Source organism: Bartonella sp. AD24XZML, assembly GCF_042196485.1.
Classification (GTDB): domain Bacteria; phylum Pseudomonadota; class Alphaproteobacteria; order Rhizobiales; family Rhizobiaceae; genus Bartonella.
In genome coordinates, this window is sequence record NZ_JBHIQH010000084.1 from 1 (window position 1) to 57,671 (window position 57,671).

The window sequence follows — 57,671 nt, forward strand, 5'->3', positions numbered from 1 at the left end:
ATGTTTCCCGTTGCCCCAAGGATAGAGGAGACCGTTGTGGTATGCGATTGAGATGTATCGGACGATTTCTCATGCAAAAAGCCACTTGATGACGATTGCGCTTGCTGATCCAACTGTTCTTGGGCGCCTTTGATAGTAATCTTTCCCCCAGAGTGAATGGTAATATCCGCTTGTTTCTGATCTCCTGGTGCTTTCTCTCCTGACGTTTCCTCTGCCTTACCGGCTATGAGCGTCGAGGCTACAACTTCCGTGTTGTTTCCTGAGTCAATGGCAATGCCTTCACCCCCTGTTATGCTTGACCCCACAACTTGGCTCACATCCATCTTGTTATGCTCAGATTTGCTGCTACTAAATGCTCCACCCTCTTTATGGTACGACATCTCATACTGTAAGCTATCCTCTGCATTGTTGATGAGAATATCGTTGCTGGCTTTCAGCCCCACCTTGCCCTCAGCCGCAATGGAACTACCTGTGATGCTAAGATCATGCGGTTTGCCATCTTGCCCTGCAATGACAGTGGTGTCACCTCCCGATTTTATCGAAGAGCCAACGGCATGAGAGGCTTGCATATCCACTTTAAGGTTTTTATTCTGAAGATGAGACGCCATTTCATCGGATTTCGTATCTATTGTGATATTCCCTTGGGCACCAAGAGCAACATTGCCCTTGGCATCTATATCGGAAGCAGCCATATGGATATCTTTTCCAGAGAGAACAGTGGTCTCTTTTCCAGAACTTAAATGAGAGCCATTGTGTAAGGCAACATGAGATGTTTCACTCCCATTCTGATTGTCCATACTGTTGCGTGTGGCATCAATCGAAACATTCCTCTCAGCTTGCAAGAGAAGTTTATCCGTTGTTTGAACATCAGAGCCTAAGATATTCAGATCATTTCCAAAGACATAAGTGAGATTGATGTACTTTGAAAAATATTTTTTCAAAACAAATGTGTGAATACACAACAACAAGTGTATTCCGTTTAGGGCGTTCTGTTTGCATGAGGAGTATGATCCCATTAAAAAATGCAATAAACAAAAATGTAAGACAATGCGTCATCTTCATTTTCATTATTTAAAAGACATTACTCTAAATGCTTTTGAAAATCGTAAAGCTAAATTAAAAGAAGATGATAAAGTTGGAAACTAGTTTTTCTCTTTGTAACTTTATATTCTTCCCCAATGAGGCTGTATTCCCGTTTCAGAACTTACTCCAACAGATGTAGTACGCTCGCTCTAATCTGGTATATAAAAGTAGACTAAAGTTCGTCACTGGTTATGATCTTTTCCTAATTCTGAGATTAATTAAATACTTTTCACTTAAGCGTAAAATGATAGCCGTGATATAAGATTTTATGTAATAAGTAGTTATAAAATCGATGCATACTACTAATCAGCCTTTTATAATATAAAACTTTTTTAAAGCCTTATAATACAAAATGATACCAATGAAAATAGAAGAGATTAAGAGGAATAAAATAGAGAGCTCATAAAATAAAGGCCCCGTTAAACGAGGCCTTAGTATTTTTTGTGCTGATAATTTCATTTTTACGAAATTAGAATTTGTAAGCGACACCTACACGGAAGTCATTGGTTTTGTAATTAAATTCACGTGTATCGTTGGCGAATTTCTTTTTACCAAAATCGGAGTAACGATATTCTGCACGTAAAAGAACGTTGTCTGTCATTGCAAAGTCAACACCGCCACCAATAGTAAAACCAACCATTGTCTTCGTATCATCAGCCCAAGTACCACCAGTCAAATCTATGGTTTGCTTAGCCCCTGCATCTGGTACTTTTCCATCCCCGTCAGCTTTCTGCTCAACTTTAGCTCTCTCTCCTTTTCCTGTAACTGATTGAATGCCCTGTACCTGCGCATAGGCAATACCACCAGCAACATAAGGCATAATACGGTCAACAGCAGCAAAACCGATACGAACGCGTGTAGCACCAGACCATTTTTCTTTGTAACTGTGCTTTTCCGTTACCTTGTCACCTATTTCAAACTGTTGCTGATCTTGTAATTCAACCTTAGCTTTTTCAAGGGCAGCATTAAAATCTGCTGCATTTTTTTCAGTAAGAGTCAATTCACGGGCTGTTTTTGATTCTTCACGGTCTGCCCAAACTGCATCGGTTTCAACACCAAGAATGAGACCATTTCCAAGGTCTACGTTAGATCCGGCATAAATGCCACCCATGAAACCAGAATGACTAGGTGTGTTATCTTTTTTGAAAAGTACTTTATCTTCTCCTGGAATAGTTACTTTAGTTTTACTCGAAAAGTTGCCAACGTGACCACCAAGATAAAAACCCGTCCAAGAAAACGAAGGGGCTGCTGCGATAACTGCTGGTGAGGCTTCATGAGGGATCACCACATCAGCAGCTTGTGCCGCAGAAACTGAAATTAAAGCAGCAACAGAAGTTGCTATTAAAGATTTTGTATTCATAATTTTGCTCCTAAATTAACTATAGGATGACCTTATAAGATTATAGATGGAAATGCTGTAGTAAAAATGTCACAATCATACAAATAAAAGCCCAGAAAACAGCGGTTTTGTAAAAGTCAAGATCTCTTTAAAATTTAATTTTTTGTTAATACTTTGTATTCATAATTGCACTTTTGATAAAATTAGAACTCGTAAGCGATACCTATATGAAAGTCATTGTTTTGTAGCCTAGTTTAAGGTAATCCTTTTTAAATTCCTTCTTACCACAGTCTGAATAACGGTATTCCGCACAATGCGGTCAGCGATGGAAAACCAACACAAACTCGTATTGTACCAAACCATTTTTCTTTGAAACCATCTTCATCTCTCCTCGCTCTGCCTAAACCGCATCGGTTTCAACACCTAGAATGAGGACATTTCCAAAATCTACGTTGGAACCTAAATAAATACCACCTATGAAACCGGAAGGCTTAGGCATCCAGTCTTTGTCTCCAATTTTCTTTTTTGTCTCTAAATAAAATACATCAACTTTACTTGAAAAGTTGCCAACTTGACCACCAAGATAAAAACCTGTCTAAGAAAAAGAAAGGGCTGTGATAACTGCTGTAGCTGTTTCACGAGGAATGACAATATCAGCAGCTTGTGCCGCAGAAGCTGTAGTTATAGCGATAACAAACGTTGTTACTGAAGATTTTATATTCGTAAACTTTGCTCCTACATAAATTATGAGCAAAGTGTTATACGACTACATAAAAAACGCTGTAGTCAACATGATACAACCATAGGAAACGAAAGATGCACCCAAGATAAAATCATTCCATAACTTCACTTTTCATAAGAATTTTCGTAAGAAATTGTAAGTTACAAGTATGTGTAAATTATTGATTTTATGGCATAATTGTTATCTGTCATTTATAGAAATCTTTTTAAGAAAATCTAAATAATATCTTTTACTCCCCTAATAAATATAGGGTATGTGATAATATAATAACAGAAAATAATAGAGGCTCTGTCAAAGACAGAGCCTCTTGAACGTTTATTTCGTTGTTGACGAAATTAGAATTTGTAAGCTACACCAACGCGGAAATCATTGGTTTTGTAAGCTATTTTATCCCCGTCCTTTACAAATGCTTTTTTACCATAGTCTGAGTAACGATATTCTGCACGCAACAGAACATTGTCTGTCATTGCAAAGTCAATACCACCACCTACAGTGAAACCAACCATCGTTTTTGATGCATCAGAAACGGTAGCAGTACCAATAGCTGCATTATTTCCATCTTTTACCTTAATCGAATCAACTTTTTGTACCTGTGCATAAGCAATACCACCAGCAACATAAGGCATAATGCGATCAACGGCGGCAAAACCAACACGAACGCGTGTAGCACCTGACCATTTTGCTTTTAGAGAAACGCTGTCTATCTTTTTGCTTGTAGACGTTATAGAGTCTTTATCTTTTCCTGAAGCATATGTAGGTTTGAGGTTATCAAAAGTGTCCTTGAAATCTCCTTCAACAGTTTTCGCAGCGCGGTCTTTTGATTCTTCGCGATCTGCCCAGACTGCATCAGTTTCAACACCTAAAATGAGTCCATTTCCAAGATCTACGTTAGAACCTACATAGATACCACCCATGAAACCAGAAGGCTTAGGCATCCAATCTTTGTCACCAATTTTATTGTTCGTCGCTGAATCATATACATCAACTTTACTTGAAAAGTTTCCAACTTGACCACCGATATAAAAGCCTGTCCAAGAAAATGAAGGGGCTGAGATAACTGCTGGGGCTGTTTCACGAGGGATAACAACATCAGCAGCTTGTGCTGCAGAAGCTGCTGCTATAGCGATAACAGAAGTTGTTACTAAAGATTTTATATTCATAAACTTTGCTCCTAATTTATTTATGAGCACAGTGCTACAAGATTACAGAAAGAAAAGCTGTAGTAAAAATGATACAGTCACAGAAAATGGAGGGCACATCCCAGACAAAATCGCTTCATAGCTTGATTTTGTACGAGAAACCTAAAGATATATATATATAACTTATTGATTTTTAAATGTAATTCTTGTTTGTTGTCTATGATTTTTTTAAGAAAACCTGAATAATATCTTTTCATATCCACAATAAATTATGTATTGTGTGATAATATGGCAACAGAAAATAACAGAAGCTCTGTCTTTGACAGAGCTTCTGTTATTTAACTTACCATCTGTTAAAATTTGTAAGCAACACCAACACGGAAATCATTGGTTTTGTAAGAAGTCTCATATTTATCATTTGAGAATTTCTTTTTCCCAAAATCTGAGTAACGATATTCCGCACGGACAATAATATTATTGGTCATTGCTAAATCAACACCAGCACCAAGAGTGTAACCAACAAGAGTCTTTGTTTCATCAGACAGAGTACCAGAAGCGATTACTTTGTCTGAATCTTTGCCTGTTATTGAAATCAATGCAGTATCTTGAAGCTGGGTATAAGCGATACCACCAGCAACATAAGGCATAATGCGTTCAGCTGCAAAACCAATACGTACACGTGTCGCACCAGCCCACTTTTCTTTAAAAGTGAAACTGTGGGTTCGTTTAGCACCAGGTTCAAGCGCATCTTTACCAATATTAATTCCAGATTCTGTTAATATCTTCTTAATATAATTTATGTGATTTGGAAGAATAACATATGTGTTTCCTGTCTTCGTGTCATCTTTATTAGACCACATGATATCTGTATCAACACCTAGAATAAGGCCATTACCAAGATCAACGTTGGAACCTGCATAAAGACCACCCATGAAACCAGATAGTTTAGGCAAAAGGTCATCAGGTACTGGAATCTTTTTTCCATTACTGAGAATATCCATTTTCGTTTTACCCGAAAAACCACCAATCTGGCCCCCAACATAAAAACCTGTCCAAGAAAAAGTTGGAGCAACAATAACGGGAGCAACAGGTGTTGGACTTGGGGGAACAATAACATCTGCTGCTTGTGCTGCTGAAGCTGAAACAAAAGCGAAAGCAGAAGCTGTTATTAACCATTTCATATTCATATTTTCTCTCCATAGCTGAATATTTATTTGAACACACCATTTCATATAGAGCCCAAACTTCAGATATCTGTAGCAAAAATGATACACTCATAAAAAAAACAAAAAGCCAATCAAAGTACCCTTATTTGCTTGATCTGTAATAAAATGAGAATAAAACTATGCCCATGCACAAATGATCTCTTTTTCTCACATTTGCTCTCCTTTATAAATTTTGTAAAAAAACTGCGTCACAGTACCCCCGTGTAAAGCGTGTGCTATTGGAATGAAAATATAATATATTGATTTATAATGAAAAAATATCTTTTATATTAATTCGTCTGCAATATTGAAGATGCTCTTATCTTAAGCCTTTTTATATTAAAGAAACCAAAACCATCCCTCTGCACCTCACAAACGAGCAAGTGTGTGAATAAATAAAACTATTTAAAAGCTAAAATGCCACCTATGAATACTCTCAATATTGAATAGTGAAGACCGTTACAATATTGAGAGCAGCTAAATCCAACTGTTCCATTTAAATTCATACAAACAACGTTTTTAGCTTCATCCTTCGCATAACCAAATGTGAATAGCTCTTTGATTGTTTTTTCATCATTGTTAAAGAATGCTTGTACCGCATAAAACAAGACTCCCAATACTCCATAGATTGCAACAAAATCACAGGTAATTTTATCACACATGCTTTTTGCTTTAATTAGGCATTTATTATTTTTTGAAATATTTACGCTTCTGCTTAACTTTCTAGAAAATCTTTTCCAGAGCTTTAGCCCTATTTGTAGGCTATCATTTCATACTCTTTTTAGCTAAATTGAAAAAAATACCTAAAGACAGACAACCGGTATGATAAACATTAAAACTTATATAGAAATCTCCTTAAAGCTGAAAAAACGAGAAATCTTTCTTAAAGTTTTCATACCACACCTTGCTTTAAAAATCATGAATTTGGCAGAAAAAATATCTGATATTTTGAATCATAGACAAATGAATATTTTATAAATTCTGTAGTCGAAGCATACCATCAAAGATCAAAAGTTTAACATTTTTGTTGCTTCACTCGATTTTAATGAAGTATCCTCTCTGCAAACAGCTTAGTTTCTTGTCAATAGGATTTTTCTTAACTCCTTACTTATGTGATTCACTTAACTAAAGGCTCTCTGGACAAGCCCTACTCTAAAAACACTTATCAAGGAGTTTTATTGCGCTGTATAGTTACGCTTAAAATGACAGTATTTACAGCATAACAGCGTAACCAAAAATCCGGAGGTTATATTTATCCAAACCCATGAATTTTGTAACGAGCGATTGCCATTATACAGAGTATTCTTACACCGAAATCCACCTCCCCATATCTTTTCCAAATAGTACTCTTCACCCCCTCCGTACACAATTATAATACCCTTTGCGAACAACTGCTCCTCCACTTTTCAAATGATAAAAAATATCTCCTCTCTTCAATTCCCGATCATACGTTAGACCTCTTGATGTTGTTTTCTTACTTTTTAATAACTCATTGGACTTCGTCTAAATAAATCTGGTCGTCTTCCTTTCCCTGATCCTTTTTTAGGCTTTTGAAATCTTTTTTTACCAGAATATGATACAGGTACTAACTCAGCTGCTGTTATGCATTGGTTGTTATGCGTGCAAGAAAGTTCCATTTGAACAACTTCAGAGAAAATCTTGCTCAACTGTTCACTAGAAAAAAGATCTCTAGGAGGAACAAGAGAAGGTATACCCTCTATTAACTTTTGAGAAGACAAGAAAGAAGCACTCTGAGCTACAGAGATTGAAGCAAACGTAGCAAAAGCCGTAATAAAATATTTTATGTTCATAAATTTAACCTCGTAGAAATATCCATAATGGATTTTATCTAGTGTCTTCATTGCAAATTTCCAGAAAAAATAGCATGTTTATAGATAAAAAGTGAGAATCCTCAAAAAACAAAGCTTTGAAGCATTTTAATTTTAAAATAAATGCAAATTGCCCCACTTTACAAACATAGAAATCACTTGTTTGGAAATGCATAAAAGCGCAAAATATCGTCTGGGGAGAATAAACTACACAAATGTCATATCAACATATTGATTTATAAATCCCCCCTATTGAATGAGCGCTCTCAGTATCATAAGATTATCTTATTTTAAATTCGCTCATGATACATTAAGCAAAATTATTCGCTTACATGTCATAAATGAGGTTGATATATGGATAAGACTCTTGAAAAAAGGAGTTTTATCTTATGAAACCATTTAAACGCAAAAGTTAACATTTTAACTTGGTAAAAGCATATTCCTTGCTAATTTGTTTCTAGGTCACTTTCTAGGTGCCGTTCTTTGCATTGTTCAGTATAATCGTGGTTATCTTTATATATTAATCATATAATATATTGATTTATAATGATAATATAGCGTTATCCATATTAAACTAGAACTCCAAATACCATAAAACCCTTTCATTCCAAATCTTCCTCATGTTGAATCAACCAAAACCATTTGTTTGTACATTACAAGTGAGGAAGCCTATGTGGAGTGAAACTGTACAATAAAGGACTAAAAATGCCTTTTATGAAACGTCTCCAGTGCCAAGGGTTGTCGCAAAATTGGGTGTTGGCAAAATGTGTGATAGTAGCGGCTTGTTAACTCTATAAGCGTAAGATGGTAGTGTTCAATAGATTTTATATTGGTATTGGAGGCTTTATCGTTATATCTTTTATGAGCACCGCCGTAAAATGAACTTGGGTGTCGGTTTCTTTACAAAAAGTACATGAATTAGCAACACAAATATATTCCGTTAGGGCGTTCTGTTTTACATGAAGAATGTAAATCCATTAAAAAAGCATGAGGCAATGCGTAATCTCTATTATTTAACAGACATTGCTTTAAATACTTTTGAAAGTCGTAAAGCAGAATTAAAAATGATGGTAAAGATGAGAGGATAAAATGCCCATAATGTACAAGCATTTTGTCCTCTCACATCAATAATTAACTCCATTTAAAAGCCAATTTTAAAGTTAGCTATGCGCAAAAATATCAACTTCCGCCCATCCTAAAAGATCAAGCCTAGCTCTCATAGGCAAAAATTGAAAGCATGCCTTGGCAACATTTTCTCGCTCTTCACGTCTTAAACGTTCTTCAAATATAACCTTTAAACGATGCAAATATAACACATCCGACGCAGCATATTCAATTTGTGCCTGTGATAACGTTTCTGCCGCCCAATCCGAAGATTGTTGCTGTTTAGAAATATTCACATTCAGCAATTCATTACAAATTTCTTTCAAGCCATGACGATCCGTATAAGTACGCGTGAGTTTCGAAGCAATCTTTGTACAAAAAATAGCCTCTGGCATAACACCAAATGTATGTGCTAAAATAGCAAGATCAAAACGCCCAAAATGGAATATTTTGGTGATTGCGTTATCCTCAAGCAATTTTATCAAATTTGGTGCATTCTTTTGTCCTTTAGCAATCTGTATAATATCAGCAGTCCCATCTCCAGAAGAAACCTGAACAACACATAAACGATCACGATGTGGTTGTAATCCTAAAGTCTCAGTATCAATCGCAATGGCATCAGTTTTATAATTGTCTAAGTTTGGCAAATCACCTTGATGAACGCGAATCTCAGCCATTCACCCTCCTATTTGCTAAAGCAGTAAGAATACGCGCCCAAGACCGCTGCCCCTTATGAAACGATTTTAAATTATACTTTTCATTAGGAGAATGAATACGGTCATCAGCCAGTCCAAAACCAACCAAAAGAGTTTCCATACCAAGAATTGACCGAAAATCTGCTACAATTGGAATCGACCCCCCCATGGCTGTTAATACAGCAGGAACTTCCCACTCTTGTGATAGAGCATCCTTCGCCGCCTTGGTAAAAGATGAATCATCCGAAATCTGAAGTGCCGGAGAAGAACCGTGATTCTTAAATTCAACCTTACAATCAGCAGGAATTGAGCTACGTACATAATCACGCAACGCTTGGCGTATTTTCTCTGGATCTTGCTTATGCACCAAACGACACGATACTTTTGCACTCGCTTGAGAAGCAATAACTGTTTTCATCCCTTCCCCTTCATAGCCGCCACTAATACCATTAATTTCCATGGTAGGACGTGCCCATACAAGCTCTAAAATGCTCCGCCCTTTTTCACCAGCTGGAACGGAAAGTCCTATAGGACCAAGAAAATTTTCAGCAGTACAATTAAGTGCATTCCATGATTGTAAAATCTGTGGAGGTGTTTCTTCTACGCCATCATAAAAACCAGGAAGTGTTGCCCTATTATTTTCATCGTGAAGTCCTGCTAAGATTTTCGTTAAAATACGAATGGGGTTAGCTACTACTCCTCCAAAATAACCAGAATGCAAATCACGATTCGCTGCTGTGATAATAATCTCTTCTGCCATAATTCCCCGAAGAGAAAGAGCAATAGATGGTGTATCCGCATCCCACATTGACGTGTCACAAACCAATGCATAATCTGCCTTAAGTTCATCTGTATTTGCTTTTAAAAAAGGAATAAGGGAAGGAGAAGCACATTCTTCTTCTCCCTCAAATAAAACAGTAACTTTAATAGGAAGCTGCCCTGTTTCTTTCTTAAATGCACGACATGCTTCAATAAAAGTCATCAACTGACCTTTGTCATCTGAAGCTCCACGAGCACAAATAACTTTCTCTCCATCTCTCTCTTTTAAAGAAGGTGTAAATGGATCATCCTCCCATAAACTCAATGGATCAACAGGTTGAACATCATAATGTCCGTAAAACAACACATGCAAACAATCATCTGAAGGTCCTGGATGATGCCCAACAACCATTGGATGCCCCGGCGTATCACGGCGTGAAGCCTCAAAACCGATGCTTTTTAAATCCTCTACTAACCAATCAGCTGCTTTACGACATGCATCCTTGTAAGCCGAGTCTGTAGAAATCGATTGAAAACGTAAAAGAGAAAAAAGGCGTTCAAGGCTCTTCTCTATATTTCCATCAAGATGTGTTAGTACTTTATTCAGCATAAAAAAACCTTTCAAGCCTTGTGTAATTATATTATAGATGCGATGACTTTAAGCCTCTTGTAAGATTTTGCAAGACACCTTATTCATTTTTGACATTGTGAGCAGTAAAAACTTGAACGTCCAGCCTGTAAAATGCGCATAATAGGCGCTCCACATTCCAAACATTGCTTGCCTTCTCGTCCATAAACTGAAAAAGTATGCTGAAAATAACCAAGCGAACCATCTATATGCATATAATCACGTAAAGAAGAGCCACCAGACAAAATGGCTTCAGAAATCACATTGCATATATTTTGTGCTAAAGAATCTGCAAATTCACGTGCACGTGCCGTTTTTGATGCCAATGTAAATGCACCACGTTGTGGAGACAAACGACTCCGCCAAAGTGCTTCGCAAACATAAATATTCCCAAGACCTGCAACAATAGACTGATCAAGTAAAACACCCTTGAGAGACATTTTTTTATTAACAAAAGCCTTTTGTAAATAACGACCAGAAAACGAATTACTCATAGGTTCAAGACCTAGCTTATTTAAAAGTGGATGTTCATAAAGCTTATCCGTATCGACTAAAAGCATAAACCCAAAGCGACGCACATCATTATAAATAAGACGATAAACGTCACCATTCTTTGTCTGAATCTCCATGACAAAATGATCATGTTTAACTAATTTACTTGACGCTGAACAAGCTTTTCTTAAAAAATCATTCTCTATACGCCATGAACCAGACATTCCTAAATGGCTTAAAATCGTTTCATCCTGAGAAAGATGAAATAATAAATATTTCGCACGCCGACCAAGTTCTATAATTGTTCTGCCAATAAGGCGCTCAGAAAAAGCCTCAGGAAAAGGAAAGCGCAAATCTCTACGATTAAGTTTGACAGATACTATCTTTGCATCAGTTACAACGGACTCAAGTCCACGACGAACTGTCTCTACTTCAGGAAGCTCAGGCATTACTCTTCTTTAATAATTATACACTTTCCAATCGTATCTCTGATAAATTGACTTCTTCCCACCCCTCAAAGAACGAAGACTTCCTCTACATCTACTAAACAAATTCTTGATGAGTGGATTTTACTTGGATTCCTACTCATGTGAGTCATTTAACTAAAGGCTTTATGGCCAAACCCTGCCTTGAATATATACCACACACTCTAAAATACTTAACGTATCAATGAGGCTTACATACCACCCCACTTCAAATGATGGTGTTTTACGGCATCACAGGATTAAGCCCATTCACCCTTACGAAATACAGGAACTCTTACACCATCTTGAGTAATGCCATCTATATCAATTTCGCCAGAACCAATCATCCAGTCAATATGAATGACACTTTTATTCCCACCACGTGCTGCAATCTCTTCTGACGTCAATGATGCCCCATCTAAAAAACATTTGGAATAACACTGCCCTAAAGCAATATGACATGCAGCATTTTCATCAAATAAGGTATTATAAAAAAGGAGGCCACTCTTAGAAATTGGTGAAGAATGGGGCACAAGGGCAACTTCACCCAACCGGCTTGCACCCTCATCACTTTGCAAAACCTGCTGTAAAACTTCTTGGCCTGTTGATGCACGAGCCTCAACAATACGCCCTGCTTCAAAACGTACTTCAATATTATCAATCAGTGTTCCTTGATAGGAAAGGGGCTTTGTTGAGCAAACAAAGCCTTCAACCTTATGAGCATGAGGAGTCGTGAAAACTTCTTCTGTCGGAATATTCGGATTGCAAATAACACCATTTTGAGCAATGGATGCACCACCATGCCATTCATGATCATCTGCCAAACCAACAGTTAAATCAGTCCCTAGCCCTGTAAAGTGTAAGGCAGAAAAACGCTGCTCATTAAGCCAAGATGATCGTTTCTTTAAATTCTCGTTATGGACAGTCCACGCCTGCACCGAATCTTCTCCTGTAACACGTGAAGCAGAAAAAATTGCATCGGCTAATTTTTTAATCGCCTCATTAAGTGGTAAAGAAGGAAACATTGCCTCAGCCCATCCTGCTGTTGGATAAGCAACAATCGACCAATTCATAGCAAAATTTGATATTTGCTTGAGTGCCGGCTGGTAAGCTATTGAAGTGGCTTTATTTAAACGTGAAACCTTATCAAAATCCTGATTGGAAAGGAGCAAAGGATTATCACCAACAATCGCTAAACGCGCTGCCCCATTTTCAAAAGCCTTTGCCATTCCCTCATAAAGCCAAGAAGGGGCACAATCAAAACTAGTTGTATGGGCATTTTCAAACCGTGTAAGCGATAACATATCATCACTAAAAATTGGTGTAATGACACCAGCACCAACCTTATAAGCATGATATGCAATACGCCGAACAAAAGGTAACGCTGAAACTGGAGCAGTTAAAACAAGATCCTGCCCCTCTTGTAAATTCAACCCCACTTTCACTGTAATTTCTGCAAGACGATTAAGCATTTCAGACGAAATTGTCTCATGAATATCAAAGTACATTACCAATACCCTTCTTTAAATAGAATGCGTTCTTTATGTCGTCATATTATAAATTGTTTTTCAGATCCTTTGAGTTCGCTTTCTCTACGTATATTTATGCGTATCATTATCGCTAAAATTCACTTAATTCATAAACCGCAATGGGTATATCATCCTTCTTTGGTCATGAAAAACTTACTAGTTCCTGTGTCGTTTTTCTAACATTGCAACAATTGCATTTAACTGATCAGATGAAGGTAAAGCCATAATCGTTTTATTTTCCTCTTTCCTAGCTAGATGTTGAGGTGCATAGGCAGGAATAGGAACTTTATCAAGCTGTACCATAGCAAAAGGAGCAGGATGTGCCGTCTTGGACTGTGCTACTTCTGTCAAAGGAGATGTACTTTTCTCTGCCTTTACTCCCCTACTCTCTAAGCCTTCATCTATAAAGCTTGGCGCATGACCAGAACGTTCTTGAGCAAAAGCATAAGCAACATCATAAGGGCGATTATTTGTAGGAACTTGAAGTTCTCCATCACGTGATCGTTTTTCATAAAAAGCATTTCCCCCTGCAACCTGAACATAATGCATGTTTTTATACGGAAAAGACAAACCAGCGGTATGAAAAAACTTAGCGTGTTTAACTTTCTTATCTCGTTCACCCCGTAAAACGGCATCAGCCGCCTCTCTTACACGAGCAACAGATGCTTTCTCGGTCATAGGACGCGTTAAAACACCAGGAGCAAATTGCCTATATTGACCAACAACACCACAAATCGTCTTAGGATAGGCGGTTGAATTAACACGATTCATAACAACCGTTCCAACGGCAATCATTCCTTCACGGCTTGTGCGATTTGATTCAAAATACATCGCTCGCATAAGACATTGACGCTCTGTCAATGGATATGTAACCGTTTTTGTCTTATTATTATCTACTTTTCCAGCATCTAAATGACTTGAAGCACATCCCACAACAACTAACGGCACTACACAACAGGTAACAAAAACATTCCAACGATTTTTTTTCATCTTATGCAACACATTCCTATAATCTCTGAGATATTCAAGTCTTGAAATGAGCTTTAAATGTATCTCTCAATAAAGTACATAGCTAATTGTTACCACTCAGTAAAATTTTAATACAAGAGGTAATCAAAAAGTATCTATGCAAAATAAAAAATAAAAAACTATTAATTTGCGGATCGATATTGTTATTCTTCATGGCTCAATATAGGCTATAATAACCCACACGTTTCAATTACAATAAAGTAACACTATCCACTTCTTCTACATACGAAAAAATAATACAGATATCCCCTTTAATATAAAATTTTAACAAAATGATCTGAAAGGAAATCCCCTAGAAAACTCCCCTCCTGCCCCACAATACGAGTGATGATATCATCCAATATACAAATATGTCAAACCAAGAGTTAACAATCTGCCATACTTCTCTGAAAAAACTCTTTGTTGCTTCTTTGTGCTTTTCCATAGATGGTTATCTTATTCTTTCTATAGCTGCACTATAAGAGAATACTCATATATCTACAAACTGATCTTATATATATATAAGAGAAATTTTAATCTATTTTCTTCTCACCTACCCCAACTTTATAAGTAAGGTCATCGCGAGGACGATCAGAGGACATATGGTAACCCGTTATGATATAATGCAGCATTTCAGCAATATTAGTAACATGATCACCAATTCGTTCAATATTCTTTAAACAAAAAAGTAAGTGCGTACAAACCGTAATATTGCGCATATCTTCCATCATATACGTCAAAAGTTCACGAAAAAGAGAAGTATACAAAGCATCAATCTTCTCATCACGCTCACGCACGGCGTCAACACGCTCTAATAGGCGACTCGTATAAGCATTTAAGACTTCTTTTAATTGATTGAGTGCTAAAGCTGTAATCTTTTCAAGCCCATGATAAACAGAAGCAGATTGACGTATTTCTGAAAGTGCAACAGTCCTTTTAGCAATGTTTTTTGCCATATCCCCAATCCGTTCAAGATCAGAAGAAATACGAATGGCTCCAATAATTTCACGCAAATCGACAGCCATCGGTTGGCGTTTGCAAATAATAGCAACCGCTTTTTCATCAATGTCACGTTCTGCTTCATCTAAAAACACATCATCGGCAATCACTGTCGTTGCAAGTTGAAGATCACTACACACAACCGATGCGACAGAACGTTCAATCATCCTTTCTGCATGGCTCCCCATTTCTGTAATCCTTACTCTTAAATATTTTAGTTCTGCATCATAAGAACGGACAGTATGTTTCATAGACATATCTTACACTCCTCAATTCACCTATCCAAAACGCCCCGTAATATAATCTTGCGTCCGTTGCTCTTTTGGTGAGGTAAAGATCATTTCAGTCGCACCAACTTCTACCAAATGCCCTAAATGAAACATAGCCGTATATTGAGAAACACGTGCGGCCTGTTGCATGGAATGCGTTACGATAACAATTGTATAATTTTGCCGTAACGCATCGATAAGCTCTTCAATCCGTGCTGTCGCAATGGGATCAAGAGCTGAACATGGCTCATCCATCAAAATAACTTCAGGACTAACCGCAATAGCACGTGCAATACACAAACGCTGTTGTTGTCCCCCTGATAAACTTGTTCCAAGATCATGAAGGCGGTCTTTTACTTCTTCAAACAAACCTGCCTGCCTCAAACTCTTTTCAACGACATCATGCAATTCAGAGCGTGTTTTAACTAAACCATGAATGCGTGGACCATACGCAACATTCTCAAATATAGATTTTGGAAAAGGGCTGGGCTTTTGAAAAACCATTCCAACACGAGCGCGCAATTCTACAACATCAATCCGTGTGTCATAAATATTCTCCCCATCTAAGGTAATAAGACCAGTTGTTTTAGCGCCTTCAATTGTATCATTCATACGGTTAAAACAACGCAAAAAAGTTGACTTTCCGCATCCTGATGGACCAATCAAAGCAGTTACTTGATGTTCCGGAATATCAAGTGTAATACCGTGGAGTGCTTCTTTATCTCCGTAAGAAACCTTCACATCCTGACCGCGCATTTTAATCTTCATTACAAAAATTCACCTTACAAAAATCTTATCAAAGCTGTTGTTTTATTAAAATTACTGGCGGCGTTCAAATCGTCGACGTAAAAAAAACGCAGAAATATTCATGATCGCAAGAAAAATCATCAATACAATAATAGCACCTGATGTCTTTTCAACAAAAGCACGCTCTGCTTCACCTGCCCACATAAAAATTTGAACAGGCAAAGCCGTTGCTGGATCCATGGGGGTCGTAGGAATATTAACAACAAAAGCAACCATTCCAATCAAAAGCAAAGGAGCTGTTTCACCCAAAGCCTGAGCGACTCCAATAATTGTGCCTGTCAAAATGCCAGGCGCAGCTAAAGGAACAACATGATGAAAAATCATTTGTGTTTTTGATGCTCCCAACCCCAAAGCTGCAGAACGAATAGAGAGAGGAACAGCACGCAGAGCAGAACGTGTTGCAATAATGATCGTGGGAAGAGTCATGAGCGCTAAAACAAGACCACCAACAAAAGAAGCTGAACGTGGTAATCCTAAAAAATTAACAAAAAAAGAGAGTCCTAAAAGACCAAACACAATTGAAGGAACAGCTGCAAGATTATTGATATTAACCTCTATAAAATCTGTAAATTTATTTTTGCGTGCATATTCTTCTAAATAAAGAGCCGTTGCTATACCTATTGGAAGTGAAACTAATAAAACGATGCCTATCATATAAAGAGAACCAATGATCGCAACACCTAATCCCGCAGTCTCAGGACGACTTGAAGCGCCAAATGTAAAAAAACCAATATTAAATGTTTTATAAAGCGTACCATCATGCGCTAAACGCTTTATCCATTCTATTTGTCGATTAGAAACTTTACGGTTTTTTTCTGCTACACGCAGATCAATCTGTCCCTTATAAGCAGAATCAATATCCGCAGATGCCAAAACTTTAACTTTTTGCATTGTGCCAATCAGTTTTGGATTCTTTGTCACCATTTCACGCAGTTGAACACGGACACCATTTGAAAACATACGGTTAACGTCCAAAAGAGAGGCTCGATCATTTTGATTGATATTAAGTTTCTTCGCTAAAGCATTGCGTACAAGAAGTGGATAATTCGCCGTCATGAGCACTTGTGGTTTTGTTTTACGTTGACTACTTGGATCAATGATCTTTTCATCCAAATAAATCGATAATGTCATTTCACTTTGAAAAAAAGCTGTATAACCCTGACTAATGATAGACCCTAAAAGCGTAAATAAAAAAAATAAACCAATAAAAATGGCAATCAAACCATAGGCACGAAAACGACGTTCAGCCCAATACCGACGCTTGAGACTAATATTGCGACGAGGAAAAAAATCTTCATTCATTCATATTGTTCCCGATATTTACGCACAATATAAAGAGCTAGAATATTCATCAAAAGTGTCATAACAAAGAGCGTCATCCCTAAGGCAAAAGCCACCAGAGTTTGTGGAGAATTAAACTCAAAATCACCGGTCAATTGATTAACAATCTTAACAGTCATCGTAGTCATTGCTTCGAAAGGATTGAGTGTTAAGTTTGCTGCAACACCTGCCGCCAAAACCACAATCATTGTTTCTCCAATTGCACGCGATGCCGTCAACAAAATGGCCCCCATAATCCCTGGAAGCGCTGCTGGTATAACAACTTTTTTAATTGTTTCAGATTGCGTTGCGCCTAAACCATAAGAACCTTCACGTAAAATGCGTGGAACAGCCGTAATAACATCATCCGATAAAGAGGAAACAAAAGGTATCAACATAATTCCCATCACAACTCCAGCGGTCAAAACACTTTGTGCCATAATAAAACCAACCCCATCTGAGAGAGAAACAGAAAGATCACGTAAAAATGGTCCCACAACCTTCAAAGCAAAAAAACCATAAACAATGGTTGGGATGCCAGCAAGAACTTCCAACAATGGTTTTACAATTGCTCGCAATCGCGCAGAAGCATACTCCGCCATATAAAGAGCTGAAAATAGTCCTATAGGTACAGCAAAAAGCATGGCAACAAATGCAATATAAAGCGTACCAGCAAGAAGCGGTATTAAACCAAATTGTCCTACTTCATCGCTGGAACCGCTCGCGGAAAAACGCGGATCCCAAACTGTTCCTAAAAAGAAATTTGAAAAGGATACAGACTGAAAAAAGCTTACTGTCTGAAAAAGCATAGAAAGCGCAATGGCTACTGTTGTCAAGACAGCAACAATAGATGCACAAATCAATCCAATAATAATAAAAGATTCAACCTTATTACGGGCACGTTGATGAGGCGCAATTTGCATCATTCCACAGATAAAACCAAAGGACGCAATAGAAAAAAGGAAAACATAACCTATAAACTTAAGCTTTTCAGAAGAGAATACCCACGACTGTGCTATTTCGAACACATCATCCGATGCTTCATCGGATAAAATCAATCCCTTCGCGAGTAATTGTGCCTGCACTTCCTTATAGGAAGCGGTAGAAAGATTCCCCTCAAAGCGATGAATCTTTTTGACGAGACTTCGAAGTGTTTCCCAAAGTAGATCGTGATTTACAGGCTCTGTTACATGCGCACTATACGCCCCCAGCTCTCGAGAGGCATTATATTCTAAATAAATTGTACTCCCAGCATCCCAAACAATTAAAAAAATAAAAGCTGGAATAACAGTAATCAAAAATGTCCACCAGCCATAATAATACGCACGAGAATGCATTTTATGTTGTCTGTATTCAAGAATGCGTGCTCGCATATAAGAAATACAAAAGCCACAAAATCCAAAAATCAATAATAGCAAAACAATGAAGGAAATGCGCATTTTATCTTTCAGTTTTTATAAAAAAATAGCACCCAAATTTCCTATCTCAGAAATCCAACAAATTTTCCCTGCAAATTATTTCAATGTCATTACTCGACCAGCAGAAAAATCAAAACGCTGTGCTTGACGTTCCTTTTCAGGAGAAACAATCAAACCATATTCAGCCAAAGGACCCTCTGGACCAATCATTTGATCAGAAAGAAAAAAATCAACATACTCTCGCAAACCTGAAATAATACCTAAATGTGCTTTCTTAATATAGAAAAAAAGCGGACGAGAAACTGGATATTGTCCACTAGAAATCGTCTCAACTGTTGGCGCAAAACCGTTAATATCGGCAACCTTTAGCCTATCAGCATTATTTTGATAAAAAGACAAACCAAAAATACCAACACCTGTTTTATTAGAAGTTAGACGCGCAAATGTTTCAGAATAATCACCATCAATATCAACCGCTTTTCCATCTTTACGTACCGCAATACAAGCAGTGTGTATCTCCTTATCATCCATTCCTAAAGACTTCATCACCTCAACTGCCCCACTCTCTTTACACCCCTTAGTAAGTAATTTTTCCTCAAAAATTTCACGTGTCCCATGCTTCTCTCCAGGAATATACGCTGCTATCGTCCAATCAGGAAGAGCACTATTAACTGCACTCCATTTCAAAATATTATTCGGTTGCAACTTTCCATCTATAATAATTCGAGCAGCAAGGGCTTTATAAACATCTACTGGCTGTAATTTCCAATCAGGCCCCTTAATATCAGTTGCAAAAACAATGCCATCATACCCAATACGTATTTCCTCAACATCTTTTACACCAGCATCAAAACAAGACTGTAATTCACTCGATTTCATTGCTCGCGAAGCATTAACAATATCAACAGTGTTCTCCCCAATACCACGGCAGAATTCCTTAATACCAGCTCCTGTTCCTCCCGATTCGATAACAGGAACCTTAAAATGGGGATAAATTTCTCCAAATGTTTCAGCAACAATCTTTTGATAAGGTAAAACTGTAGATGAACCAGTAATCTGTATTTGATCGCGCGCATTGCCTCCATTTGCTGACAGCAGTAGCGCAAAAATCAATCCCACTCCAATTGATAATACTTTGTTCATCTATAAACTCCCTAAAATTGAAAACAAAGCCTCTTAATTTATATCATACGGTCATTCTAGTTCACATTTGCAACATAACAAATATAAAAAACAACATGGATCATTTTTTTAAAACCATGTTTTTGTCCTCTGTCAAATAAATTCATTTGAACGCTTGAACTCAATAACATCCCAAAACAAATGAGCAACATCTATACCGCAGAAGCGTTTAATTTCACGAATTCCCGTAGGAGACGTCACATTAATTTCTGTTATATAATCTCCAATCACATCAATCCCCACAAAAAGAAGACCGCGTTCCTTTAAGGCTGGACCAATGCGTTCACAAATTTCATAATCACGTTTTGTTAACTCCACATTTTCCGCGCGACCTCCAACATGCATATTAGAGCGCACATCTGTTTCTGTCGGAATTCGATTAATAGCTCCAACAGGTGTACCATCAAGCAAAATAATCCTTTTATCTCCTTTTCGTACTGCCTCTAAATAGCGCTGAACAATAAAAGGTTCGTGATAAATTTCTGCAAATATTTCCAACAATGATGCTAAATTGCGATCATCTTGTTTTAAATAAAAAATACCAGCGCCCCCATTTCCATAAAGTGGTTTAACAATAATATCGCCAAATGTCTCTCTAAAAGCTGTTATTTCTTCAATATTTTTGGTAATTAATGTTTCTGGCATCAGATCAGAAAATTCAGTAACAAAAATTTTTTCTGGACTGTTGCGTACCCATGCCGGATCATTCACAACGAGTGTTTTAGGATGAATACGTTCTAACAAATGAGTTGTTGTGATATAATTGAGATTAAAAGGTGGATCTTGGCGTAAAAGAACCACATCCATATCTGTTAATTCCGTACGAACAGGCTTTTCTAATCGATAGTGGCTTCCCTCTTTATCATGTACAATCAATGGCTCTAGTCGTGCAATCACACAACCATCGTATAGAGATAAACGATCTGGTGTATAATGGAAGAGAGAGTGTCCACGTTCTTGGGCTGCTAAAGCGAGTGCAAATGTCGTATCTCCTTGAATCCGAACTGTTGAAATATGATCCATCTGAATGGCAATTTTCATAAATAAATCCTCTCTATCCTAAAAGCAGACTGGTCTATGCATCATAAACTTAGTAAACAATAAAAGAACTATGACAAGAGAAAATTTATGACACAAGAAACAAATATAAAATTAAACAACAAAGAAATCGAACGCTATGCACGCCATATCATTTTGCCTGAGATTGGTGGTGCAGGGCAACAAAAGCTAAAAAAAGCACGTGTTCTTGTTGTAGGCGCTGGTGGTCTTGGTGCTCCTGTCTTAACCTATTTGGCTGCCGCAGGTGTTGGAACTCTTGGAATTGTCGATAACGACATCGTTTCACTTTCCAATTTACAACGCCAAGTTATTCATAAAACAAATGCAATCAAAAAAAGTAAAACAGACAGTGCTGAAACCACTATAAAAGCAATAAATCCCCATGTTATAGTTGAAAAACACACTCTACGCTTAGACAAAAGTAATGTGGATAAACTGCTCAATGCTTACCACATAATTGTTGATGGAAGTGATAATTTTACCACACGCTATCTTCTTGCTGATCACGCTGCCCAATGTAAAAAACCTTTAATAAGTGGTGCTGTAGAACGTTTTAATGGCTCATTAACCGTCCTTATGCCATATAAAGACAATAATCCTCACTATCGCGATTTATTCCCCACCTCTCCAGCTCACGGGACTATCCCAACATGCGCTGAAACTGGAATCATCGGTGTTTTACCTGGCGTTATTGGAACCCTACAAGCAATGGAAGTTATTAAAATGATCACAAAAATCGGAGAGCCATTAGTAGGAAAGATTCTTCTCTATAATGGATTATTAGCGCAATTTAACATTATTACTTATAAACGCTCAAATTATAAAGAAAATGCCGTAGCTCTTAAGAATCTTGGAGAATCTTGATAATGTTCTCTCTTCCACTAATTTTTAGCACTCTCGCAATATGTATTGAAATACTAATATTTTATCGCAAGTTATTTTATCGCAAGTCATCGAAACATTGTAACCAATAAAACCTATTAAATTTATCACAAATATGGAAAACCTTTTGTGAAAAAATAATTCTCTATAATGGATTATCATCATAATTTCATGTCATCGTCTATAAATGGACAGAGACTCGTGGGAACGTAGCTGCTATCAGTATTCTTGTGTAAAAAATTTTCGACGTAGATAAAAATACAATCAGCAGAACTCTATTCAACTATTTTACTATTCACACATAAAAATTGTTTCACATGAAAGTGCTTACTTCAAACCATAACCTATAAATAAATAATCTAATTCATATTTTAGTGATCGATACTATAAAAAGTCAATGATCTGTCCATACATCTCTAACCTCAAGAGAAAACGTCTATTCATCAAGTATCATAAAATGCAGCTTAAGATTATTGCACGTATAAGAACAATCAATTGTCTCTGTTCATAAGAAAAATACATGGGAATTGATGTAAAAGTACATAGGGGTTGATGTGTATAGAAGGATTGAGATAAACCTCATGGAGAGCTTTAATTACATAATTATTGCATTCAGAAGCAGAAAGCTGCAGCTCATGAATTGATAATCCTTCAGCAATAATTTCACAGACAAGTATATGTAGAAAAAGTAAAGCACACTAATCTTGAAAACCAATCCACAGACGACAGTGTAAAGAGTGCATTTTTATAAAAGATCTCTTTAAAATAAGCGAGTCAATATGCAATGTTAAATGTGTTCTGTTTTGCGTGAGGGGCGTTCCCCCTAACAAAACATCAATAAGAGCTCTTTTTATAAAACTATGAAACTAAAATTACAAAAAAATCAGACTTCTTTCTAAAGTTAACATCTATGGTATAAGTTAATTTGGCTCGTTCGCTTTATTATTATCCATTGGTAAAGGAACAGGATGATCCGATAAACTGCGTAAATAAAGCAAAAGATCGGCACGATCTTGGTCATTTTTAATTCCACGAAAAGACATAATAGTCCCAGGAAAAGCTTCACGTGGAGAACGTAGATAACGATCCAAAGTGATAAAATCCCATTTTTGATCAGAATGAGCACGCAATGCCCGTGAATAAGCAAAACCTGCTGCTGATGCCAAAGGGCGGTCAACAATCTTCCAGAGAACTGGACCAACACGCCCTGCTTCATTACGTCCAGAAGTGTGGCATATAGCACATTGGCGAAAAACTTTACGGCCATTTTCAAAATTGCCTTGTTGAAGGCGGCTATTTAGTGATAGGGAAACATCAGGTGCTTTTTGTTTTTCTTGAAATATATCATTCTTGGCAACTGTATGATGATATTGGACTGATGTAGGATGATCGTAAACTATATTGCTGAGTGCGAAAATCCCCACAATAGCGACCAGCACACATAAACAAGCACAAATAAAATAAATAAATCTCAAGCGATTCATAAAAACTCAAATGTTCACGGTTTCATTACCATTTTTAGTTTAAGCTTTTTCTTTATAACACACAATATCATAAATGCATCACAGATGACATTGGGAATCTTACAATGGCTCTTGAACCAATTATTCTTATTCCTGCCCGTATGGGCTCAACCCGTCTTCCTCAAAAAGCTCTCGCTGAAATTGGCGGAAAACCGATGATTGTTCATGTCGCAGAACAAGCCAAAAAAGCTGGAATAGGACGTACAATCATTGCAACAGATCATAATGATATCGCTAAAGCTGTTGCAGATTATGGGCATGAATATATCATAACACGAAGTGATCATAAGTCTGGATCTGATCGTATTTATGAAGCTTTAGTGCGTATTGATCCTGAACAACGCTACAACGCCATTTTAAATATACAAGGTGACTTACCAACAATCATGCCTCGTGAAATCATTCGTGCACTACGCCCTTTAGAAAATAGCTTTACTGATATTGCAACCTTGGGTGCCAAAATCATTGAAGAAAATGAAACAAGAGATCCCAACGTTGTCAAAATCATTGGTACACCGCTTGCTCAAAATCGCCTTCGTGCTCTTTATTTTACGCGCGCCAAAGCACCTTATGGAGAGGGTCCTCTTTATCACCATATTGGAATATACGCCTATAGGCGCGAAGCACTTGAGAAATTTGTATCATTCAAACCCTCACCACTTGAGAAACGTGAAAAACTTGAACAATTACGTGCATTAGAAAACAATATGCGTATTGATGTGGAAATAGTCGATACAATTCCCTTAGGTGTAGATACACAACATGATCTCGATAGAGTTTGTGAGATTTTAACATGAAAATACTTAAAAAAACCAATAAAATTTCTTTCCAAGGAGAATACGGCGCTAATTCCCATATTGCTTGCTCCAATATGTTCCCCAATATGGATGCTGTTCCCTCTGCTACTTTCGAAGACGCTCTTAATTTAGTGGAAAGCGGGAAAGCTGATCTTGCTATGATCCCTATTGAAAATACTCTTGCGGGGCGCGTTGCAGACATTCATCATCTTTTACCGCAGTCATCTCTTTATATTATTGATGAATATTTTTTACCTATCCATTTTCAACTCATGGTTTTGCCCGGCGTTACACATGACGAAATTAAAACCGTCCACAGCCATACGCATGCCCTTGCACAATGCCGAAAAATCATACGAAACAACGGTTGGAAACCTGTTGTTTCTGCTGACACCGCTGGAGCTGCAAAATTTATTAAAAAAAATGCTAAACGTTCACAGGCTGCCTTAGCACCTTTAATCGCAGCAGAACTCTATGGACTTGATATTCTTGAAAGAGATGTTGAAGATAACCCTCATAATATTACCCGTTTTGTCATCCTTTCACGCTCCAAACGACATGTCCCCAAACCTCAAAATGGCGAAAAAATCATCACCAGTCTTCTTTTTCGAGTGCGCAATGTCCCCGCTGCTCTCTATAAAGCTATGGGAGGATTTGCAACGAATGGTATCAATATGACAAAATTAGAAAGCTATCAAATTGGTGGAAATTTCAATGCAACACAATTCTTTGTTGATATTGAAGGACATCCTGAAGACCCGATGATGAAACTTGCCTTAGAAGAATTATCTTTCTTTTCTGCAGAACTGCGTATTATCGGTACTTATCCAGCACAAAACGATCGAACATCGTATATATAAAAGCAATTAAGCTGCCATCATTTTTGTTGATATCAAAAAACATCATAAAAATTTCATAATGCAACGCATCTTGAAAGGGCTCGTTTTTTTCTACTCAACACCCTTCATAAACACTGAAGAAGAAAAAATAGCTCGTAACAGAATATATAAATTATTTTCATAATATTTTCTCACAAATTATATCATGATAAACCGCAATTCAATTCGTATAAAAACCAGTGTAAAAAACACAGTAACCAAAAATAAAAACGCTTGTACCATCTATTTCCCTTTGATATATTCAAAGAGAGCCTCTTGAGAAAAGTCATTTCCTCTGACAATATTCCAATAAAGATAACGAACTTCTAAATTAGCTCTCAAAACAATTCAAATTATTATACATAATAGAGCATTCGAATCTCTTAGATTAATATCATTCTAAACATGGTTTAAAACTAGAAAATGCAACTTAGCCCTGATTTTAGCGTTAAGTTTGAACTTGTATCTTTATAAAAACTGATTTATGATTCACCTCACTTTAGAAAAAAGGAGAGGATAATGAAAAAAGTCTTCACGCGAGGATTATTAGCCGCAAATATTCTCGCCTACTCTAGTGTTGCATTTGCTGGCTTTGGTGAAAAAAAATGGAATTTTGCGCGGGATGAAAGTGTTGTGATCACACCATCCTATACATTCCAGCAAGGAGTTGAATACTCTTGTAATATCTTTAAACCAAAGAAAGTATCCTTTACTTTATCATACTCTGCCCCTTCTGATTTAAACAAATTGAGAATTTTTGTTGATGATGAAAAGAAAATAACCCATGATAAAGAAAAGAAAATCTTTACCCTAAAAAATATAAAATCTCTTCATATAAGTTTTCCTTGGTCAGGACATTATATTTTTAAAAATATTACGAACAAAAAAGTTGTTGGAACAGATTGTGACACAGGAGGTTATGATTAACAATATTTCTATAACATCTAAATTTGAGTACAGTTATTCTTTTTTTCAGGTGTTTTTTTCAAAATACGGCATAATGAGCCATTAAAACTAATCGCTGAAAAGGTTATTTTTATACTAATATGGCAAACCTTAAGCTGCTTATAAGGTTAGATATTAAAGAATTTTTGCGAAAAATAGAAGACTAGACTTAAATTGTTCTGTATTTTCTACTATCAGAGCTATTTTTTTAATAAGAATATAACTTCTATCTTCGCAACTTCTTTATTTTAAGTACTATAAAGCACATCGTACCCAAATCACTTAGATAAACAGAAAAGTAGAATTTGCATCTACAGATGCATTCCTCACTGCACTTTAAGTCATACTCATTCAGCTTTTTATAAAAATTTATCTCGCTTTTCCCTCCTTATTAAAGAATATAATTATTTGAAACTATAAAATGTCGCTTATATCGAATAAGAACCATTTTTATGCTTATAAAATCAGTACCCCCTTATTTCTATAGCGTTTAATGTTGCATCTTCTCTTGCTGAGTACAATCCCTTTAAAATATATGAAATCTTTTCTCAAATAATGGAAATTCATATATTGATCCATTTTGTGATGAACATCAATGTTTTTTAATTAAAAGAACAAGCACGCAAAAAAAGAGCGATAACATTTACTTAGTATTTATATTCATATATGTTAAAAGAAAAAATATTACATATTTGATATTCTCATTCACTATAGAAATGAGGTTGTTTTCTTATACGATATTTAAGATATTGACTTATCATTATAAGATTTTGATTTTCTTATACTGAATTAAAACCACGAATAAAGTAAGATCCTCCCATCTTAAATCTCATATTGAAATCAATTAAATTTTTTTCCTTGAAAGTTACAAATGGGAGTGATGTGTGAGTAAAAACGATTAAAAAAGGAATAAAAATGCTTCTTATAAAGCCTCTCAAGTGCAAGGGATCGCAACATTGGAGTTGTTAAGTAGTATGAGGACTAAAGTTTATACTTTGTATTAAGCATAAAAGGGATAGTTCACAATGGACTTATATCTCAAGGAGAGTATGTATACTATTTACGAGTAGATTTTGAAATATAGTTAAGAGTATTGAGCAATCGCTTTTTAAAAAGCCTGTGAATGTACAACATTAAATGTATTCCGTTTGGGATGTTCTGTTTTGTATAGAGGAACAACACCATTAAAGCAATATTTTATAATTATTTAAATAGCACTCTTCCACCTGACTTTCGAATGTTAGCCAATTACATGATCTATCTGCTTTATTTGCCTTTTTTATCGTTGCAAATTTTTAATCATTCAATTTCGTAGTTTTAGAACAGACGTACCTATCTTAAAACTCTTACGGATTTCAGCAGTATCATCATACATTCAGATTATCTTAAACGAAGAAAATATTTTTATACCCAATAAATATAAAGAGCTATTATTATGAATAACTGATAAATTCTCAACCTCTTTGTTGTTTATATGTTAATAAATTAAACGCAAAGGAAAATTCTTCATCGTTCTTATGATATTTTTTGTTTCTGAGCTTGATTTTTCATTCTAAATCGACAATATGGATTTTGGGAGGTTGGTGGTGGACGAACTACTCGCCAACTGGGTCAGGTCTGGAAAGAAGCAGCCCCAACGAGTTCTGGTACGGGTCATTGTTCCAACCTCCTATTTTGCTGAAGAAATTATTTTTTTATACTGTCTTTTAGCGAGGTATTTTTAATCTTCAGAGCGGCATTTGTATGCAGCAAATAAAGGGATTTTGTTGTTTTTAAACAAATTGCCCCATAAATAATTTGATTAAGAAAAAATCCTTTTATATGAGACTACAGTATTGATCTATGCTTTTGTATTATCAAAATGTACGCATAAAGAACTTCGAAGTTGGAAATATTCATGGAAAATTTACCGGTAGAAACAGCCTATCGTGTTCTTGCTCGTAAATATCGGCCCCAAAACTTCTCTGACCTCATTGGTCAGGAAGCTATGGTGCGTACTCTCACCAACGCCTTTGAAAAAGGTCGTATTGCACAAGCGTGGATGTTAACAGGGATTCGTGGCGTAGGTAAAACCACAACAGCACGTATTTTGGCACGTGCGCTTAATTATAAAACAAAAGATATTGACCAACCAACAACTGTATTGGACTCTCTTGGTGAACATTGCACACAAATTATCGAAGGGCGCCATATTGATGTTATAGAAATGGATGCCGCTTCTCATACGGGCATTGATGATATTCGTGAAATTATTGAACAAATACGCTATCGTCCTGTTTCTGCACGCTATAAAGTTTATATTATCGATGAAGTACATATGCTCTCAACACAAGCCTTTAATGGTTTATTGAAAACTCTTGAAGAACCACCTTCCCATGTGAAATTTATTTTTGCCACAACAGAAATTCGCAAAGTTCCTATTACAATTCTTTCGCGTTGCCAACGTTTTGATTTGCGACGTATTGAATCAAAAGCTTTGAGTGCACATTTGCGCCAAATTGCGAAATATGAAAAGGTAGAAGTAGAAGATCAAGCGCTCTCTATGATTGCCCGTGCTGCAGAAGGATCTGCACGTGATGCATTATCCATTTTTGATCAAGCAATCGCCCATAGCAATGGCAATGTTAATGCTATTGCGGTGCGTACAATGTTAGGATTAGCGGATCAAGCACGTATTATTGATCTTTTTGAATTTATCATGAAGGGCGATGTTGTCAATGCGTTACATGAATTACGCAGTCAATATGAAGCAGGTGCTGATCCTCTTACTATATTGACAGAACTAGCCGATTTTAATCATCTGGTCACACGTTTACGTTTTACACCAAAAATAGTGGAAGATTTCTCTCTGACTGAAGAACAACGTTTAAGAAGTTTAGACTTTTCAAAAAAACTTTCCGTTCCTATTTTATCCCGAAACTGGCAAATGTTACTCAAAGGTTTACAGGAAGTTAATCAAACTGCACGTCCTCTTCAAGCCGCTGAAATGCTTTTAATTCGTCTTGCTCACACGGCTGACTTACCAACTCTTGATGAGGCTTTAAAAAAGCTTACGCAAGAAAAAACGCCTCTCACACTGGTTAAAAATTCTTCTCATCAAGAATCTACAAATGCAAATAATATAACAAAAGAAACAATGGTCGGAGCCCATGCTTCCTCGAGCGTTTCAAATATATTAGCCGATCAATCAGATTTAAAAAGCTCTTTGAAAAACCAATTAGATCATTCCTTACAACCAGAAAATTTAGTTAAAAATCAAAACCATGACAAAATCAACGCCCAAGAAGTAACAGAAATTCTAGAAACTTCTCAATCTACTGATTTTTCTGAAAAGATTGCAAATTTATCGCATTCTGTCACGCAAACAACAGAAAAGATTACTGAACCTAAAACTCTCGTGATTAATTCTTTGCACGATATTATTCAATTAGCCGAACAGCATAATGACGTTCCTTTCAAACTCCTTGTTAAAGAATTTGTTCATCCTGTTTCTTTTGAAGCTGGGCATATTACCTTGAGACTTTCTGAAAATACCCCACAATTTCTTGCTCATGATATAGAAAAAAAGATATCTCAATGGACTGAAAAACGCTGGACAATAACTTTTGTTAATGAAGGAGGTGGCCCAACCTTACAGGAGGAAAGTATAGCGATTCAAAAGACTCTTTTTTCCAATGCAGAAACAGATCCTGATATCGCGAAAATCCTCAATCATTTCCCAGAAGCAAAAATTGTCGATATTCGACTCAATAAAGAAGAAAATGATCTTGATTTACTCCCCAATACCTTTAAAAATGCTGATATTTTTAAAAATAAAAATGATATCAATGATGAATAAGGATACCTATTCCTATGCGTGAAATGATGAGCATGATGAAAAAAGCCAAAGAAATGCAAGAAAAAATGCAGAAGATTCAGGAGGAAATAGCTAATCTGCAAGCTGTGGGCACTGCAGGGGGTGGTCTCGTCAATATCACTTTAAATGGCAAAAATATTATAACAGCAATTCAAATTGATCCTTCATTACTCAAACCTGAGGAAGCTGAAATTCTTGAAGATCTCATTATGGCGGCTTATAATGAAGCAAGAACAAAAATCGAAGTCGCAATAGAAGAAAAAACCAAAAGTATGACCGCAGGGCTACCACTCCCATCAGGTTTCAAGCTTCCATTTTAATGAAACGGATTTTTTCCGTGGGACAAAAATATGTCTAAATACATTGCAGGACCTGAAATTGAACGTCTCATTCAGATTTTATCACGGTTACCAGGTCTTGGTCCACGTTCAGCACGTCGTGCTGCGCTTCATCTTATTAAAAAAAAAGAGACATTGCTGGAGCCTTTGGGAGCGGCTATACAAGCAGCTATAGAAAAAGTCGGCATTTGTTCTGTTTGTGGAAATGTCGATACCATTGATCCTTGTTCAATTTGCACAGATTTACGCCGCGATGATACAACAATCATTGTTGTTGAGGATATTGCTGATCTGTGGGCTCTTGAGCGCGCAAAAACTTTAGCCGCACGTTACCATGTGTTGGGTGGACGACTCTCTCCCTTAGATGGAATAGGCCCTGATGAACTCAATATTGCCACCTTAATACAACGTGTTGTACAAAACCCTATTACGGAGATTATTCTTGCTGTCAATGCGACTGTCGAAGGTCAAACAACTGCTCACTATATCACCGATCAGCTTTCCAATTTTCCAGTTAAAATTACGCGACTTGCTCATGGTGTCCCTGTAGGAGGCGAGCTTGATTATCTTGATGACGGAACTTTAGCAGCAGCTGTACAAGCAAGAACAAATCTTTAAAAATTTCTTTCTCTTACCTGTTATCTCGTTTTATTTACTATCATTTCTTTGTATGGGGAAAATATTCAAGTGATAAAGAAAAAACTCTCACTTTTAAACGACTTTGGTCCTGGTATTCTAGTATGTTTACTCATATCAGCCTTAGCTTATGGCTTAGAAGTCGTAGAAAAACAGCTTTTGGGACAAGCTTGGCTTGAAAGCCTTGTTTTGGCAATTCTTTTAGGATCGATTATTCGTAGTTGTTTTCCTTTGCCAACATATTTTCAAAAAGGTATCACCTTTTGCGCAAAAACACTTCTCGAAATTGCTATCGTTCTTCTAGGAGCAAGCATTAGCATTAACGCAGTCCTTTCAGCTGGCTGGAATTTGCTTGCTAGTATCATATTCGTGATATTCGTAACGATTATCCTGAGCTTTGCCATCGGCCGACTTTTCGGGCTTTCTACACACTTAGCAATGCTGGTCGCTTGTGGGAATGCTATTTGTGGCAATTCAGCTATTGTCGCCGTTGCACCTGTCATAAAAGCAAAACATGACGATGTAGCCGCGTCAATTGCCTTCACTGCTCTTTTAGGAATTCTTATTATTTTATTTCTACCCTTTTTACATCCGTCTCTGAATTTGTCATTTAGCCAATATGGTGTGCTTGCTGGTATGGTTGTTTATGCTGTACCACAGGTTTTAGCAGCAACAGCATCTGTCTCTTTTCTGAGTGTTCAAATTGCAACAATTGTCAAATTAGTACGGGTTCTCATGTTAGGCCCTGTTATTTTTACTCTATCAATCATTTATCGCCGATCAGCACAAACACGCTTGCGTTTACATACCCTCGTCCCATGGTTTATCATTGGCTTTATTATCATGATGCTTGTTCGCTCAAGTGGTCTTATCCCTGAAAAGGCTATCAATCCCATCAAATTTATTGCCCAGTTGTTTACTGTTATCTCAATGGCTGCACTAGGATTAGGTGTTGATATCCGATCACTAAAAAAAGCAGGATGGCGCGTCATTTTGGCTTCAACCTGCTCCATAATTATTCTCGGTATTTGTAGCCTTATCATGATACAATTGAATGATTTAAATCATATAACATTTTAAATGTGCATTGATTATTATTTTTTTCAACGTAGTATGCAATCAACCCAAAGTCCTCATTATTATTAAAATCAGTTCTTTCATAAACCAAAAAAAGTTCTAAAATACTGCTCATTATTCTATACAAAAAATTGAAAGAGCTGATATTTAAGTGAAAACTGTCAAATTTGCTTTTCAGTCCATAATGATTTGCAACAGAGTAGTATCGAAATAGGTAACTCATGCAAAATAATGCCATTTCTTTCATCTGCTCTCATTACGCTGAGGTTTTTATATAAAGACGGATAGAATATATTCTTATTTGGAAAAATGTGGGGTCATAACTTTTCCTCTTTTAAATTACTTTTACTTACTATGTAATACAAGTGGCATCATCGTACTATTTGATAGCTTAAAAGTTGTGACAATCCTTACATTTAAACGATTCGTGAAAGGAGTTTTTATTCTTTTCTTCAACAGTTTTGATTCATACGCTAACTCCGCTTGTAATATACAAGCTAATAACTTTAATTGTTTCACCATAAGTAGATTTAAAATAAGAGAATCTTACAATACTCAAGATACTCATTCAAAAAGTGATAAAAATAAGGATTAAATCAACATCTCGTTCTATCCCATAAAAAGATATTGTTGCTTATTGGCACTAGTAACTTTCTTACAAATGAAATATACGATAATGAAAAGATTAAAAATACAGCAGGACTTTTATTTATCGTTTTATTCAACTAAAATATTTTTATGCTTATCCTTGCTATAGATACTGCTTCAATTTATTGTGCTGTTGCGCTTATTCGTCATAAATCTGTTATTGCGCGTATCAATGAGCGCATGAACAAAGGACATGCTGAAAAACTTATTGGGCAGATTACACAAATAATGACACAAGCCAATATGACGCTTGATCAAGTTGAGCGTATTGCTGTCAATATTGGACCTGGGTCATTTACTGGTGTACGTGTCGGTGTTGCAACAGCGCGCGCTTTGGCATTAGCACTTGAAATACCAGCTATTGGAGTGAGTGCTCTTGAAGCGTTAGCAGCACAAGTCATAAATAGTAAAAGTACAGCATCGGCAATTACTGTTGTCATTGAAGCAGGGAGAGGGATGTTCTACCATCAAAATTTTCATAATGATCTCACACCTTTGGGAGAGCCGGGATTAAAAACAATTGAAAATATCCTCGAAGATTTGCCAAAAAAAACCCGACTGACTGGCCCAGCTGCTGATGTCGTTGTGGAGCATGTTAAAAACCATAAAATATACGAAAAAATTGTCCTAGAAAAAATCCCCTGCGAAGCGGCCGATATTGTAAACTATGCTTATCTTGCTGCAAACAAACAATCAAAAAATTCACCTCGCCCACTCTATCTACGCAACGCTGATGCAAAACAACAAACCAATTTTGCTTTACCACAAAAAAAATAATGCCCAAATTTTCATTGACAAAAAAGAATTTTGGAATTGCTCCGCTACAAGTTAATGATAGTGCTTCTCTTCATAAAATTCATCAGCATTGTTTTACCCCTTCTTGGGAAAAACAAGCTTTTGATAATTTCTTAACAGATCACTCTATCTTCGGACACAAAGTTTTTCTCATTGATCGCTCTGATCAAATTTTAGGCTTTTGCCTATGCCGTCTCATCCTTGATGAAGCAGAAATCATCACAATTGCTGTTCATCCTCATTATCGTCAACAAGGAATTGGTACCTTTCTTATCGAAAGCACAGTTCACCATCTTCACGACAAGGGCGCCATAAAATTATTCTTGGAAGTAGAAGCCACAAATCTTTCTGCTTTGAACCTTTATCAACGCTTTGAATTTCAAAAAATTTCTGAACGTCTTGCCTACTACGCGTCAAAAAATGGTCGTGGTGATGCAATTATCATGCAAAAAACTTTTAAGCAAATAGATTGAGATTTGTGTAAAAAACATTTACACATCCGCTATGAATAAAGTAAATCCTAAAAATACGCCTCCTGTTGCTCCTAAAAAGGTTTTTATCAAAACCTATGGATGTCAAATGAACGTTTATGATAGCCAACGGATGACTGATAGTCTCAGTTCGCAAGGCTATGTGACAACACAAATTCCCAATGATGCCGATCTTATTCTTGTTAATACCTGTCATATTCGTGAAAAAGCAGCAGAAAAACTTTATTCTGATCTCGGTCGTTTGCGCGTTATGCGTCAAGAGCGCACACCTGATAAACCCCTTATGGTTGGTGTAACAGGTTGTGTTGCACAAGCTGAGGGAAGTGAAATCTTGCGCCGTGCTCCAACAGTGGATCTTGTTATTGGTCCGCAAATGTATCATCGCTTGCCAGAATTGTTAGAAAAAGCCAAACAAGGGAAAAAAATTATCGAAACAGACTATGCTGTTGAAGATAAATTTGCTCATTTGCCGCCCCATAATAAACATGCAGTAAGAAAACGAGGTGTTAGCGCATTTTTAACAGTACAGGAAGGTTGCGATAAATTTTGCACTTTTTGTGTTGTTCCGTACACACGCGGTGCTGAAATATCACGATCCGTTGAACAAATTACTGAAGAGGCCCTTCAACTCATCGAAGCGGGTGTCAAAGAAATTACGCTGCTTGGACAAAATGTCAATGGTTGGCATGGACAAAGTGCTGATGGCAAAACTTGGCGTCTTGGCGATCTTCTTTATCATCTCGCAAAACTCGATGGTTTAAAGCGTTTGCGTTACACAACCAGCCACCCACGTGATATGGATGATAGCCTTATTGCCGCGCATCGAGATCTTGATATGTTAATGCCTTACCTCCATCTTCCTGTTCAATCAGGTTCAGATCGCATCTTAAAAGCCATGAACCGACAACACAAAAGCTCTCATTATCTTCATCTTATCGAAAAAATTCGAACCGCACGGCCAGATATTGCCTTTTCAGGCGATTTTATTGTAGGGTTTCCAGGAGAAACAGATGAAGACTTTGAAGAAACCATTAAACTTATTCAACAAGTACAGTACAGTTCAGCTTATTCTTTTAAATATTCCCCCCGTCCTGGAACAGTGGGAGCCACAATGAAAAATCATGTTGATGAATCTGTAAAAGATGCCCGACTTCAACATTTACAAATCCTTCTCCTTGAGCAACAAAATGCATTTTTGCGTTCTAAAATTGGTCAAAAAACGAACGTTCTCATCGAAAAACCTGGACGTCACTCAGGGCAAATGGTAGGACGTTCCCCTTGGCTTTTACCTGTTGTCGTCGATACAGAAGCCTCTACAGGTAGCGTGATAGAAATTCATATTAAAAATGCAAGCTCAAACAGTTTTGTTGGTGAAGTGACAAATAGATAGACATGCCTCTAACACCTTGTTCACAATAAATATTTTGGAAAACTCTTTTATTTTAAAAGAAAATGATTACATCTAAAGCGTGCACTTTTTGTAAAAAATTGTCTTTTATAAAGTTTACTTAACAAAATGTGCAATATTTATGTAGATATGGAGAATAGGCTGAAAGCTTCAACCGAAAAAATAAAGCGTATTAAAGAAAAAGTAAATATGTCCCTTGAAAAGGCTGATACCTTGAAACAAACAAGCGCTTCAGATCTGAGCCAAGTTGTTTTGATTTTCGAAAATAATCAATATGCAAAAGCAGTTTTTGGTAAATTTGACGAAAATCTCGCTTATATCGAAAAAAAACTCGAACTTAGTATTCATCCGCGTGGTAATGAAGTCTTAATCCGTGGAAATATTTCCGTTATAAAACGTGCGCAATATGTATTGCAGCAGCTTTATGAACGTGCCAAAACACATCAAGAGCTCACTTTATCAGATATAAAAGGAGCGATTGCTATGGCAAATATACCAAAGAAGCAGAAAGAAGACACAATAACACATAAATCTGCAACGAAGCGTATACCAGCACGGTTGAGTACCCATAAAAAAATAATTCATGCAAGAACTCCAACACAAGACGCTTACATAAGTGCTATGGAGCATACTGAACTTGTGTTTGGTGTAGGACCAGCAGGAACAGGAAAAACGTATCTTGCTGTTGCTCATGCTGCAATGCTTCTAGAACGTGGTATCATTGAACGAATTATTCTCTCACGTCCGGCTGTTGAAGCTGGAGAACATCTTGGTTTTCTTCCCGGTGATCTCAAAGAAAAAGTCGACCCATATTTACGACCACTTTATGATGCTCTTTATGATATGATGCCCGCTGAAAAAATAGAACGCATTTTAGCTTCTGGTGTCATAGAAATTGCTCCTCTCGCCTTTATGCGCGGACGAACACTTGCCCATGCTGCTGTTATTCTTGATGAGGCACAAAATACTACGCCCATGCAAATGAAGATGTTCCTCACACGTCTTGGAGAAGGAACGCGTATGATCGTTACCGGTGACGTAAGCCAAATTGATTTGCCTACAGGGCAAAAATCAGGTCTCATTGAAGCAGTTCGCATTCTTTCAAATATAGAAAATATTGCAATTGTGCATTTTGATGAAAAAGATGTTGTACGCCATCCACTTGTTGCTGCTATCGTTCGTGCTTATGATCGTGATTCCGAAATACAAAATAAAAAAAAATCATTCGCATGCGATGCATAAAAAAATGAATTTGATTCATCATGATTATTATTGATATAATGATTAAAAGCGCAGGGTGGAATGATGAGAAAATGCTTTATAATATCACTGAAAAAGCATTAATGACGACTATGCATCATGTTTCATTGGGAAATGCTGTAAGCGAGATTAGCCTGCTTTTTACGGATGATGAACATATGGCACAAATCAATGCACAATGGCGCAACAAAAACAAATCTACTAATGTACTATCCTTTCCTGCTTTTCCACTTAAAGCTGGAAATCGACCTGGTCCCATGCTCGGTGATATTATTATTGCCCGAGAAACTGTTGTTTTCGAAGCAGAGAAAGAAGGAAAAACATTTCAAGACCATTTAACACATATGATTGTTCATGGTATCTTGCATCTGCTTGGTTATGACCATGAAACTGATGATGAAGCATATAAAATGGAAAAGCTCGAAAGAGAAATTCTTCAAAAGCTTTCCATAAAAGATCCTTACGCATAATTGTCTATCAATGATAAAATTTAACTTTTAAAATCAATATTACCAGCATACCATTTAAAGCCTCTTATTTATCTGTTATAAAAGAAAGTCTAGAAGATTTCAAAACCATGGCAAACAAAATAAATGCACAAAATAATAGTCAAGCATCTTCTAATAATGAAAAAGCCCCCTCTCAACAGACGAATCATACAGAAAAATATTCCCTGATGAATCATTTATTTTCATTCTTACGGGGTCGTAATTGTGCATCTACGTCACTGCGCGATGATCTTACCGTTGCACTCACGACTAACAATGAAAAAGATACCGCCCTCTTCTCACCTGAAGAACGTACTATGCTGCATAACATTTTACGCTTACGTGAAGCACGCGTGGATGATGTTATGATACCTCGTTCTGAAATCGAAGCATTAGAAATAAACACCTCTCTTGGAGAAACCCTTAAATGTTTTGCAAAAATTGGTCATTCTCGTATCCCCGTTTATGCTGAAACTTTAGATGATCCGCGCGGCATGATCCATATCCGCGATATTCTTAACTACATCACTCGCTTTATTATCAACCCAACAAAAACCGAACAAAAATCCGATTTGCTTCAATTAAACCATACAGACTTGCATACTCCAATTGGTGAATTGGATTTGATCCGAACAGTTCTCTTTGTTCCCAGTTCTATGCTTGCAAGCAAATTATTAACACGGATGCAAACTACACGAACTCAAATGGCTTTAGTTATTGATGAACATGGAGGAACAGATGGTCTCGTTTCAATGGAAGATATTGTTGAGTTAGTCGTTGGAGATATCGAAGATGAACATGATAATGTCGACAATGCTATCGTACGTGAACCAAATAATAAATGGCTCGTTGATGCAAGAACTGAACTAGAAGATGTTGAGAAAGCTCTTGGTCCTGATTTTATCGTAGGGGAATATGGTGATGAAGTTGATACTATTGGTGGTTTGATCGTCTCCATTCTTGATCGCATTCCAGCCAAAGGTGAAATTGTCGAAGCTGTACCTGGCTATAGATTTCGTATTTTAGAAGCTGATAAACGCCGGATCAAACGGTTGCGCATTTTTCGCATTCCAAAAAATGAGAATCTTGAGAACAATGCCATCCCTAAAGAATAGTCCAGCGTTTTTTAACAATTTCATCGTTTTTTTGTTCTCTGTTACAGGCTGGAAGCGCCAAGCATGGATATTTCTGTGTGGTGCTCTTACTTCTTTTGCACTTCCACCCTTTTATTTAACACCTCTTTGCTTTTTAACTTTCCCTCTCTTTATTGTTTTACTTGACTCAATACAGTCCACCAAAAACAATAAAAAACATTTTTTTACTTACGCTTTAAGCTGTGGAACATTTGGTTTTAGTTATTTTATTTGCGGACTTTGGTGGCTATGCAATGCTTTATTAACAGATCCAGATTCTTTTGGTTGGGCAGTCCCATTAGCCATTTTATTCCCTCCACTCTACCTTTCTCTTTATTGGTTTTTTTCTGGTTTCATTGTCGGTTTATTATGGACAAAAGGAATAGCACGCTTTTTTGTTTTAGCCTTTGCATTAGGATTATCCGAGTGGTTGCGTGCGTTTTTATTCACAGGATTTCCATGGAATTCTCTTGGCTATACAGCCATGCCAACCCCAGTGTTCATGCAATCTGATGCAATCGTAGGACTTTACGGAATGAATATTCTTGCTGTCTTAGCCTACAGTTTGCCAACTGTTTTATTAACGGATGAAAAAAAGAAAGTGGCACTTTCTCTTTGCTTATCACTTATATTAATTCACTGTGGTTTTGGGTTTTATCGTCTTCATACTATAGAAAACACAGCTGAAGATCAAAAAAGTGCTTATTGGGTGCGCATTGTTCAACCGTCCATCCAACAAAATATAAAATTGCGTGATAATACACGAGAATCTATGTTGGAAGCGCATATGAAGCTAAGTACAACGCCAACAACCGATCAAAATTCAGAACCCGATTTTATCGTATGGCCTGAAGCTTCCGTTCCTTACCTTCTCTATGCTAACTCATCTATCACAATGCGCATTGCCACTCTTTTAAAACCTAAACAATGGGCTATCGTTGGAGCAATACGCGCCAGCAATGATCTAGCTCATTCCCAAACACAATATTTTAATACAATTGCAGTCATTAATGCTCAAGGTAATATTTTAAATACTTCCGATAAACTTCATTTGGTTCCTTTTGGTGAGTATCTTCCTTATCAGAATTTATTGAAAAAAATTGGATTGCGTACCCTTGCCGATAATATTGGTGGATATAGTGCTGCAAGTGTGCGCAAAATTGTTACAATGCCAAACGGATTTTCTTATCTACCCTTGATTTGTTATGAAGCAATATTTCCCCATGAAATGACTTTTAAAGGCTCCCCGCCTCAAGCAATTATTAATATTACAAATGATGCATGGTTTGGTGTAACACCTGGACCCTATCAACATCTTCAACAAGCACAGCTTCGTGCCGTTGAACTGGGAATCCCCCTCATACGGGCAGCCAATAATGGCATATCAGCTGTTATTGATTCTTATGGACGAATCGTTGTAGCTCTTCGACAAAATGCCGTGGGCATTATTGATTCACGAGTTCCATCATCCATTACCCCTATAGGAAGCAATGAATACAGAACTTTCTCTACTTTTATCTTATTCATCCTTATGCTATTGTGTCGTATTGGTTTTGGTTTTACAAAACAGCTTAAATGATTCAAGTGCCCTTTGTACGGTATTATGTTGCGTGTACCAGTAATATTGGGAAAAAATATTACATATTGTTTTAATTATATGATAAATCAACTGCGCATAAATATGATGTTGGTTTAGAAGAAAAATGCTGGAAATAAAGAGTTGCATTATGACCGAAACTAGAAAAAAACCTGACCCTATAGATATCTATGTTGGAACTCGTATCCGTTTACGTCGTAATATTTTAGGACTCACTCAAGAGAAACTAGGTGAAAAATTAGGAATTACTTTTCAGCAAATCCAAAAATATGAAAAAGGAACAAACCGTATTGGTGCCAGCCGTCTTCAAGCGATAGCGGAAATTATGGATGTTCCTGTTTCTTACTTTTTTGATAAAGGTATTACCTCCCAACAAGTAGAGGGTTTTGCTGAAAGTGAACACAATTTTATAGACTTTTGTTCTAGCAGCGAAGGGATTCAACTCATGCGCGCTTTTACAAATATATCTGATGCTAAAGTGCGTAGAAAAATTATTGACTTGGCAAAAGCACTTTCTGAGGAAGATTTGACAAATAAGTTATAAATTAAAATTATATTTTTTCTCTTTTATTCATATACATTTGCATTGACTATTTGCTGTAGAATTAGCAAATGGTGATGACTTTAGTAAGCAATTGATTAAATCGTTGGTTTTCTTTTTTGAAGGAGTTCCTATGCCGCATCAAGATTATCTTTTTACGAGCGAATCGGTATCGGAAGGACATCCTGATAAAATTTGTGATCGTATTTCCGATGAAATCGTTGATATGATCTATAAAGAAGCTGAAAAGACTGGTACTGATCCATGGTTAGTACGCGTTGCCTGTGAAACTCTCGTCAGTGTCAACCGTGTTGTTATCGCTGGTGAAGTACGTGTTCCCGATACGCTATTAAAAAAAGATAAAAATAAAGAATTCATCTATGATGAAACTAGCTTTCCACTCATTAATCCCACACGTTTTCGTACAGCAGCCCGCCGTGCTATTCGTACCATTGGCTATGAACAAGCAGGCTTCCATTGGAAAACTGTTAAAATTGATGTTCTTTTGCGCCCACAATCAGCTGATATAGCAAGAGGGGTTGATAATGCTACGGATCGGCATGGTGAAGAAGGAGCAGGTGATCAAGGCATCATGTTTGGATATGCTTGCCGTGAAACACCTGATCTCATGCCTGCGCCAATTTATTATGCGCATAAAATTCTCAAACTTCTTGCCGCAGCCCGTCATAAAGGAGAGGGAGAAACTGGAAAATTAGGACCAGATGCTAAAAGCCAAATAACCATACGTTATAAAAATGGAAAACCGATGGAGGTCACATCCATTGTTCTTTCAACGCAGCACCTTGATGAAAGTTGGGATTCCAATAAAGTACGTACAGTGGTTGAACCTTACATTCGCCAAGCTTTACATGACATTCCCATTGCAGCTCAATGCAGTTGGTATATTAACCCAACAGGAAAATTTGTCATTGGAGGCCCTCAAAGCGATGCCGGATTAACGGGACGCAAAATTATTGTGGATACTTACGGAGGTGCAGCACCCCATGGAGGCGGTGCTTTTTCAGGAAAAGATACAACAAAAGTTGATCGTTCTGCTGCCTATGCGGCACGCTATCTGGCTAAGAATATTGTTGCTGCTCATTTAGCAGAGAGATGCACCATTCAACTCTCCTATGCAATTGGTATTGCACAACCTTTATCTATTTATCTTAATCTTCATGGAACAGGAAAAGTCGATGAAAAAGTTATTGAAGAAGCCATCCGCAAAATAATGGACCTTTCACCTACCGGCATTCGAAAACATCTTGACCTCAATAAACCTATTTATGCGAAAACAGCTGCCTATGGTCACTTTGGTCGTAAACCAAAACACGATGGCTCGTTTTCATGGGAAAAAACTGATCTCGTGAAAACGCTTCAAACAATGATCCAAATCCCATGATTAAACATAATATACGTAAGAGTGAAGCATTTTTTGGACGCCGACAAGGAAAACAACTTCGAAACAGTCAGCTTACACGTATACAAATGCTTCTCCCCAATTTTAATATTGATTTAAATGTCCCTCCTCCCTTAAACCTTACATCCTTATTTTCAAGCAAAGTAAGAGAAATTCGACTTGAAATCGGTTTTGGTGGAGGTGAACATTTACTTCATGAAATGGAATATTTTCCAAAAACCGGTTTTATCGGCGTCGAGCCCTTTATCAATGGCATGGCAAAAATATTGTCGTCTCTTGAACAGCATCAAAACCATCAAAATCGTCTTCGCCTCTATAATGATGATGCTACACGCCTTCTTGATTGGCTCCCTGATAACTCGCTTGATGGAATAGACCTCTTTTATCCTGATCCTTGGCCGAAAAAGAAACACTGGAAACGACGCTTCATCAACATAAAAAATCTTAACCGTTTTGCTCGTGTTCTTAAAATAGGGAAATTTTTGCGCTTTGCTAGCGATATAGACAGTTATGTAAACTGGACTTTGTACCATTGTGCACAACATGATCACTTTGAATGGAAAGCAGAAAGCCCTCAAGACTGGAAACTCCCTTATCCACTATGGAGCGGAACCCGCTATGAAGCAAAAGCTTTACGCGAAGGACGAACGCCTGCCTATCTTACCTTTATCAAGAAATAAATGATCAAACGCTTTTCTCATAAACAACTTGAAAAACTTTGAATTTAAGAGTATCAATAGTTAAATTCTTGGTCTTATGATGAAGAGTGGGCCGTTGGACCCGCTCTTTTTTAATATCATAAAACTGATGAAACCAACTTGGATAAAATGTATGAACGAAGCTGAAAAAATAAGCAATCTTGACGAACCACGCCTGTTTGAAGAAGATGGTATCGAAGCACAGGTTGCTGCTCTTGTCATACCACTACTTAAACCTTTAGGTTTTCGTTTGGTTCGTGTGAAACTTCTTGGTCAAAATGGTTTAACACTTCAAATTATGGTTGAACGTGCCAATGGTTCTATGACCATAGAAGATTGTGAAACTGTTAGTCGAACAGTTTCTCCCCTCCTTGATGTACAAAATGTTATTGAACGCAAATATCATTTAGAAATCTCATCACCTGGAATTGATCGTCCATTGGTAAGAAAATCTGATTTTTTTCATTGGCAAGGGCATCTTGCAAAAATTGAAACCAAAATAACAATTGATGGGCGCCGAAAATTTCGTGGGACACTTACAAATATCACGCAAGATGGATTTATTTTAAACACTGATAAAGCTGCTTATGGAGAAGCCATGTATACCCCTATTTCCTTTTGTGATATCATAAATGCGCATTTAGTGCTTACCGATGAGCTTATTCGCGATGCATTGAAACAAAATAAAGATTTAAGTCAACAATTCATTGCCGAAGAGAACGCTAACGACTCTATACAGACGCTCAATTTCAAAAAATAATATCACTGGGAAATACCCATCGTGTGGCACAAAGAAGGAGAAAATTGATGGCTACAAGCGCTAACAGGCTTGAGATTCTGCAAATTGCAGATGCTGTTGCACGTGAAAAGTCAATCGACCGTGAAATTGTCATTTCTGCGATGGCTGATGCTATTCAAAAAGCAGCACGTTCTCGTTATGGTCAAGAAACCAATATTCGTGCTGAAATCAATTCTAAAACAGGTGAAATTAAATTACAGCGCCTGCTTAAAATCGTTGATGTCGTTGAAGACTATACAACGGAAATTACTTTGTCTGATGCTCTCAAACGTCAAGCAGAAGCAAAAATTGGTGATTTTTTTGCTGATCTTTTACCTCCTATGGATTTTGGACGTATCGCAGCACAATCTGCTAAACAGGTTATTGTACAAAAAGTACGCGATGCAGAGCGCGATCAGCAATATGAAGAATTCAAAAATAAAGTTGGTGAAATTATTTCTGGTACAGTTAAGCGTGTGGAATATGGTAATGTCATCGTTGATCTAGGACGCGGTGAAGCTATTGTTCGCCGTGATGAATTAATTCCTCGTGAATCATTCCGCTATGGAGATCGTATTCGTGCTTTTGTCAATGATGTACACCGTGAAACGCGTGGTCCGCAAATTTTCCTTTCACGCACACATCCCCAATTTATGGTAAAACTTTTCACTATGGAAGTACCAGAAATTTATGATGGTATTATAGAAATCAAATCTGTTGCTCGTGATCCAGGTTCACGGGCTAAAATCGCCGTTGTTTCACGCGATGGTTCCATTGATCCTGTTGGAGCATGCGTTGGAATGCGAGGAAGTCGTGTACAAGCTGTTGTTGCTGAATTACAAGGCGAAAAAATTGATATTATTCCTTGGTCGCCTGATGCGGCAACATTTGTCGTTAATGCACTGCAACCTGCTGAAGTTTCTAAAATCATCCTTGATGAAGATGCTGAACGGATTGAAGTTATTGTGCCAGATGATCAACTTAGCCTTGCTATTGGACGACGTGGGCAAAATGTTCGCTTGGCTTCGCAACTAACAGGATGGAACATTGATATTTTAACGGAAAAGGAAGAATCTGAAAATCGTCAAAAAGAATTTACTGAACGGAGTAAATTGTTTATGGAAGCCTTAGAGGTTGACGAAATGATCGGACAGGTTATGGCATCAGAGGGTTTTTCTTCTATTGAAGAAATCGCCTATATTGATCTTGAAGAAATCGCTTCTATTGATGGTTTTGACCATGATACCGCCGCTGAAATCCAAAGTCGTGCCCGCGAATATCTTGATCATCAAGAAAAAGAACTTGATGAAAAACGCAAAAAGCTCGGAGTTTCTGACGAATTGCGAACACTGCCTGGAATGACAAGTGCTATGTTGGTTGCTGTAGGTGAAGATGGTGTAAAAACAATAGAAGACTTTGCTGGCTATGCCGTTGATGATTTAGCTGGTTGGAGAGAACGTAAAGAAGGTCAAACACAGAATTTTTCTGGTATTTTAACCCCTTTTGACATTACACGCGCAGATGCAGAAGCTATGGTTTTAGCCGCACGTGTACAAGCAGGCTGGATAGACCAAGCTGATCTTGTTACAGAAAATCCTGTAGAAGATGAAAAAACAGATGATTTGGATGTGGATACACTTTAAATGAATGAACGGACTTGCATTGTGACCCGAAAAAATGCTTCAGCACAAACGCTGATCCGTTTTGTTATTGGTCCCAATAACCAAATTGTTCCTGATCTTAAAGCGAATTTACCAGGGCGTGGCGTTTGGATTTCTGCCCATCACGCTGTTATTGAGAAAGCAATCAAACAGAAAGCTTTTCATAGAAATTTTAAAACAGATGTTGAAGTTGCACCAAATCTTGTGCATGTTGTTGATACGCTTTTACTAAAAGCCGCTCTTTCAAGCCTTTCCATGGCACGAAAAGCGGGAGCAATTGTTATGGGAGCAACAAAGGTTGACGCTGCTATCCGCTCTGGTAAAGTTATTCTTGTACTTCATGCTAAAGAAACAACAGAAGATGGGAAACGAAAAATTGCACAGGCCATTCATTCAATACAACAACAAACAAATCGGACTATAAAAACCATATCTTTATTTACAAGTGATGAAATGCGAGTGGCTTTTGGCTCTAATCCTGTAATGCACGCGGCCTTACTGGACACAAAAGCTGCTGAAGGATTTCTCAAAACGACATGTAAATTGATCAGCTATCGTGACGACAAGCATAGTAAGTCTAGTGAGATGACGGCACAAGCCGTGAAGGAAGTACAATGAGTGAAAATAACAACGACAAAACAACCGTCAAGAAGACACTAACTCTCAAGAGGTCTGTCTTGGAAACGAGCACGGTTAAACAAAATTTTAGTCATGGCCGTACGAAGGCTGTCGTTGTCGAAACCAAACGGCGTAAAATTACGCGACCTGATGAAAAAGCTGAAACCCTACAGCCAATTACAAAGCCGCATGTGGCCTCCCAGCGTTCTAAACCGCGTTTTGAGGGAAAAAAGCCTCAAGAATCTGTGTCCAAAAGCAATCTTTCATCAACTGAAATAGAAGCGAGACTTCGCGCGTTAGAAGAAGCACATATCCAAGAAAGAATAACGCGAGAACAAGCCGAAGAAGAAGCAAGACGCGCTAAAGAGCGTGAAGAAATTTTACAGCAAGAAATTAAAGAAAAAGAAATACATCTCCAACAAGAAGAAGAAATATCGCCAGTACAGACTCCACCTGTTCCCCCTCTCATTGAACAGACAGATATTCCTATTGCGCCTAAACAGACAACCGTGGTTGAAAAACGCAAAATAGATGACAATAAAGAGGAAGAACGGCATAATCGACGTGCTAATCCTGCTAAGTCAGACATACGTGTACCCAAAGTTGTCAAAGGAGCTGATGAGCGGAGACGCGGAAAGCTAACTCTGAATAGTGCACTGGATGAAGAAGGAAGCGTACGTGGGCGCTCAATGGCTGCAATGCGGCGTAGACAGGAAAAGTTTAAGCGTGCACAAAATCAAGAACCAAGAGAAAAAATTTCTCGCGAAGTTGTTCTTCCTGAAACGATTACCATTCAAGAGCTCGCACAACGTATGACTGAGCGTTCTGTTGATGTGATTAAATTCTTGATGAAACAAGGACAAATGATGAAACCTGGCGATGTTATTGATGCAGATGTTGCCGAACTCATCGCTGTTGAATTTGGCCATACTGTTAAACGTGTTTTAGAATCTGACGTAGAAGAAGGTATCTTTAATATAACAGATAATCCTCAAAACATGCGGCAGCGCGCCCCTGTTGTAACCATTATGGGCCATGTTGACCACGGAAAAACTTCGCTTTTGGATGCTATTCGTAAAGCAAATGTTGTTTCTGGCGAAGCAGGAGGTATTACGCAGCATATTGGTGCCTATCAAGTAGAACAAAATGGTCAAAAAATTACCTTTATTGATACACCAGGTCATGCTGCATTTACGGCTATGCGTGCACGCGGAGCTCGTGTTACTGATATTGCTGTTCTCGTTGTAGCCGCTGATGATAGTGTTATGCCTCAAACGATTGAATCAATCAATCATGCGAAAGCTGCTGGTGTACCTATCATTGTTGCTATCAACAAAATTGATAAACCAGCTGCGAATGCACAAAAAGTGCGTACAGAACTTCTACAACATGAAGTGTTTGTTGAAACTATGGGTGGTGAAACTTTGGACGTTGAAGTTTCTGCTAAAACTGGTCAAAATCTTGATAAACTTCTCGAAGCTATCCTTCTTCAGGCTGAAATGCTTGATCTGAAAGCAGATCCCCAACGAACTGCAGAGGGCGTTATCATTGAAGCCAAATTGGATCGCGGACGTGGGTCTGTTGCAACAGTTCTTGTTCAAAAAGGTACATTACACCCTTCTGATATTATAGTTGCCGGAAATGAATGGGGTCGTGTGCGTGCTTTGATTGACGACCATGGCCGCCATGTCAAAGAAGCCGTTCCTTCTACACCAATTGAAATTTTAGGCATGCAAGGAACACCACAAGCCGGAGACCGTTTTGCTGTTGTCACACATGAAGCAAAAGCACGTGAAATTTCTGAATATCGGCAACGATTAGCACGTGATAAAGCTGTTGCGCGGCAAACTGGTTCACGTGGTTCTCTTGAGCAAATGATGACAAAATTGCAAACGACTGGTGTTAAGGAATTTTCTCTTATTATAAAAGGGGATGTGCAAGGATCAATCGAAGCAATTGCTTCAGCATTGGAAAAACTTGGAAATGATGAGGTTCGTGCACGTATTGTACATTCTGGTGCTGGAGGAATTACCGAAAGTGATATTTCTCTTGCAGAAGCTTCTAACTCTGCTGTAATTGGCTTTAATGTTCGAGCCAATAAGCAAGCACGTGATTTTGCTAAAACACAAGGAATTGAGATTCGTTATTACAACATCATTTATGATCTTGTTGACGATATCAAGGCTGCCATGTCTGGATTACTCTCACCAGAACAGCGTGAAACTTTCCTTGGTAATGCTGAAATTCTAGAAGTCTTTAACATTACAAAAATTGGAAAAGTTGCAGGATGTCGTGTTACAGAAGGTAAAATAGAACGAGGAGCCGGTGTTCGCCTTATCCGCGATAATATCGTTATTCACGAAGGAAAGCTGAAAACACTCAAACGCTTTAAGGATGAAGTCAATGAAGTGCAAAGTGGTCAAGAATGTGGAATAGCCTTTGAAAATTATGAAGACATGCGTGCAGGAGACATCATTGAGACCTTCCGTATCGAACATATTAATCGCACATTATAAAATAATCCAATAACTTTACTCTGTTGTGAAATGAGAAAAGTTATTAGGTTTTATACACAATATCTCTTTTTCCTTATCTAAATGGTCAAAAAAGAGATCTTGTAGCAAGGATAAAACTTTGATGAAAAATGCAGGGCCATCACAACGGCAACTTAGAGTAGCAGAGCAAGTACGTCATGCAATAGCGCATATATTACAGCGTGATATTTTGCTTGATGATATCTTAAAAGATATTGTTATTTCTGTCTCTGAAGTACGCATGTCACCAGATTTAAAAATTGCTACTTGCTTTGTATCACCTCTCAGCACTCTTAAAAATGCTTCTCATACCGATGTTGTTGACACCCTCAATAAACATAGTCGTTTTCTCCGTGGAGAAATTAGTCATGCGTTGCGACAAATGAAATATATGCCAGAACTGCGTTTCCGACTTGATAATAGTTTTGATAATTTTTCAAAAATTGATGCCCTCCTTCGCTCGCCTGAGGTTGCGCGCGATCTTCACCATAGTGATACAGATGAGGATTAAAGATATGGCGCGGAAACACAAGAAAAAAGGGCGTCCTGTTTCTGGCTGGGTCATATTTGATAAACCAAAAGGAATGAAATCAACAGAAGCTGTCTCACAAATCAAATGGATCTTCCATGCTCAAAAGGCAGGACATGCGGGCACACTTGATCCTCTTGCTTCTGGTCTCCTTCCCATTGCATTGGGCGAAGCAACCAAAACCGTCCCTTATGTGATGCAAGGCAAAAAAACTTACCGTTTTCATATTGCTTGGGGGCAAGAGCGCTCAACAGATGATTTAGAAGGAGAAATAACGAAAACTTCTCTCATACGTCCAACACAAGAAGAAATACTTGCTCTTCTTCCTCAATATACAGGTGTTATTTTGCAAACACCTCCACAATTTTCAGCAATCAAAATTGCCGGAAATCGTGCCTATGATTTAGCGCGTGAAGGAGAAGTTGTTGAAATTCCGCCCCGTGAAGTGGAAATAGAAACTTTCAAGTTATTAGAAATGCCTACCAAAGAGCATTCTGTCTTTGAAATAACCTGCGGAAAAGGAACTTATGTGCGCTCTTTAGCACGCGATATGGGACGTGATCTCGGTTGCTATGGGCATATTGCTGATTTAAGACGTATTGCCGTCGCACCTTTTGATGAAGAAGATCTCATTACATGGGAGGAACTAAAAGCAGCCATTCCACCAAATAAAAACACTACAGATAAGAATAATCGTTCTTTTGAAAAAAACTTCACAACACTTGATGAGCTCTTAATTGACACAAGCGCCGCATTGGATTGCCTCCCTCACTATATCCTTAATGAAACTCAAGCACAGAGAATTATAAGAGGCCATTCTATCCTCTTGAATCATCACAAAGTACCTCTTGATGAAGAGGAAATTTGTGTCCTCTATAAGGAACAACTTCTTGCTATTGGCACTCTCGACAAAGGTCTATTTAAACCAAAGCGGATTTTCACAATTTAATCGATTCTTTTCCCAACCACCTTTTGCGGAAAGATATTTTTCTCTATCAATTAAGAAAAATATGGTGCTTTTCATTGTCTATATTTACCGTATTCATATCAAAATTTAAGTCAGTGCTATAAGCTAACACCACCACACACTTTTTCCTCTTAATGTCGCAACAATCCTTGCATTCGAAAGGATTCATAAGAGGCTTTTTATTTCTTTTTTAATCGTTTTTTACTCATACTTTAGTCCTCGTTTATAATGTAAAAGCAAAGATATGGACTGATTTACTCTAAATAGATTTGAAACGAGAAAAGCTTAAGATTTTCAGAACTATCACTCAACATGAAAAATAACAAATAACCATTATAAATCAATTCATTAAATATTGAAACAGCAATTTTTTTATGATTATGCTAACAAATTGATCGAAATAATATTAATATATTTAATATTTATAAAAACTGTTTTAACCCTAAGGGAGATGATCAGAGGAAACTTTTAAAAGCATCTCATTGGCTTGAGGTATTGTTTGGCGTTCAATCATGCGGTGCACTCTTATACCGTTAGGAGCACAATTTAAATGACGCAGACGCTTATTGACTTCTGCATCTGCTTTTGTACGACGATGATTATGGCGTAAATAATCTACCCATGTTGGCATATGATAAGCCTCTGTCCAATATTCAGGTCTTTCAAGATCTCGTAAAAGGACCCACTGACGCGCACCATCACGTAATCGAATATGGCGTCGACGCGTCATCACTTTGAGAAACTCTTCAAGATCATTTTCATGAATTTTATAATCGATCATTATCATGATCGGGCCACTTCTTGCTTTGAGGTCAAGTAATAATTCCGGCTCTCTAAAATGATCAAGAGGATTTAAATCTATCTGAGGAATTTCTTGAATTCTAAATTTTACCCCCGCAAGAGCACCAAAAATCAAGAATAGAGAACAAACGCTCAAAGCAATTGTTGGAGAATAACCATCAGCCAAAACTCCCCAGATTGCACTTCCAATAGCCATCCCCCCATAAGATGCCGTTTGATAAAGTGCTAAAGAACGTGCAACAACCCAGCGTGGTGTAGAGAGTTGTACAGATGTATTAAACAATGATAATGCCAAAACCCAACATAACCCTGCAGGAAATAAAGCAATATGGCTTATAATCAGTGAACGGCTTATTCCCAATAAAAAGCAAGAAAAGGCAAAACCAATAAATGCACTTGCAATAATTGTTTCTGAACGAAAATGATGCCGTACAACTGCATTAATAATACCTGCTGTCATGGCTCCTAACCCAAAACAACCGAGCAATGTACCATAAAGAAGGGCACTTCCTCCAAGAACTTTATGCGCAACAATTGGCAAAAGTGCTAAAATAGAAATTGCTCCTATACCAAAAAGGAACGCTCGAACCATAATACTCAGGAGATTAGGTGACATCGCAACATAACGCAAACCATCTGAGACAGCTCCTAACAGCCTTTCTCGTGGTAATGAGTTGTTTTCATAATTCGACTTCCAGAAAAACAACGCACCAATAAGAGGAATATAGCTTATAGCATTGAACAAAAAAGCAGCAGATGCCCCCAAAGTTGCAATGATGGCACCACCAATAGCAGGACCAACACTCCGCATCAAATTAAAGCCGACACTATTCAAACTAACAGCAGCAGGAATATTTTCCCTGCTCACAATATCTCCTATCGTTGCTTGCCAAGAAGGATTATAAAAAGCTGTACCACATCCAATCAAAAACGTAAAACATAACAAAAGCCAAGGTGTTAGAAATCCCATATAGGCTAAAACAGATAAACTCATCGATATGACCATCATCATAATCTGCGCACACAACATAATTTGACGCCGATTAAAATTATCAGCTAATGCCCCTGCCATCAAAGAAAACATAACAAGTGGTAATGTTGTGGCACTTTGAACTAGCCCAACCATGGAATGCGAAGAACTAATCAACGCCATTAACCACCCTGCTCCAACAGCCTGTATCAGCCCCCCTAAATTAGAAATAAGAGTCGATGACCATAAATTTCGAAATACCGAATTACGAAAAAGCTTTAATGTTGAAATGCTCTGCATCTTTTTCCTCCAAATCGGTATTTATCACTTTTGTTACCACATACACGCTCATAATCTTTGTATCAAAAGGATGCATAATTCTTTAAAAAACTTCTCATAAAACTCTATTTAAATCAATATTTCAAAACAAAAGCTTTTATTTAAAGAAAGACTTCAAAATGCTGTCAAGGACTAGTATTTTAACCTTCTTTCCTATATAAGAGCGAAAATAGGTAAAAGTCTTCGACTTTTCCTGTTTTTTCACAGACCCTTGCTGAACGACATCTCGGCTATGGGTGACTTTATGTTTCTTCGTTTTTGGAAAGGATAATACGATGTCGATTACAGCTGAACGTAAAAAAGCTCTTGTCGCAGAATATGCAAACAAAGTTGGTGATACAGGATCACCAGAAGTACAGATTGCTGTACTTTCTGAACGTATTTCTAATTTAACAAACCACTTTAAATCTCACAAAAAGGATAATCATTCTCGTCGTGGTCTTTTGAAGATGGTATCTCAACGCCGGCGCCTTCTTGATTATCTTAAAGGAGTTGACCAAAATCGTTATCAGACACTTATAAAGAAGTTAGGTTTGCGTCGCTAAAAGAAAAATGGAAGTGGTATTAAAAAAACACCCATTTTTTCAACGTGTTGCTTTTAATTAAAAATTTTAAAAACTGATAAGTTATTATGGGATAGGACTGCTCATCATTTCGCATTTAAGCAGTTTACTTCTCTTTTCTTGCAACAAAGATAAAAAGTATGTTGTCCACCTCAGATCTTGGAAGTATGCTACGCAAAACCAGAATGTGAGCAATCAAAGATTTAAACACTGGTCATTAAGGATAAAAAATGTTCAAAACGCACAAGATAGAAATTGAATGGGCCGGGCGTCCGCTTACCCTTGAAACAGGGAAAATAGCGCGTCAAGCTGATGGTGCAGTGATTGCTACCTATGGAGAAACGATTGTCTTAGCAACCGTTGTATCGGCCAAAATCCCAAAACCAGACCAGGACTTTTTTCCACTCACCGTTAATTATCAAGAAAAATCCTATGCTGTTGGTCGAATACCTGGGGGCTATTTAAAACGTGAAAGTCGACCAAGTGAAAATGAAACTTTGGTTTCACGTTTGATTGATCGCCCAATTCGTCCCCTTTTCGTTGAGGGATATAAAAATGATACACAAGTTATTGTTTCCGTTATACAGCATGATCTCGAAAACAATCCCGATATCCTTGCGATGATTGCATCTTCTGCCGCATTGACCCTGTCAGGTGTTCCTTTCATGGGGCCTATAGCTGGTGCCCGCGTTGGCTATTGTAATGGACAATATGTTCTTAATCCTCATATCGATGAAATGCCTGAATCAAAACTTGATCTTGTTGTTGCTGGAACAGAAAGTGCTGTTTTGATGGTTGAATCAGAAGCACAAGAATTACCGGAAGATATCATGTTGGGAGCTGTGATGTTTGGTCACAAAGGCCTTCAACCTGTCCTTGATGCCATTATAAAGCTTGCTGAAGTTGCTGCAAAAGATCCTCGTGATTTTGTTCCTGAAGATCTTTCTGAACTTGAAAAAGCGATGCAGAAAATGGCAGGACAGGATATACGAAAGGCTTACAGAATTACTGATAAGCAAGAACGTTATGCTGCAATTGATGCACTAAAGACAGAAATCCTCAATAAATTTATGCCAGAAACAGAAAAAGATTGTCAATTTAGTGCAGATCAAATTGCAACCGTATTTAAACAGTTGCAAGCAAAAATTGTTCGCGGAAACATTCTTGATACCCAAAAGCGGATTGATGGACGCAATCTTTCTACCGTTCGCCCTATCCAATCAGAAGTAAGTATTTTACCCCGCACACATGGATCAGCACTCTTTACCCGCGGAGAAACACAAGCAATTGTCGTTGCAACATTGGGAACTGGTGAAGATGAACAATATGTTGATTCCTTGACAGGAATGTATAAGGAAACATTCCTTCTCCATTACAATTTTCCACCATTTTCAGTGGGTGAAACGGGACGCCTTAGTTCTCCTGGTCGTCGTGAAATTGGACATGGCAAATTGGCATGGCGGGCAATTCACCCCATGTTGCCAACGAAAGAATCTTTTCCTTATACCATTCGTGCTGTCTCAGAAATCACTGAATCCAATGGCTCTTCTTCTATGGCAACGGTTTGTGGAACCTCACTTGCTCTTATGGATGCTGGTGTTCCCCTAGCACGCCCTGTTGCTGGTATTGCTATGGGCTTGATTAAAGAAGGAGAACGCTTTGCTGTTCTTTCTGATATTTTAGGGGATGAAGATCATCTTGGAGATATGGATTTTAAAGTCGCAGGAACAGAAAATGGTATTACTGCCTTGCAAATGGATATCAAAATTGATGGTATTACCGAAGAGATTATGAAAATCGCGCTTGAACAAGCCAAAGGTGGACGAATCCATATCCTTAATGAGATGGCGAAAGCTTTAACCAGTGCACGTGCTGAGCTGAGTGAATTTTCTCCACGAATCGAAGTTATGAATATTTCTGTCGATAAAATCCGTGATGTTATCGGCTCTGGTGGTAAAGTTATTCGGGAAATCGTGGAACAAACGGGAGCAAAAATTAATATTGAAGATGATGGTACCATTAAAATTGCTTCTGCTGATGCTAAAACCATTGAAGCAGCAAAACGTTGGATCCATTCTATTGTCGATGAGCCTGAAGTTGGTGCTATCTACCAAGGAACAGTTGTAAAAACTGCAGAGTTTGGTGCGTTTATAAACTTCTTTGGTTCTCGTGATGGACTCGTTCATATCTCTCAGCTTGCATCAGAACGCGTCAGCAAAACAACCGATATTGTAAAAGAAGGTGACAAAGTTTGGGTTAAATTAATGGGCTTTGATGAGCGTGGAAAAGTTCGATTATCAATGAAGGTCGTTGATCAAACAACCGGAAAGGAAATCACCGGTGATGAAGCAATCAATGAAGAAAAGTACGTGGATGAAAAAAAACAACCTGAAAATAAGCGCCGCCGTAAGAAAGAAGAGTAAGTTTTTCCTCTTATCGTATCATGAAATGCCATCCCAACATTGGAGTGGCATTTTTCTTTAAAAGAGTCATATGTGTCATTATTTTTGCCTTTTGAAAATCATGAACTCCCGTATCCTGATCCAAACCAGTGTTGGCTAAGTTTTGGTTTAACAGAAATCCCAGCTCCAGAATGGGCACAAAATTTAAAAGTTATTACGCCTTGGCGACCAGATTTTTTAAAATTTGTCGATACTCAATTTCACTGCTCTCCTCAAATAGATAAAACTTTCAGCTATGATGGTGCATTTTTACATTTGAGCAAATATCGTGGTTTGAACCAAAATTGTTTTCTTGATTTATTAGAATGCGTTAAACCCAATGGATGGATTGTAATCAGTGGAGATAAAACTGCTGGTGCTGCTTCAATGATGAAATGGGTCAAAACAATTGTTCCCATCACCAATAAATTGTCTAAAAATCATGGTCTTGTATTTTGGTTGCAAGTTCCTCAACAAATTGAGAGACATAACATTGCGCAATTGCGCTCACCACCGCTCACTTTCGGTAAATTTCAAACCACTTCTGGTATGTTCTCACACGGACGTATTGATCCAGGATCTGCTGCGCTTGCTTCTTATATGCTCAAAATTATTTCTGGAAAAACGGCTGATTTTGGTGCTGGATGGGGTTATCTTTCTCACGTTGCGCTTGAAAGAAGTGAAAAACTCACCGCTCTAGACCTTTATGAAGCAGACTACAATGCTTTGAGAGCAGCAAAACAGCACCTTAAATCCATAACAGCTCCTTTTCCAATTCATTTTTATTGGCATGACCTTGTACATGAACCTATCACAAATCTATATGACACAATCATTTCAAATCCACCGTTTCACACACAACAAACAACAGATGTTTCATTAGGAAAAAATTTTATTATAAATGCTGCAAAGTGCTTAAAGCCAAACGGCAGTCTGCTTTTTGTTGCAAACCGCCACCTGCCTTATGAAACATTATTAAAAAATATTTTCCGCACAGTGTTGATACATGAACAAGCCCATGGTTTCAAAATTATCGAAGCACGCAGATAAACAGAACAAGCAATAACTTTCAAAGAATAAAACGGGAAAGATCGATATCAGCAGCAAGCTCACCAATAGATTTTCTCACGTAAGCAGCATCAATTTTAAACGATGTTCCAGCTTTATCAGGTGCAGTGAAAGAAATCTCATCCAAAACGCGTTCCATCACTGTTTGCAAACGACGTGCCCCTATATTTTCAATCCTTGCATTTAAATCTACAGCAATATCTGCTAAAGCATCAATTGCATCATCGGTAATTTCCAAATGAACCTCTTCTGTTGCCATAAGAGCAATATATTGTTTAATCAAACTGGCTTCTGGTTCTGTTAGAATGCGTCGTAAATCTTCCCTTGTTAAAGGGTTGAGCTCCACACGGATGGGCAAACGTCCTTGAAGTTCCGGTAATAAATCAGATGGCTTGGAAACATGAAATGCACCTGAGGCAATAAAAAGAATATGATCTGTTTTGATTTGCCCATATTTTGTAGCAATTGTTGTTCCTTCAACCAAAGGCAAAAGATCCCGTTGAACGCCCTCACGCGAAACCGCAACACTTGCTCCACCATCCCTGGTTGCAATTTTATCAATCTCATCAATAAAAACAATACCGTCATTTTCAGCAACACGAAGCGCCTCTTGAATAATTTGCTCCTGATCTAGGAGTTTTTCAGATTCATCATCAATGAGCGGTTTAAAAGAATCCTTTACTGTCGTCTTACGGACTTTTGTACGACTGCCCATTTTGCCCAAAATATCTGATAAATTCATAATACCCATTTGTGCCCCAGGCATACCAGGAATATCAAAGGTTGAAGCACTATTGCTATTATTATCGGCTACTTCAATTTCAATCTCTTTCTCATCCAATTCACCTCCACGCAATTTTTTACGAAAACTATCACGGGTAGCGGGACTGGCTGTTTTACCAACAAGGGCGTCTAAAACGCGCTCTTCAGCATTCACGTGAGCCTTTTCTTTTATTTCATCCCGTTTCTTTTCACGCACAAGAGAAATGGCAATTTCAACAAGATCTCGAATAATTTGCTCAACATCACGTCCCACATAACCAACTTCAGTAAATTTAGTTGCTTCTACTTTAACGAAGGGTGCTCCAGAAAGTTTTGCTAATCGACGTGCAATACCAGTTTTACCAACTCCTGTTGGCCCTATCATTAAAATATTTTTTGGCATAACTTCTTCACGCATCGGCGCATCAAGCTGTTGCCTACGCCACCGATTGCGCAGTGCAATAGCTACAGAGCGTTTGGCATCATTTTGGCCAATAATAAAACGATCAAGTTCAGAAACAGTTTCACGAGGGGAAAATACAACACACATTTAAATAGCTTTCTCTAAAGAAGATAATTCTGCATCCAATGTTTCAATCGTAAAATGATCATTGGTGTAAACACAAATTTTAGCGGCAATAGCCATAGCTTTACGAGCAATAGTTTCTGCATCCAAATCCAAATCCATGAGTGCACGCGCTGCTGAAAGAGCAAAATTTCCTCCAGAGCCAATTGCCATAACCCCATCTTCTGGTTCTAAGACATCACCAAGCCCTGTTAGAGCCAAAGTTACTTTCTTATCAGCCACTAGCATCATTGCTTCGAGACGACGCAAATAGCGATCTGTTCTCCAATCTTTTGCAAGTTCCACACAAGCACGCATAAGCTGATCAGGATATTGCTCAAGCTTTGTTTCCAATCTCTCCAGTAATGTAAAAGCATCTGCCGTAGCACCAGCAAAACCAGCAATAACCACTCCGTTCTTTCCAAGACGACGCACTTTACGTGCATTACCTTTCATAATTGTCTGTCCAAGAGAGACCTGACCATCCCCGGCCATCACGACTTTTCCACCTTTTCGTACCGTAATAATTGTTGTACCATACATTATGTCTGGCTTATGTTCTGTCATAAGGAAACTCCTTAATATTAACTTTAC

Annotated in this window: 48 protein-coding genes, 1 other RNA gene and 2 pseudogenes; 29 read left to right on the forward strand and 22 right to left on the reverse strand. The window is 37.7% G+C overall.

What is annotated here, in order from left to right:
- From ACFIMX_RS08060 to ACFIMX_RS08090, 7 genes and pseudogenes are all read right to left on the reverse strand, one after another.
- Window positions 1-908 (reverse strand): annotated as a pseudogene (locus tag ACFIMX_RS08060) (hemagglutinin repeat-containing protein); the annotation flags it as partial.
- Between the two features lie 644 nt (window positions 909-1,552).
- The gene (locus ACFIMX_RS08065; protein ID WP_375694302.1) at window positions 1,553-2,443 is read right to left on the reverse strand and encodes an outer membrane protein; all 891 of its coding nucleotides are present in this window, start codon (window positions 2,441-2,443) and stop codon (window positions 1,553-1,555) included.
- 382 nt (window positions 2,444-2,825) lie between these two features.
- A pseudogene (locus ACFIMX_RS08070) lies at window positions 2,826-3,176 on the reverse strand (hemin-binding protein E); the annotation flags it as partial.
- A gap of 323 nt (window positions 3,177-3,499) precedes the next feature.
- Window positions 3,500-4,324 carry an outer membrane protein gene (locus tag ACFIMX_RS08075; RefSeq protein WP_375694303.1) on the reverse strand — a complete coding sequence of 275 codons (825 nt, stop codon included), beginning with the start codon at window positions 4,322-4,324 and terminating at the stop codon, window positions 3,500-3,502.
- 332 nt (window positions 4,325-4,656) lie between these two features.
- Window positions 4,657-5,490: an outer membrane protein gene (locus ACFIMX_RS08080; RefSeq protein ID WP_375640235.1), complete on the reverse strand. Its 834-nt coding sequence runs from the start codon at window positions 5,488-5,490 to the stop codon at window positions 4,657-4,659.
- A gap of 419 nt (window positions 5,491-5,909) precedes the next feature.
- Window positions 5,910-6,170, reverse strand: coding sequence for a hypothetical protein (locus tag ACFIMX_RS08085; protein ID WP_375640236.1), 261 nt, complete (start codon window positions 6,168-6,170; stop codon window positions 5,910-5,912).
- Between the two features lie 819 nt (window positions 6,171-6,989).
- Entirely contained in the window at window positions 6,990-7,319 is a 330-nt protein-coding gene (locus ACFIMX_RS08090; protein WP_375640237.1) for a hypothetical protein, read from the reverse strand.
- 977 nt (window positions 7,320-8,296) lie between these two features.
- Here ACFIMX_RS08090 and ACFIMX_RS08095 point away from each other — a divergent pair.
- Complete coding sequence (locus ACFIMX_RS08095; protein WP_375634011.1) at window positions 8,297-8,425, forward strand: hypothetical protein; 129 nt, start codon at window positions 8,297-8,299, stop codon at window positions 8,423-8,425.
- Between the two features lie 72 nt (window positions 8,426-8,497).
- Here the strand turns inward: ACFIMX_RS08095 and ACFIMX_RS08100 are convergent, their stop codons facing one another.
- The 11 genes from ACFIMX_RS08100 to gshB form a co-directional block, all read right to left on the reverse strand.
- Entirely contained in the window at window positions 8,498-9,118 is a 621-nt protein-coding gene (locus ACFIMX_RS08100) for a ribonuclease D (protein ID WP_375640238.1), read from the reverse strand.
- A complete protein-coding gene (locus ACFIMX_RS08105) occupies window positions 9,111-10,505 on the reverse strand; it encodes a M20/M25/M40 family metallo-hydrolase (protein ID WP_375694304.1) in 1,395 nt (464 codons plus the stop codon). Before ACFIMX_RS08105 ends, ACFIMX_RS08100 begins: the two co-directional genes overlap by 8 nt.
- Window positions 10,506-10,588: 83 nt before the next feature.
- Window positions 10,589-11,464 carry a bifunctional DNA-formamidopyrimidine glycosylase/DNA-(apurinic or apyrimidinic site) lyase gene (mutM, locus tag ACFIMX_RS08110; protein ID WP_375618020.1) on the reverse strand — a complete coding sequence of 292 codons (876 nt, stop codon included), beginning with the start codon at window positions 11,462-11,464 and terminating at the stop codon, window positions 10,589-10,591.
- 275 nt (window positions 11,465-11,739) lie between these two features.
- Window positions 11,740-12,987, reverse strand: a complete 1,248-nt coding sequence (locus ACFIMX_RS08115) for an aminopeptidase (protein ID WP_375640241.1) — start codon at window positions 12,985-12,987, stop codon at window positions 11,740-11,742.
- Between the two features lie 177 nt (window positions 12,988-13,164).
- Complete coding sequence (locus ACFIMX_RS08120) at window positions 13,165-13,998, reverse strand: cell wall hydrolase (protein WP_375618022.1); 834 nt, start codon at window positions 13,996-13,998, stop codon at window positions 13,165-13,167.
- 551 nt (window positions 13,999-14,549) lie between these two features.
- A complete protein-coding gene (gene phoU, locus ACFIMX_RS08125) occupies window positions 14,550-15,272 on the reverse strand; it encodes a phosphate signaling complex protein PhoU (RefSeq protein WP_375640242.1) in 723 nt (240 codons plus the stop codon).
- A gap of 21 nt (window positions 15,273-15,293) precedes the next feature.
- Window positions 15,294-16,052, reverse strand: a complete 759-nt coding sequence (pstB, locus tag ACFIMX_RS08130) for a phosphate ABC transporter ATP-binding protein PstB (protein WP_375611792.1) — start codon at window positions 16,050-16,052, stop codon at window positions 15,294-15,296.
- Window positions 16,053-16,103: 51 nt separating this feature from the next.
- The gene (gene pstA / locus ACFIMX_RS08135) at window positions 16,104-17,393 is read right to left on the reverse strand and encodes a phosphate ABC transporter permease PstA (RefSeq protein ID WP_375694305.1); all 1,290 of its coding nucleotides are present in this window, start codon (window positions 17,391-17,393) and stop codon (window positions 16,104-16,106) included.
- A complete protein-coding gene (pstC, locus tag ACFIMX_RS08140; protein WP_375694306.1) occupies window positions 17,390-18,850 on the reverse strand; it encodes a phosphate ABC transporter permease subunit PstC in 1,461 nt (486 codons plus the stop codon). The genes pstA and pstC overlap by 4 nt, the downstream gene beginning before the upstream one ends.
- A 75-nt stretch (window positions 18,851-18,925) precedes the next feature.
- Complete coding sequence (locus tag ACFIMX_RS08145; protein ID WP_375640245.1) at window positions 18,926-19,972, reverse strand: substrate-binding domain-containing protein; 1,047 nt, start codon at window positions 19,970-19,972, stop codon at window positions 18,926-18,928.
- 132 nt (window positions 19,973-20,104) lie between these two features.
- Window positions 20,105-21,052 carry a glutathione synthase gene (gshB, locus tag ACFIMX_RS08150; protein ID WP_375618027.1) on the reverse strand — a complete coding sequence of 316 codons (948 nt, stop codon included), beginning with the start codon at window positions 21,050-21,052 and terminating at the stop codon, window positions 20,105-20,107.
- An 87-nt stretch (window positions 21,053-21,139) separates the two neighbouring features.
- Between gshB and ACFIMX_RS08155 the strand changes: the two genes are divergently transcribed.
- Window positions 21,140-21,934 (forward strand): molybdopterin-synthase adenylyltransferase MoeB, encoded by a 795-nt coding sequence (locus tag ACFIMX_RS08155; RefSeq protein ID WP_375618028.1) that lies wholly within the window; start codon window positions 21,140-21,142, stop codon window positions 21,932-21,934.
- A 938-nt stretch (window positions 21,935-22,872) separates the two neighbouring features.
- Here the strand turns inward: ACFIMX_RS08155 and ACFIMX_RS08160 are convergent.
- The gene (locus ACFIMX_RS08160; RefSeq protein WP_375694307.1) at window positions 22,873-23,436 is read right to left on the reverse strand and encodes a c-type cytochrome; all 564 of its coding nucleotides are present in this window, start codon (window positions 23,434-23,436) and stop codon (window positions 22,873-22,875) included.
- A gap of 104 nt (window positions 23,437-23,540) precedes the next feature.
- Between ACFIMX_RS08160 and ACFIMX_RS08165 the strand changes: the two genes are divergently transcribed.
- From ACFIMX_RS08165 to truB, 24 genes are all read left to right on the forward strand, one after another.
- Window positions 23,541-24,272 carry a 3-deoxy-manno-octulosonate cytidylyltransferase gene (locus ACFIMX_RS08165; protein WP_375694308.1) on the forward strand — a complete coding sequence of 244 codons (732 nt, stop codon included), beginning with the start codon at window positions 23,541-23,543 and terminating at the stop codon, window positions 24,270-24,272.
- Window positions 24,269-25,132 (forward strand): prephenate dehydratase, encoded by an 864-nt coding sequence (locus ACFIMX_RS08170; protein WP_273790573.1) that lies wholly within the window; start codon window positions 24,269-24,271, stop codon window positions 25,130-25,132. The genes ACFIMX_RS08165 and ACFIMX_RS08170 overlap by 4 nt, the downstream gene beginning before the upstream one ends.
- A 537-nt stretch (window positions 25,133-25,669) precedes the next feature.
- Window positions 25,670-26,077 carry a hypothetical protein gene (locus tag ACFIMX_RS08175; RefSeq protein WP_375633994.1) on the forward strand — a complete coding sequence of 136 codons (408 nt, stop codon included), beginning with the start codon at window positions 25,670-25,672 and terminating at the stop codon, window positions 26,075-26,077.
- Between the two features lie 1,593 nt (window positions 26,078-27,670).
- An RNA gene (gene ffs, locus ACFIMX_RS08180) (signal recognition particle sRNA small type) lies at window positions 27,671-27,768 on the forward strand.
- Between the two features lie 224 nt (window positions 27,769-27,992).
- Window positions 27,993-29,933, forward strand: a complete 1,941-nt coding sequence (locus tag ACFIMX_RS08185) for a DNA polymerase III subunit gamma/tau (RefSeq protein ID WP_375694309.1) — start codon at window positions 27,993-27,995, stop codon at window positions 29,931-29,933.
- 14 nt (window positions 29,934-29,947) lie between these two features.
- Window positions 29,948-30,271, forward strand: a complete 324-nt coding sequence (locus ACFIMX_RS08190) for a YbaB/EbfC family nucleoid-associated protein (RefSeq protein ID WP_375606797.1) — start codon at window positions 29,948-29,950, stop codon at window positions 30,269-30,271.
- A 30-nt stretch (window positions 30,272-30,301) separates the two neighbouring features.
- The gene (gene recR, locus ACFIMX_RS08195) at window positions 30,302-30,907 is read left to right on the forward strand and encodes a recombination mediator RecR (protein WP_273790577.1); all 606 of its coding nucleotides are present in this window, start codon (window positions 30,302-30,304) and stop codon (window positions 30,905-30,907) included.
- 69 nt (window positions 30,908-30,976) lie between these two features.
- Window positions 30,977-32,005 (forward strand): YeiH family protein, encoded by a 1,029-nt coding sequence (locus ACFIMX_RS08200; protein ID WP_375618033.1) that lies wholly within the window; start codon window positions 30,977-30,979, stop codon window positions 32,003-32,005.
- Window positions 32,006-32,740: 735 nt separating this feature from the next.
- On the forward strand, window positions 32,741-33,427 hold the full coding sequence (gene tsaB / locus ACFIMX_RS08205; protein ID WP_375640247.1) for a tRNA (adenosine(37)-N6)-threonylcarbamoyltransferase complex dimerization subunit type 1 TsaB: 687 nt from the start codon (window positions 32,741-32,743) through the stop codon (window positions 33,425-33,427).
- Window positions 33,427-33,918 (forward strand): ribosomal protein S18-alanine N-acetyltransferase, encoded by a 492-nt coding sequence (gene rimI / locus ACFIMX_RS08210; RefSeq protein ID WP_375618035.1) that lies wholly within the window; start codon window positions 33,427-33,429, stop codon window positions 33,916-33,918. Before tsaB ends, rimI begins: the two co-directional genes overlap by 1 nt.
- A 31-nt stretch (window positions 33,919-33,949) precedes the next feature.
- Window positions 33,950-35,326, forward strand: a complete 1,377-nt coding sequence (gene miaB, locus ACFIMX_RS08215) for a tRNA (N6-isopentenyl adenosine(37)-C2)-methylthiotransferase MiaB (protein ID WP_375618036.1) — start codon at window positions 33,950-33,952, stop codon at window positions 35,324-35,326.
- 159 nt (window positions 35,327-35,485) lie between these two features.
- Window positions 35,486-36,586, forward strand: a complete 1,101-nt coding sequence (locus ACFIMX_RS08220) for a PhoH family protein (protein ID WP_375640287.1) — start codon at window positions 35,486-35,488, stop codon at window positions 36,584-36,586.
- A 20-nt stretch (window positions 36,587-36,606) separates the two neighbouring features.
- Window positions 36,607-37,074 carry an rRNA maturation RNase YbeY gene (gene ybeY / locus ACFIMX_RS08225; protein WP_375618037.1) on the forward strand — a complete coding sequence of 156 codons (468 nt, stop codon included), beginning with the start codon at window positions 36,607-36,609 and terminating at the stop codon, window positions 37,072-37,074.
- Between the two features lie 107 nt (window positions 37,075-37,181).
- Window positions 37,182-38,207 carry a hemolysin family protein gene (locus tag ACFIMX_RS08230; RefSeq protein WP_375640250.1) on the forward strand — a complete coding sequence of 342 codons (1,026 nt, stop codon included), beginning with the start codon at window positions 37,182-37,184 and terminating at the stop codon, window positions 38,205-38,207.
- A complete protein-coding gene (lnt, locus tag ACFIMX_RS08235) occupies window positions 38,170-39,804 on the forward strand; it encodes an apolipoprotein N-acyltransferase (protein ID WP_375618039.1) in 1,635 nt (544 codons plus the stop codon). Before ACFIMX_RS08230 ends, lnt begins: the two co-directional genes overlap by 38 nt.
- 148 nt (window positions 39,805-39,952) lie before the next feature.
- The gene (locus tag ACFIMX_RS08240) at window positions 39,953-40,366 is read left to right on the forward strand and encodes a helix-turn-helix domain-containing protein (protein ID WP_375611810.1); all 414 of its coding nucleotides are present in this window, start codon (window positions 39,953-39,955) and stop codon (window positions 40,364-40,366) included.
- A gap of 130 nt (window positions 40,367-40,496) precedes the next feature.
- Window positions 40,497-41,765 carry a methionine adenosyltransferase gene (gene metK / locus ACFIMX_RS08245; RefSeq protein WP_375618040.1) on the forward strand — a complete coding sequence of 423 codons (1,269 nt, stop codon included), beginning with the start codon at window positions 40,497-40,499 and terminating at the stop codon, window positions 41,763-41,765.
- Window positions 41,762-42,463, forward strand: a complete 702-nt coding sequence (locus tag ACFIMX_RS08250) for a tRNA (guanine(46)-N(7))-methyltransferase TrmB (protein WP_375618041.1) — start codon at window positions 41,762-41,764, stop codon at window positions 42,461-42,463. Before metK ends, ACFIMX_RS08250 begins: the two co-directional genes overlap by 4 nt.
- Before the next feature lie 127 nt (window positions 42,464-42,590).
- Window positions 42,591-43,241 (forward strand): ribosome maturation factor RimP, encoded by a 651-nt coding sequence (gene rimP / locus ACFIMX_RS08255; protein WP_375618093.1) that lies wholly within the window; start codon window positions 42,591-42,593, stop codon window positions 43,239-43,241.
- A gap of 47 nt (window positions 43,242-43,288) precedes the next feature.
- Entirely contained in the window at window positions 43,289-44,902 is a 1,614-nt protein-coding gene (nusA, locus tag ACFIMX_RS08260) for a transcription termination factor NusA (RefSeq protein ID WP_375675746.1), read from the forward strand.
- Window positions 44,903-45,538 (forward strand): RNA-binding protein, encoded by a 636-nt coding sequence (locus ACFIMX_RS08265; RefSeq protein ID WP_375611814.1) that lies wholly within the window; start codon window positions 44,903-44,905, stop codon window positions 45,536-45,538. It begins immediately after the preceding gene.
- Complete coding sequence (gene infB, locus ACFIMX_RS08270) at window positions 45,535-48,054, forward strand: translation initiation factor IF-2 (RefSeq protein WP_375618043.1); 2,520 nt, start codon at window positions 45,535-45,537, stop codon at window positions 48,052-48,054. The genes ACFIMX_RS08265 and infB overlap by 4 nt, the downstream gene beginning before the upstream one ends.
- A gap of 121 nt (window positions 48,055-48,175) precedes the next feature.
- Entirely contained in the window at window positions 48,176-48,583 is a 408-nt protein-coding gene (rbfA, locus tag ACFIMX_RS08275; RefSeq protein WP_375613309.1) for a 30S ribosome-binding factor RbfA, read from the forward strand.
- A gap of 4 nt (window positions 48,584-48,587) precedes the next feature.
- A complete protein-coding gene (gene truB / locus ACFIMX_RS08280; protein ID WP_375640253.1) occupies window positions 48,588-49,550 on the forward strand; it encodes a tRNA pseudouridine(55) synthase TruB in 963 nt (320 codons plus the stop codon).
- A 460-nt stretch (window positions 49,551-50,010) separates the two neighbouring features.
- Here the strand turns inward: truB and ACFIMX_RS08285 are convergent, their stop codons facing one another.
- Window positions 50,011-51,639 (reverse strand): MFS transporter, encoded by a 1,629-nt coding sequence (locus tag ACFIMX_RS08285; protein WP_375613307.1) that lies wholly within the window; start codon window positions 51,637-51,639, stop codon window positions 50,011-50,013.
- 314 nt (window positions 51,640-51,953) lie between these two features.
- Between ACFIMX_RS08285 and rpsO the strand changes: the two genes are divergently transcribed.
- The 3 genes from rpsO to ACFIMX_RS08300 all read left to right on the forward strand — a co-directional run bounded on the left by rpsO (window position 51,954) and on the right by ACFIMX_RS08300 (window position 55,732).
- Window positions 51,954-52,223, forward strand: coding sequence for a 30S ribosomal protein S15 (gene rpsO / locus ACFIMX_RS08290; protein WP_375611819.1), 270 nt, complete (start codon window positions 51,954-51,956; stop codon window positions 52,221-52,223).
- Between the two features lie 248 nt (window positions 52,224-52,471).
- Window positions 52,472-54,664 carry a polyribonucleotide nucleotidyltransferase gene (gene pnp / locus ACFIMX_RS08295; protein WP_375694310.1) on the forward strand — a complete coding sequence of 731 codons (2,193 nt, stop codon included), beginning with the start codon at window positions 52,472-52,474 and terminating at the stop codon, window positions 54,662-54,664.
- A 72-nt stretch (window positions 54,665-54,736) separates the two neighbouring features.
- Window positions 54,737-55,732: a class I SAM-dependent methyltransferase gene (locus ACFIMX_RS08300; protein ID WP_375694311.1), complete on the forward strand. Its 996-nt coding sequence runs from the start codon at window positions 54,737-54,739 to the stop codon at window positions 55,730-55,732.
- Window positions 55,733-55,751: 19 nt separating this feature from the next.
- Here ACFIMX_RS08300 and hslU read toward each other — a convergent pair whose 3' ends face one another.
- Together hslU and hslV are read right to left on the reverse strand one after the other, a co-directional pair.
- A complete protein-coding gene (hslU, locus tag ACFIMX_RS08305; RefSeq protein WP_375618047.1) occupies window positions 55,752-57,062 on the reverse strand; it encodes an ATP-dependent protease ATPase subunit HslU in 1,311 nt (436 codons plus the stop codon).
- Window positions 57,063-57,644 (reverse strand): ATP-dependent protease subunit HslV, encoded by a 582-nt coding sequence (gene hslV, locus ACFIMX_RS08310; protein WP_012754621.1) that lies wholly within the window; start codon window positions 57,642-57,644, stop codon window positions 57,063-57,065.
- Window positions 57,645-57,671 lie beyond the last annotated feature (27 nt).

Coding starts and splice junctions, on each gene's coding strand:
- truB (WP_375640253.1), top strand. CDS start 48,588: ATGGCGCGGAAACACAAGAAAAAAGGGCGTCCTGTTTCTGGCTGGGTC.
- gshB (WP_375618027.1), bottom strand. CDS start 21,052: ATGAAAATTGCCATTCAGATGGATCATATTTCAACAGTTCGGATTCAA.
- ACFIMX_RS08265 (WP_375611814.1), top strand. CDS start 44,903: ATGAATGAACGGACTTGCATTGTGACCCGAAAAAATGCTTCAGCACAA.
- ACFIMX_RS08065 (WP_375694302.1), bottom strand. CDS start 2,443: ATGAATACAAAATCTTTAATAGCAACTTCTGTTGCTGCTTTAATTTCA.
- ACFIMX_RS08155 (WP_375618028.1), top strand. CDS start 21,140: ATGACACAAGAAACAAATATAAAATTAAACAACAAAGAAATCGAACGC.
- lnt (WP_375618039.1), top strand. CDS start 38,170: ATGAGAATCTTGAGAACAATGCCATCCCTAAAGAATAGTCCAGCGTTT.
- ACFIMX_RS08105 (WP_375694304.1), bottom strand. CDS start 10,505: ATGCTGAATAAAGTACTAACACATCTTGATGGAAATATAGAGAAGAGC.
- ACFIMX_RS08080 (WP_375640235.1), bottom strand. CDS start 5,490: ATGAATATGAAATGGTTAATAACAGCTTCTGCTTTCGCTTTTGTTTCA.
- hslV (WP_012754621.1), bottom strand. CDS start 57,644: ATGACAGAACATAAGCCAGACATAATGTATGGTACAACAATTATTACG.
- rbfA (WP_375613309.1), top strand. CDS start 48,176: ATGAAAAATGCAGGGCCATCACAACGGCAACTTAGAGTAGCAGAGCAA.
- ACFIMX_RS08175 (WP_375633994.1), top strand. CDS start 25,670: ATGAAAAAAGTCTTCACGCGAGGATTATTAGCCGCAAATATTCTCGCC.
- ACFIMX_RS08085 (WP_375640236.1), bottom strand. CDS start 6,170: ATGTGTGATAAAATTACCTGTGATTTTGTTGCAATCTATGGAGTATTG.
- pstB (WP_375611792.1), bottom strand. CDS start 16,052: ATGAAGATTAAAATGCGCGGTCAGGATGTGAAGGTTTCTTACGGAGAT.
- pstA (WP_375694305.1), bottom strand. CDS start 17,393: ATGAATGAAGATTTTTTTCCTCGTCGCAATATTAGTCTCAAGCGTCGG.
- ACFIMX_RS08120 (WP_375618022.1), bottom strand. CDS start 13,998: ATGAAAAAAAATCGTTGGAATGTTTTTGTTACCTGTTGTGTAGTGCCG.
- ACFIMX_RS08170 (WP_273790573.1), top strand. CDS start 24,269: ATGAAAATACTTAAAAAAACCAATAAAATTTCTTTCCAAGGAGAATAC.
- ACFIMX_RS08190 (WP_375606797.1), top strand. CDS start 29,948: ATGCGTGAAATGATGAGCATGATGAAAAAAGCCAAAGAAATGCAAGAA.
- ACFIMX_RS08145 (WP_375640245.1), bottom strand. CDS start 19,972: ATGAACAAAGTATTATCAATTGGAGTGGGATTGATTTTTGCGCTACTG.
- ACFIMX_RS08285 (WP_375613307.1), bottom strand. CDS start 51,639: ATGCAGAGCATTTCAACATTAAAGCTTTTTCGTAATTCGGTATTTCGA.
- ACFIMX_RS08165 (WP_375694308.1), top strand. CDS start 23,541: ATGGCTCTTGAACCAATTATTCTTATTCCTGCCCGTATGGGCTCAACC.
- pnp (WP_375694310.1), top strand. CDS start 52,472: ATGTTCAAAACGCACAAGATAGAAATTGAATGGGCCGGGCGTCCGCTT.
- ACFIMX_RS08115 (WP_375640241.1), bottom strand. CDS start 12,987: ATGTACTTTGATATTCATGAGACAATTTCGTCTGAAATGCTTAATCGT.
- pstC (WP_375694306.1), bottom strand. CDS start 18,850: ATGCGCATTTCCTTCATTGTTTTGCTATTATTGATTTTTGGATTTTGT.
- ACFIMX_RS08230 (WP_375640250.1), top strand. CDS start 37,182: ATGGCAAACAAAATAAATGCACAAAATAATAGTCAAGCATCTTCTAAT.
- ACFIMX_RS08075 (WP_375694303.1), bottom strand. CDS start 4,324: ATGAATATAAAATCTTTAGTAACAACTTCTGTTATCGCTATAGCAGCA.
- ACFIMX_RS08090 (WP_375640237.1), bottom strand. CDS start 7,319: ATGAACATAAAATATTTTATTACGGCTTTTGCTACGTTTGCTTCAATC.
- phoU (WP_375640242.1), bottom strand. CDS start 15,272: ATGTCTATGAAACATACTGTCCGTTCTTATGATGCAGAACTAAAATAT.
- ACFIMX_RS08240 (WP_375611810.1), top strand. CDS start 39,953: ATGACCGAAACTAGAAAAAAACCTGACCCTATAGATATCTATGTTGGA.
- ACFIMX_RS08250 (WP_375618041.1), top strand. CDS start 41,762: ATGATTAAACATAATATACGTAAGAGTGAAGCATTTTTTGGACGCCGA.
- tsaB (WP_375640247.1), top strand. CDS start 32,741: ATGCTTATCCTTGCTATAGATACTGCTTCAATTTATTGTGCTGTTGCG.
- nusA (WP_375675746.1), top strand. CDS start 43,289: ATGGCTACAAGCGCTAACAGGCTTGAGATTCTGCAAATTGCAGATGCT.
- rimP (WP_375618093.1), top strand. CDS start 42,591: ATGAAACCAACTTGGATAAAATGTATGAACGAAGCTGAAAAAATAAGC.
- metK (WP_375618040.1), top strand. CDS start 40,497: ATGCCGCATCAAGATTATCTTTTTACGAGCGAATCGGTATCGGAAGGA.
- miaB (WP_375618036.1), top strand. CDS start 33,950: ATGAATAAAGTAAATCCTAAAAATACGCCTCCTGTTGCTCCTAAAAAG.
- ACFIMX_RS08095 (WP_375634011.1), top strand. CDS start 8,297: ATGAAGAATGTAAATCCATTAAAAAAGCATGAGGCAATGCGTAATCTC.
- ACFIMX_RS08185 (WP_375694309.1), top strand. CDS start 27,993: ATGGAAAATTTACCGGTAGAAACAGCCTATCGTGTTCTTGCTCGTAAA.
- mutM (WP_375618020.1), bottom strand. CDS start 11,464: ATGCCTGAGCTTCCTGAAGTAGAGACAGTTCGTCGTGGACTTGAGTCC.
- rimI (WP_375618035.1), top strand. CDS start 33,427: ATGCCCAAATTTTCATTGACAAAAAAGAATTTTGGAATTGCTCCGCTA.
- hslU (WP_375618047.1), bottom strand. CDS start 57,062: ATGTGTGTTGTATTTTCCCCTCGTGAAACTGTTTCTGAACTTGATCGT.
- rpsO (WP_375611819.1), top strand. CDS start 51,954: ATGTCGATTACAGCTGAACGTAAAAAAGCTCTTGTCGCAGAATATGCA.
- ACFIMX_RS08100 (WP_375640238.1), bottom strand. CDS start 9,118: ATGGCTGAGATTCGCGTTCATCAAGGTGATTTGCCAAACTTAGACAAT.
- ybeY (WP_375618037.1), top strand. CDS start 36,607: ATGATTATTATTGATATAATGATTAAAAGCGCAGGGTGGAATGATGAG.
- recR (WP_273790577.1), top strand. CDS start 30,302: ATGTCTAAATACATTGCAGGACCTGAAATTGAACGTCTCATTCAGATT.
- infB (WP_375618043.1), top strand. CDS start 45,535: ATGAGTGAAAATAACAACGACAAAACAACCGTCAAGAAGACACTAACT.
- ACFIMX_RS08160 (WP_375694307.1), bottom strand. CDS start 23,436: ATGAATCGCTTGAGATTTATTTATTTTATTTGTGCTTGTTTATGTGTG.